The sequence below is a fragment of the Cohnella soli genome (genome assembly GCF_042655525.1).
Lineage (GTDB): Bacteria > Bacillota > Bacilli > Paenibacillales > Paenibacillaceae > Cohnella > Cohnella soli.
Genome location: NZ_JBHSMI010000015.1, coordinates 230,686 through 288,356, shown reverse-complemented (window position 1 = coordinate 288,356; position 57,671 = coordinate 230,686). Strand labels below are relative to the sequence as shown.

The window sequence follows — 57,671 nt, the reverse complement described above, 5'->3', positions numbered from 1 at the left end:
TGAGCAAGTTGCTTAATGCGGCGATGCTCTTCGTGATGTTGTCCGACTTGGCGACTACGGACATCCATTTGATCGTATTCAGCGTGTTAAACAGGAAATGCGGATTGATCTGAGCTTGAAGCATCCGGATTTCGGCTTTTGTTTTCTCCTTCTCCGCTTCCCTGTTTCGTTCGATCAGTTGCTTGATCCCGAGCGACATTCGGTTGAAGCCGCTGCTTAAACGACCGAACTCGCTCAAGTCGCGATCGTCCAGGGCGATCTCTAGCTGTCCCTTCTCGACCCGACTCATCGCCTCGATCAAAGTGTGCAGCGGTCTCGTGATTTTCCGGATCCATAGCGCTGAAGCGACGAACGCGGCGACGAAACACGCGCCCACGATCCAGAACAGTTGAAATCGCAAATTCAATATATCCCCGATCAATTCATGGAGCGGCACCTCTTTGACCATCGTCCATTCCGTGGAAGGAATTCGATAGAATACGATCTGTTCGTCTTTCCCCTTTACGCTGCCGCTCTCCTGGCCCTCGGGAATTTGGGCACATGCCGCGCTGCTTGACCCGAGTTGGGTTTTGTCCGCGTGCGAGATCATCCGCCCGCCGGCGTCACAAAGATAGATTTGTCCGTTCAGCTTGGATTTCAAGTTGTTGTATAACGAAAACAGCTTCTCTTCCTTGACGTTCAGAATCATGATCGCGGTCGGAAGAGATTGATACAGCGATTTGACGGAGCGCGCGGCGGTTACGAGGTTCTGGTCTCCGGCCTTCCCCTCCGCCGACCGCGCCGGCTCGCCGAAATCCTCACTGCGGTTCGCTCCCTCCCATACGAGCTTCGGATACGTCTTCTGCAAATCTGAATGCAGCGATTCCCGATGCAGGTCGGAAGAATAGAAGCGCCCTTGCTTGGCATCGTCTCGAAGCAAAGCCGTCTTCTGCCCCGCGACTCCGATCGCCCTGCCGTCCTCAGCGTACAAATAGATCGAATCCAAATATTCGTAAGTCCGCAAGTACGCGTCCATCTCATCCATAAGATCGCGGTGCAATTGGATCTGACTCGGGATATCCTTTGAATCGTTGTCCAGAAACTGCTGGATCTTCGGGTCGATCAGCAGTTGTTTCGTCATTTTATCGATTTCCTCGCGAAATTCGTTTACGGAATCCCCCGCCTGCAAGAAATACTGCATCGTGGAATCGTTCGTTTTCTTCTCGAGAATGCCAAGCACGCCGAAATAAGTTAGAAGGGCGCTTAAAATCAAGGCGATCGAAGTGATCAGGATGAAAGAGACCCGGAGTTGAAACCTCAAGCTTTGCCTCCTTCTGGCTCGCTTGGGGAAATTGCCGATCTTCAGGCTAATCATCTTCCGCCGATCCTCCATCCCATTGCTTTCGATATTCACGGGGACTTATGCCGCAAACCTTCTTAAACGCGCGGCTAAAATGGCTCGTGTTGACGAACCCGACCCTTTCCCCTATCTCGTAGGACTTCAAATTCGTATTCAGAAACAGTTCTTTGGCCTTCTCCACGCGATATTGCAGCAGATAGTCGACGAAATTTTGATTCATTTCCTTCTTGAACAGCGTGCTGAAATAATTCGCGTTCATCGAGACCGAGTCAGCGACCTGCCTCAAAGAAAGATCTTCCGCGTAGCGGGACTCGATATACCGAAGAGCCCGCGTAATCGATCCGCTCGTGCGCTGCCGTGAGTCCAGCAAGTCGATCGTATCGGCGGCGTAGGCTTCGAGAAGTGTAATCATGTCGTCGAGCGTCTTCGCTTCGGTCAGACGTTGCGCATATGCAGAGCATAGGGCCGTCATCTCTTCGCTCGCCAGGCGTAAAGTCAGAACAGGCGCTTGCAGCCATTGCATAAACGTCTTCAACGCCTCCGGCCTCGTCCGATAGAGGCCTCGATTCGCAAAATCGTCAATGTACCCAGCGTAGGTCGCGCGATAGTTCTCGTTCGCCGTCGCCCACGCATCCGCCAGTCTGAACAGCCTCTCCCGCGTTACAGCCGGGAGCTCCAACGCTCCGCTCGTTCCCAAAGCGTAATCGCGGCCGATCCCTTCCACGAATGAACGTTCCAAAGCTTCCAAGCTTTCACGGTATTGCAGCTTCAGACGATGAAAACCATTCTGTCTGCCACTGATTCCGAACGTGACGGGCACGTTGAAGTACGTCGTCATCACCCTGCGTAAATGGCTCGTCATGCGGAACAACGTTTCTTCCGCTTCTTTCTCCCCGCTGGCTTCGGGGTGGCTGTATAGAATCGCGTAGCGGTTATCGAGGTCGTGAAAACCTTCGCAACAGCCATAGATTTTGATGACTTCGTTGAGCACATTCATGAGCGAGAGGCGGACCAACTGGCCCTTGTCGTCCTTGAACTTCTCCCTTAATCGTTCGAACGAGCCGATCTCCATCGCGCAGACGGTCAAATTCCTCGGGCTCAGATTCAGCTCCAACTCCTTGGCCCTTCGGCTGAATTCCTCGTCGGAATATTTGCTCAGAAATAAATAATCCTTGATCAGGTTTTCCTTAAGGACAACGATATCCGCATTGGAGGCGAATGCTTTCGGAGAATTATCCGGGAACGTTGCGTCAAGCTCGTCTCGCAGCCTGGAAAGGATCGCTTCCATTTCCTCGGCGGTCATGCTGTGTTTGACGATGTAACCGCTGACCCCGAGCGACATCGCTTGTTTCGCGAGCTCGAACTCTTCCAAGCAAGTCAGAATAAGCAGTCTCGTATGCGGATTCGCGCTCCTGATCTTCGAGAGCAGCTCTATTCCGCCCATGATCGGCATCTTCAAATCCGTGATGACCACTTCAGGCGATAGCTTCTCATACGCGGTCCAAGCTTCCGCTCCGTTAGGGACATCCGCGACGACTTGCATGTCATACCGCGGCCAATCGATCGAATTTTTGAGTCCGAGCCTCACCAGAATTTCGTCTTCCGCAAGTAAAACGCGATACATGGAATCCCTCTCCCTCGATGCAACCGTTTACAGTAACCTACAGTAACATCCGAATCGGAGGTTATCAAGGGGATTGACGCTCGAGCAATTTGTGTACAATCTGTGCCACATGATCGACTCGCTCCACGCTGCCAGCGATAAAGACAACGTGGTCGTTAAGCCCTGCGAGCCGAACCAAAAATGGCAAGAAGACAAGCGGAAATATTATTTCCTTTCCGCGGCCGTAACGCCCGACGTCACTGGCGTCGTCGGTTGTCTGTTGACGATTACGATACCAGCCGCGACAAGAGCGAGCGCCGCCCAGACGTACGCGTGCAATTGCTCGTCCAGCAACAACGCGGACAAAATAACGCCGAACACCGGGATAAGGAACAAATACATCGAGATACTGCCGACCTTGTTATACTTCATCACCGTGTTCCATAACGCGAATCCGACCGCCGACAGCGCTGCGAGGTAGAGGAGCATCCACACCGCTTTCGCGGAAAAAGAAAACGGAGCGATGCCTGCGCCAACCGCTCCGATCGCGACGAGTGCAACACCGCCAATCAGCATCTGGTATGACGTCATATACAAAATATCTAAGTGCTCCGACTCTTTCTTCGACAATACGTTGCCGAGTCCGCCGAAGAACATCGCAGCTAGCAACGCGATTTCTGCCAAGCCGAATTGGAACGAGGAGTCCCCTTTACTCAGACCGACAAGCACAACACCCGCGAAACCGACGATTAGGCCGATCGTTCTGCGTAGCGTAATTTGATCGCCCTTGTACATAAAATGGGCGAGTAATATTTGAAAAAACGAAGTCGTGCCCGCGATAATCGAACCTTGAACACCCGTCGAAGCGCTCATTCCGTAATAGAAAAGAACATATTGCAGAAAGGTCTGAAACAATCCGATGCGCGCGACTCTTGGTAGAGAGCCGGGAACGTATCCAATACTTTTGCCGAGCAGCTTCATGAAGAGCAAAATCAGCAGCGCCGCCAGCGTAAACCTGTACCCAGCGAACAACAATTGCTCGAACACATCGGCTTTGCCGATACCAAGCTCCTTGTAGCTCAATTTAAGATAAGGAAACGCACTCCCCCAGAGCAACGTAGCTCCGGCCGCTGCCCCCATTATGCCCAGCGGATGAGTAAATATTTTTTCTGTCGATAGCTTCATTTAGTTGCTCGTCTCCTGTCGAATCTTGTTGTACCTAGATTCACATTATAACGGGTGCTGCTTCGGAGGGGAATGGCCTGAGGGTAATCCTATAATTGGAACACCGCCACCAACAGCAAAACCTCGCGCCGCTTCGCAATAGCGAAGAATCGCGAGGTTTCCTGTCAGCATTGGCTCGGCGCCGAACGAATGACTATCCCCGATGCGTAATGCCGGAACCTCCGCCGCCGGAAGCGCCCCCTTCGAGCTCGCGCTCCTTGCGCAATATTTCCGCGATCGACGTCTGAAGCGCCGCTTGCGGACCAGGGAAGTTGCGGCGATAGTAAGCAAAATCCATAACGACCAGCACGACGATCATGCCCGCAAGCGCGTAACCGGCCATCTCGTTCGGCGGAATCACCATAATGACGGAAATAAAGACGATCCACAGCACCGCGAGCGTGCCGATCAGATCGCTATATTTGCCCAGATGCCACGGTCCTAGGTGCTTAGGCAGGAACTTCCCTTGCGCTTTCGCGACCATTTTCAGCACGATCGGAATCCCGTAAGCGACGTACAGTCCGACGACGCTGACCGCAGTCATGAACGCGATCGTCGTATGTGTTGTGCCCGGGTTCGCCCGCTTGATGATATAGTCCACGAGCGCAAGCAGGAAAGAAAGAATGACCGAAAGCCAGATCGCTTTCGCAGGCGTACGGAACTTCTTGGAGATTTGCGCCCACATTTTGCTGAACGGCATCCCCTTATCGCGCGAGAAGGCGTACATCATCCGCGAGAACGACGTAATCGATGACAAGCCGCAAAACCACATCGCCGCGACGACAAGCCATAACACGACCCGGCCGAAATCACCGCCAAGCGCCTGGCTGATGACGTAGATGAACGCATTGTCAGACCCCGCTGCCGCACCCGCGTCTTTGATTGACAGCGTCACGAACGCCAGCATGATGAAGCCGAACACGAACGAGTAAGCAACCGACGTGAAAATACCCCAAGGCGCGCGAACGCGAGGGTTCACCGTCTCTTCGATCGTATGCGCCGACGCGTCGAAGCCCGTGAACGTCCATTGCGCCTGCAACAGCCCGATCAAGAACGCGAACATGTACGGCTTGTCGGAGAACGACTCTCCAACCTGGAACAAATAGTCGAAGCTGTTCAAATGTCCCTTGGAGAAGAATGCCAACGAGACGACGAGAACGAGCACGACCGCGATATGATACCAGGCCGAGAAATCGTTAAACTTGGCCACGATGCGTATGCCGACATGGTTCAGGATTCCATGAGTCAGCAAAATGACGCCGAAACAGATCAGAATCGACGTCTCCGTCGAAGTGTACCCGAACACGTCAGACAAAAGCGGGTCGGCGAACAGCGACACGGAATAATCGATCCCGGCAACGATGCCGATCTGACCGATGAGATTGATCCAGGCCGTATACCATCCCCAGCGCTTATTGCGCAAAATCGATGCCCAGTGATAAAGCGCTCCTGCCGTCGGAATAGCCGACGCGAGTTCGGCCATCGCGGCAGCGACGATCATGACGAACAGGGCAACAAGCGGCCAGCCGAAGCCCATCATGCCCGGTCCGCCGTATTTCAGGCCGTGCCCGTACAACGAAACCGCGCCCGTCAGAATAGAAATGATGGAGAATGAAATCGCAAAGTTGGAAAATCCGCCCATGCTGCGAAGGAGCTCTTGCGCATAACCGAACTTGTTCAAGTCCTGTTTGTCTTTGTCATGGTGATGGGTGTGAGTGCTCATCCCTTTACCCTCCTCGGATTTATACCGACATGACTCGCTTCTTCTTGCCGCATTCCAGGCGAACCGCTTACTTCCCGAGGAAGCTCTCGTGCTTGCTCTCGTCGAAATTGCGCACGTTATTGCCCGCTAGACGTACGATCCAGATCGCGAATAAACAAGCAACGACGATCAACGCGATGCCGATTCCCATTTCCATCCTTCCACCTCCCCGGCTTCCGATTCGTCACTGCTCGAGACGTATGCCGCTTGCCTTCTGCTCTATCATTTTATGTACAAGAGTTCCGATGTAGGCCCCCGCTTCCACCGGCGGCGTACCCCCGGCATGAATGTTCGAGATAACCGTGCGATCGCTTTCCACCGTCCCCTTACGCGGCCGATAGCAAATATAGGCGCTCATCGATTTCGAGGAAACGAGTCCCGGCCTCTCTCCGATGAGCAGTACGAGTACCTCCGGGCGCAACAGCTCGCCGATGGCGTCCATAACCGCTACCCTTCCTCCCCGCACAAAAAAAGGCGTACCCGCCGCTAATCCATAAGTGTCGAGCGAGTCGAGCAGCGAAGGATACACATCCGCCAAGTTCGCGTCGATCGCATTGGCGCTTAAGCCGTCCGATACGACGATCTGAACTTGCGGTTCAGGCTTGCACGTGCGGCGAATGAACTCCATGCCCTCGGGCATAACGACGCGCCCCATGTCCGGCCGCTTCAAATAATTTTCCGTCGTCCCATACCGCGTCTCCACGGAGAATAAACCGAACTGCTCCAGCAGCGCCGCGTTCGTCTCTCCATAGATCGAGTCGATCGCTGCGGCGTGATCCCGTCTGAACTTCAGCATTTCCTTCGTCAAAGGCCTGGTGCCCGCGCGCCATACGCCGATCCTTGCCGGCGTGCTCGCAACAAGCTCGGCCAGCCCTTCCGCCCAATGAGGCACTGGCACGCGAGTGCCCTCCCCGAAATCGTCAGTAGCCGGAGCTGCGGCAGGCGATTCAACCGGCAGTTCGGCAGACGGTTCAGCAAACGGTTCTGTAAGCTTTCGTTCCAACTCCGCCATCACTTTGTCAACAAGCAGCTCGAGCACATTCGACGAGTTGACGTTCATCGCTCCCCCTCCTTCGGCAACGGTAACTATCACATGAACAAACTTGGATCGCCCGCCAATGCCGTCAGCCGCCCATTTTCCATAATGCCCATCCGGTTCAGCCATGCCTCGAAAGCCGGTGCGGGCCGCAGCCCCATCGTCTCCCGAAGCGTCGCGATATCGTGGTAACTTGTCGATTGATAATTCAGCATGCAGTCGTCGGCCATCGGGGCGCCTATAATGTAATTGACGCCGGCAGCAGCCAGCAGCACCGCAAGATTATCCATGTCGTTCTGGTCGGCTTGCATATGGTTCGTGTAACAGACGTCGACGCCCATCGGAATTTGCTGCAGCTTACCCATAAAATGATCTTCGAGCCCGGCCCGAATGACCTGTTTGCTGTCGTACAAATATTCCGGGCCGATAAAGCCGACAACCGTATTGACGATAAACGGCTTATATTTCCTCGCAAGACCGTAACAACGGGCTTCCAATGTTACTTGATCGATGCCGTGGTGGGCTTCCGCAGATAACTCCGAGCCTTGCCCCGTCTCGAAGTACCATAGGTTAGGTCCGGTGCCCGTTCCTTCGCTGCGAATGAGCGCATCGGCCTCATCCAGCAAAGCCGCGTCGATGCCGAAAGCCCTGTTTCCCTCTTCCGTCCCGGCAAGGCTCTGAAACACCATGTCCGCCGGCGCCCCCATCCGGATCGCTTTCATCTGCGTCTTCACGTGAGCAAGCACGCAGTTTTGCGTCGGAATCCGCCACTTGTCCATCACTTCCTTCGTCGCCAACAAAATGTTCTTCACGCTGTCCGCCGAATCGATCACCGGATTGATGCCGATAACCGCATCTCCGATGCCATAGCTGAGCGCTTCGTAAAGCGATGCCTTGATGCCCGGCACGCTGTCCGTCGGATGGTTCGGCTGCGCCCGCCCGGACAACACGCCGCGCTGCCCGATCGTAATGTTGCAATGGCTCTGCACTTCGATTTTCGCAGCGGCCTGCACCAAATCCAGATTGCTCATCAACTTCGCGGCTGCAGCGACCATCTCGCTCGTCAGCCCCCGGGACAGTCGGCGGATGTCGTCGCCGCCGGTCGTCTGCCGAAGCAACTGCTCCCTCAGCTCGGCGACGGTCCAATTGCGGATTTCCGCGTATATTTTCTCGTTCACGCCGCTCTCGATGATACGGGATACTTCGTCTTTCTCCGGGGGCAGCAAAGGTTCGTTTCGAATGTCCGCGAGCGTCAGGTCGGACAGGATCAGCTTCGCGGCGATGCGCTCCTTGGCGTCTGCCGCACCGATGCCGGCGAGTTGGTCGCCGGATTTCTCCTCGTTCGCCTTCGCGAACACTTCCTTCAAATTCGCCATTTGATACGTTGTGCCGAGCACGGTCGTCGTCAGCTTCAAGTTTCTTCACCCTCTCCCGGTCGGAAAAGCGAGCGTCTTCACGACAACGGGAACGATCATTCCCGAGATCGGCTCGCCCAGATCAATATAATCGCCGTGAGCCGTTCTCACTTGATCGACGCACAGCACTTTCGGCCTTCCGCCAAACCTTTTACGGAGCGCCTGCCCGAGCGACTGCGCCATGTCCCGCTCGCAGACGACGGCCAAGCATTCGCTTCCAGGGCAATGGCGGACGAATCTTCCGCTCAGTTCCTCTGCCAGCCGCTGAAGCTGCACATAACCGAACTGCGAATCTCCGGCCAAAGCGAGCGCGAACGGTGGCGAGCCATCGACGCCATGCAGCGACACGCCTTCTGCGATCGCATGTTCTAACGCCGAGCCAAATCGGTGAGGGTCGCCGCCGACTTCCGCCTTCACGACCGGCAAGTTGCGAATCGGCAACGTTCCTTCGTCCATGAAGACAGTCGCACCGCTAATTTCCGCGCTTTGCGTTCCCGCTCCGATAACCGTCGCCCGTGTCGTTTGCTCGGGAGTAACTAGCCGAACGGGATAACCGGCAAGCCGTGCGTGGAGCTCGCTTGCGAGCAACGGCCCGATATCACCGTAACGCGCTGTCTCCGCCAGGTTGCGAGGCGGCGCTTCGCTCATCAAGCTTCCGATGCCGCCTGATACTGACCATTCCTCGAGGTCCGCGGCATCGGAAGGCGGTGCGCCGATCCGAAGCAAGTCGATCCGGCTCACTTTGGCATCGGTCCTTATCGTGCGCCGTCTCGTCAAATCGTCCAACATGTCATCGCAAAGCTTGCGACATATTTCCCGGAGCGTCTCGAATGACAATGGCGATCGTTCGACCACGTTGTAACCGATCGCCTCCAGCCATGGCCTGAGCGTCGGGGATACCGAAGCGACACGGCCGGCGGCATCGATCCGAATCAAATTGCCTCCGACCGCATACGTAACCGTACCGACGACATTGCCCCGTCGGAATATCGCAACGTTCGCCGTGCCGCCCCCGACATCGATATTTGCGATCGCTCCTCTTGCATGAAGCGAACGCTTGTCGGCGCCTGCACCTTTGCCCGCTAGCACCCCTTCGAGATCGGGTCCTGCCGTCGCGACGACGAATTTGCCGGCACGCTCGGCGAGCAGATGGACGATCGCCGAGGCGTTGCGTTTCGTCGCCGTCTCCCCGGTGACGATAACGGCCCCGGTTTCCGGCCATCCTCCGCTTCCTCCCGCTTCCCTGAGCTGGGCGGACACGATATCCCATAATCGGCCCGCGTCAATCTCGTCCGTGCCGGCAAGCGGAGTAGGAACGACGGGACCCGCGTACAGCAGCTCGCGAGCGGCGATTTCAAAGCGCGGCAAGCTGAGCGCTCCGGAGGCGCGAGCCAGTTTCAAGCGGCTGACAACAAGCTTCGTCGTACTTGTGCCGATGTCGATGCCGGTGCTTGTCAGCCACAACTCTTCTATCTGCCCGTTCATCCGTTGCCCGCTTTGCCTGACACCCATTGTTCGCGTCCTTGCAAGACGGCTTCCGCGAGCTTGCCCATCGTTAGCCTGCTCTCCATGCTCGCTCCCCGCATGAACCGATAAGCCTCCTCCTCGCTCCAGTCATGCGTCTGCATCAAGTAACCTTTCGCCCTCTCTACCGCCTTGCGCTCCTCCGCAGATCTTTCGAGTGAAATAAGCGTTCTCTTGAGCCCTTCGGTTCGCGCTTGCTGGCATAACGCGATTTCGATGGCCGGAAACAAATTTTCCTCCGACACCGGCTTTACGAGATATGCAGTAACGCCAGCCTCCCCCGCTTCGCGAACGGTGTCTTTTCCGCTGCAAGCAGTAACGAGGACGATGGCGGGATCGTACATTCGCCGGATGAGACGAGCCGCCTTCAGCCCGTTCATCCGTGGCATCTTGACGTCAAGAAGAATAAGCGCAGGCCTGAGCTTCGCGGCCATTTCGACCGATTCCTCTCCGTTTTTCGCCGTGCCTGCAACGATGTATCCGTATTCCTGCAGCATTTCGCGCATGTCCATCCGAATGATCGGGTCATCGTCAGCGATTATAACCGTCGTCTGCTCCAAGGCGATCCCCCTCCTTCGTCTCGAGCATCGGCAGCGGAAACGAAATGCGGACTGTTGTTCCGCTCTCGCTGGATACGACGCGGATATGGCCGCCCAAGTTTTCCTCGATGAGCGTTTCTGCGATTTTCAGCCCCAGATGCGTTCCGCCTTCTTCGCCTTCTCCTTCGTTCTCCGTGAAACCTCCGCCGTTGTCCACGACTTCGACTTCCCCTGTATGCTCTCGCGCACGGACACTGACGTAAATTTCTCCCGTGCGCTGCCGGACGAATGCATGCTGGACGCAGTTCTGAATCATTTCGTTTAAGACAAGCGCAAGCGTCGTCGCCTCGTCGGAAGGTAAGCGCAAGCCGTCGCCGGACAACTGGAATCCGATCAATTGCTCTGGCTTAGCCGATGAGGCAATAATCGTGCGGGCAATCCGCTCGACAACATCGCCGAACGATATCGTGTCGAGTCCGCCGTAAGCTAGCATCTCATGAATAAGGGCAATGCTGCCGATTCGATTGATGCTGTCGCGATACACTCTCGCCACTTCCTCATGTTTCGTTCGACGCATCTGGAGGCGGAGGAGACTCGCAACCGTTTGCAAGTTGTTTTTCACCCGATGATGGATCTCCTTGATGACGGCCGACTTGACCATCAACTGCTTCTCTTTCTCCTTCAGCGCGGAAATGTCCCGGACAAGCAGCAATCCGCCAACCTTGCGGCTGCCGCGAAAGATCGCAACCGCCTTCACTTCGAGCGTAAGCTTGTCGAACTGAACTTCCCGACACAGCATGCCTGTCGGCTCGAAAACCGTCCGCCACAACGTCCGATCAATGAACGGACTCGGGATTTCGTCTCCCGGCGCGATGCCCGGCCGCCCCATTTCCCGAAGAAGCTCCCGCGCCCGCGAATTGGCGTACGTCAGCCGCTCCGATACGTCGAACAGTAAAATACCTTCATGCATGAGCGACTGCACGCGGCCTTCGCTCATCGCTATCGCCAGCAGCGTCTCGCTGAGTTGCTCAGTCGTTTCCATCAATCTCTCGACATTGCGTTCCTGCTCGACTTTCTCGGATATGTCCTGCTCCATAATCAGCGCCCCGATCGTACGACCGCCATGTCCCTTGATCGGAGTGACATTTTGCTGCATCGACACTTGTTCCTGCGAAATTCCTCTCGAACCGACGACAGCTTGGCCGGAGGCGAGACTGAACATAACGGCCGGTTCGTTGGCCGCATGCGCAAACTGGCCGACGACGGACGTTCGATACAGCGATGGCGCGGTCGTAGGGTGCGCTTGAGCGACGACAAGCGCGGAGCTTTTGTCCGGCATTGGACAATCGATAAAGACATCCGCCTGGGACACGTCCGCGATCAATTGCAAGTGCCGCGACAATTGCTCGATCCTCTCGGCTTCCTGCGCGGTAAGATAGGTATGCTGTTGGCAAAGTTCTTGAATCGTTGGCATCGCGCACCCCCTGTCGACATGAAAGTATATTGCTTTCATTGTGTCATAGGACGAGCAGACAGGTTGTCGAACCGGGTTGTCGGAAATGAACTTATTTTGCGCGATCGGCGAGCCGTTCCAGCAACGTACGCAGTTCCGAGATGCCGATCCCCGTTATCGCCGACGTCTGCACGATGTTTCCGTTTGGCAGCGCCTGACGGAGCAAAGCGACGGCCCGATCCGGATCAGCCTCGGGAGCATCAAGTTTCGTAACCGCACCGGCAGCGGGAACAGGAAATCCGCTTGCGAACCCGGGAGGAAAGCCGATTCCCCTGCGCGTCGCGTCTTGCACGAGCAGCACCGCCGACGCCTGTTGAGAGGTGGCCATGAGCGAACGGTAGAACAGCGGATTTTCCGTGTATTCCCCGGGAGTGTCGATGAAATCTCCATAGAAAACAAGGCTTTGCGTCTTAAGCACTGCCTCGTCTCGCTCAGAGAGCGATCGGACGAGCGACGACTTCCCCGCTCCGACCGGACCGATGACCATTATCCGTCCCATCGTCAGGACCTCGTGAGCGCGGCGATCGCAAATTGCAGCTTCTCTCTCAGAAAAGCATTCACCGCTCCCATCGCCATCTCCACCGCAGACACTTCCCCAGTAAGGACAAGCGAGCCCGTGAATCGGTCCAAATATCCGATGCCGACGTCCGCTGCCTTCGTCGCGACATCTGCGGCGATAATCGCCGTTTCCGTAGGCGTCAGCGTCAAAATGCCGATCGCTTGGCGCTGCTCCAAACCGAGCTTCGCATATAACGAGGGGTCCGGATTGGCGATGACGTGGCAGAGTGTAAGCTGCTTGCCAGGCACATATTCCTGGATTACCCGCTGCTTTTCTTCCATCCGTTCTCCTCCTCGCCGGCCGTATCTCCCGCAATGTCGAAGCTATCGACGATACCGACGATCATCGCGTCGATCGGCACCGCTCTGCCTCCGAACAGCACCCTGGCGGGACTGCCCCTCGACACGATAACGCTCTCGCCAATCCCCGCGCCGATCCGATCTGCCGCGATGACCTGTGCGCCAGCGCGCAAGCCGCTGGCATCGGTCGGCTGCACGATGAGCAGCTTCAAGTTGTCCATGCCCTCTTCCTTCTGCGTCGCCCATACGCTGCCGATCACCAAGCCGAGAAACATCGGCGCTCACCTCTCATCCGCGTACGTTAGCGCGATGCCGTACCGTTTGATCTCATCCGCAGCAAGTGGTGTAACGATCGTCGACCGCATAATCTCCAGTTCTCCGAACGGCTGGCGCTTATAAGTCTCCGACAGCCAGTCGGCGCTAAGCAGCCGACCGTGGAACGATTGCCTGTCTTCGGGGGTCGAGTCTTTCTGCTCCGGTTGCCTTTGCGAGCCATCCGACTTTCGATCAGCCCGATCGTCGTCCTTCCCTTGTCGCCCTAACTTATCAACCACGATATCGGCCAACCGTTTCTGCGGAGCGAGTTCCACCCCGTACATAGACAGCTCATGCTTGTAATAAGAAAAAAGCTTCGCATAAGGCTCCGGCAACGTGATTGTCCGCAGCGTCCGCCGGTCAGACCGCTTTGCGCCGGGGCTGTCTTCCCCGACAAGCACGAACTTGCGTTCCATCAGCGCGGCGAACACGATTTCGGACTTGATCGTGCCCTTCATGCCGAGCGCAATTCTTGCCGCATTGTCCAGGTCGATCTCCGGAATGACGATGCCGTCGTAATCCCGGGGCACTTCGAGCGGTGCCGGCGCGAATTCGTCTGCTGCGATGATCCGCCCCGCGCCCCCGCATTCAATCTTGTGCATGCCGAGCCATCCGGACGTCTCGCCGTCGAGGAACAGCAGGTCGTGGCATACCCCGTTGTTGCGAAGATGGATGAACTGATCCGAGTAAGCTTCGTGTGCCGTGCTGTCGCAAAACACGTATAGCACCTTCGGTGGCGGCGATTGCGTTGCCGTTTCCTTCCGCCACGCTTCTAACAGCTCGCGCGCGACGGATTCGACGAGCGGTTTCAAGTCCATGCCAAGACGTCCCTCCCTCCGGCAGTCCGGTTATGTTTGCCGTTCGCGGAACAAATCCGCAATGTTCATGTTGATGCCGACGAGCCGAACGACGTCTCCCGTGCGAAGAAACGCGGCATTTGCTTCGTCCGTATCGATGTGAAAATCAAGCGAAAATCTCTCATCCACCCGCGCAGTCGCATCCGCGAACACGATCGGCCTATCGCCAAGCGACTGAAGCAGCAGCCTGTCGCCGTGCTGGACGGACAATCTCGCCGCATCATCCGTGGACAAGTGAACGTGATTTCGCGCGACGATCAGCCCTTCGCTCAGTACGACCGCCCCCGCCGGTCCTCGAATGAGAATCCCCGGCGTTCCGGCCAGATCGCCGGACAATCGGACAGCGGGTGCCACACCCAGTTGACGGCCGTCCGTCTGCGAAATTTCGACTTGCGTAACGCCGCGCGATGGCCCAAGCACCCGGACGCCCGGAATTTCCCCTTTCGGACCGACAAGCGTTACCGTCTCCTGTGCGGCGAATTGGCCTTTCTGCGATAATTCACGCAGGGAGTGCAAGCGTGATCCACGTCCGAATAATACTTCGACATGGGACGGCGATAAGTGAACGTGCCTGTTCGACACGCCGACCGGTATAAGCGCTCCGGCTTCGCGTCCCGGCGCAATGCGTCTTAAGCCGATTCTCCTGTCCTTCAGAAAATCGGCTGCGGCCGGCGTCACCCGATCTTCCGCTCCGATCGGGAACGGATTCGGCAGTCCTCGTCCGCTGCCAAGCATCGCCCGAAGGCTCGTTTCCGTAATCAGGCCCATCTACGCTGCCTAATCTTCAAGCTTCGGGAGAATCAACTCGATATCGCCGTGCGGGCGAGGAATGACATGGACCGATACAAGCTCGCCGATTTTCTCTGCTGCCGCCGCCCCCGCGTCCGTCGCTGCTTTCACCGCGCCGACGTCTCCCCGTACCATGACTGTGACCAGCCCTCCGCCGACATGCACTTTGCCGATCAGCTTCACATTCGCAGCTTTTACCATCGCGTCCGCCGCTTCAATCGAGCCGACAAGCCCCTTTGTTTCGATCATGCCAAGCGCCGTCAATTCTCCAGCCATTCAACATTCCTCCTTAACGTAATTGCATGTCGTCCAGCAGCTGCCGAACGATGCGTGTCACTTCTTCTCTTGACATTCCGAGCCTGCCGGTCGTTCCAGCCAGCACCTGGTCCGGGCCTGTTCGGACGAGAGCATCTTCATTCGAAGCTGGCATTTCACGTAAGCCGAAGGCGACTCTCTTGATGTTCATCAAATGCATCGGACCGATATTGTCCGACGTAATATTGCCGCCGAACGAGCCGCACCCGAGCGTCATCGAAGGGAATAGCCCCGTCGTCGCGCCGATGCCGCCGAATGTCGTCCCGCCGTTCACGATCATTCGGGATGCCGGCATGTCGAGCCCGAAAGCTTCGAGCACTTCCGGTTCCTCTGCGTAAATCCCGAGCGTGTGCCCCATACCGCCCAGCTCCAATAGTTCATAGCAGCGTACGGCCCCCTCCCGCCAATCCCGCACTTCATACCAGGCAAGAACAGGGCATAATTTCTCCGCTGAAAAAGGATGTTGAAGACCTACTTCCTCTTCCTCGCCGACGAGAACGCGCGCGCCTTCCGGAATAGTGATGCCTGCCCGTTCGGCAATGACCTGCGGAGAGCGCCCGACTACGTTAGGGTTCATTCCTTTACCAGACGGCGAGAGCAAAAGGTTCGCGACTTTCGTTTTCTCCGCCGCGGACAAGAAGTAAGCGCCTTGCCGCTCCAATTCGTGTCGAAGTCTCTGCTTAACGCCAACGTCGACGACGATCGCTTGCTCCGAAGCACAGATCGTACCGTAATCAAACGTCTTGCTCTGCATGATCAGTGTGGCGGCGCGAGTCAGATCTGCGCTTCCGTGCACATACACGGGCACATTGCCCGGCCCCACGCCGTAAGCAGGTTTGCCGGAACTATATGCCGCCTTAACCATAGCGGAGCCGCCCGTTGCGAGAACAACGTCTGTCAGCTTGTGCCTCATTAACTCTTGAGTCGCCTCGAGAGTTGGATGAGCCAGACAGCTTATCGCGCCGGATGGCGCACCCGCTTTCTCGGCCGCTAGCGCCATCGCCCGCGCCGCTTCCAACGAACAACGGAGCGCCGACGGATGCGGACTGACAACGATCGCGTTTCGCGCCTTCAAGGCGGTCATACACTTGAAAATAACGGTCGAGGTCGGGTTCGTCGACGGGACGATCGCCGCTACGACGCCCATCGGCTGGGCGATCTCCCACACGCCACGCTTGTCATCTTTACGGATAATGCCGACCGTCGGCATGTCCTTGATCGCAGCGTATACGTCCCGGGCGACAAACAGGTTTTTTGCTTTCTTGTCTGACGGATTGCCGAAACCGGTTTCCTGAACGGCCAGTTCTCCGAGCGTCGCCGCCTCCGCTTCGGCGGCCTGCGCCATACTCTCCACGATGGCGTCGATCTGCGCCTGGGTCATACGTGCGAGCTGTTTCTGCGCCTCCTTCGCCGCCAAGAGCGCCTGACGCGTTTCTTGAATCGCGAGCAAATCGGCATCGAGATTCATGCGGAACCGCCCCCGTTATCGCCATCTCCGGTCGTATCCGTACTCCGGTTCCTCTTGCCATTATCCCGCTCGCTCAGGCTATCCAGCAGACGCAGCAGCTCGGCTTTGCTTGTTTTCGCTAGTTTCTCGGCCGATATTGGGAAACCTTCCAATCGAGCCGCATACTCGCGCAGGTGCTTCACCTTCCAAAGTGCGAGCTCTTCGGCCGAAGGGGGAGAAATGGCGTTCCCATTTGCGTTGACATTGCGACCATCCCCACCTCCACCTTCTCCACCACCTTTTCCACCATCCACCTGAGTCAAGGGGATATTGGCCAAAGCACCAGAAGATACACCCGCAGCCACCGCAGCGCTCGAACTGCCGGAAGACCCCGGCGGCGGGCGAAACCGGCCTTCGACCATCGCGAATACCGATGCGTCCGGACGAGCAATAACGTGCGTCGCGAGCAGCTTGCCGACCCGTTTCGCCGCGTCGCCACCGGCTTCGACCGCCGTTTTCACCGCTGCCACGTCTCCCAGCACATACACGGTTACGATGCCGGCATCCGCCTTCTCGTAAGCCGTCACCTGTACGTCTGCCGTCTTCGCCGCCGTGTCCGCAGCCGCAACAAGAGCGGGATATCCCCACGTCTCGATCATGCCTACCGCTTTTGTATGTCCGCTCATCGTCTCTCATCTCCTTATTTTCTAGGAAACCGAGCTACATCGCTTACCGCTTCGGCGAATGCCGCCGCAGCCGCTGCGCATGCGGATTGACTGCCCGTCAGTAGCCCGCCCGCGAAATTCGTCTCCGTCGGCGGACCGTAAAACTTGCACAGCCTGACGTCCGCCGCTTTCAAAGCTGCATCCATACCGAACACCGCTTCGAGCGGCGGCGCGATCAAGTAGGCGAGCGGCTGCCCTTCTGCAATACCGGCTACCTCCGACAAATAAGTTCCCGTCCTCGAGACGACGTGCGCGTAATACGCATGCGTGCCTTCTTCGTTCAGCGAATAGAAGCAGGCGCCATCTGCCATGAGGGAGACGGCCGCGTCTAGTCCGCTTCGCACCTCGTCCGGCGTCTCTCCGCCGATGATCCCGATAAATTCACCCGACAGAGGCCCTGAAGCATGACCCGATCCTGCGTAGAACGATTTTGCATATACAACTTCCACTGCCGCTTTTTTCGTCGCCTCATCCAGTGCCGTATACCCGACGTCATCGACCGTCGACGTAAATAGGCCCAAGCTTCGCAACCCCGGTTTTAAGTCCAATGCCCGAACCATTTCTCCGTCCACGTTCGGTATGATTCTTACCGCGAGCGGAATCCCTCTGATCGGCCGTCGTTCCATTTGCTCCACCTCCCCGTCGCGTGGATACATCGAATAACGCAAAAAAGCGCCAAGGCTCAAGGAACGCTTTACGCGTTCCTTATCCTAGGCACCGTTGCCTACAAAGCTATTCTTTTGTGGGGCTTTATTACTTTTAAGTCTAATGCAAGCGCTTATTCAGTTCAAGCAGATTCGTTCCCCACAATAAGACCGTAATCGTCAAAGTTTGCGCGCTGCCGCTGTCATTGCAGATTACCTTTTACCCGTTCACGCTCACTCCAGCATTGGCGTCGAGCGTATAACGGTTCTCGGGAATCGGCAAACCGAGATTGCCGCGCAGCGTATCCGACTCGTATTCCGTACGGTAGATGCCGCGTTCCTGAAGCAGCGGGACAACGTGCGTCACAAAATCGCTCAAGGCGTCCGGCGTCGGGGCATAGATGATAAAGCCGTCGGCAGCATCTTCTTCGTACCAACGCTGCAACAGATTGGCGACTTTTTCCGGCGTGCCGATAAACTCGCCCCTCGGCGTCGCCGTCTGAAGCGCCACTTCGCGGAGCGTCAAGCCGCGTTCGCGCGCGTTTTTCTTGAGTTTGTCCGTACCGCTGCGGAAGCTGTTCGAACCGAGATCCCCGAGTTCCGGGAACGGTTCGTCAAGCGGATATTGCGAGAAGTCGTGATGCTCGAAAAACCGTCCGAGATATTCCAGCGCCTTGTCGATCGTCACCAGGTTGGCGAACTCCAAATATTTGCGTTCGGCTTCCTCTTCCGTTTCCCCGATGATCGGCCCGACGCCGGGGAAGATCGCAATGTCGTCGCGGGAGCGCCCAAGCGCTTCAGCGCGGTCTTTGACATCCTTGTAGAAAGCCTTCGCTTCTTCGATGTTTTCGTGCCCGGTGAAGACGGCGTCAGCGCTCTTCGCCGCCAGCTTCTTCCCGCTCTCCGACGAGCCCGCCTGGAAGATGACCGGGTGTCCTTGTCTGGAGCGGGCTATGTTCAGCGGGCCTTGCACGGAGAAATATTCTCCCTTATGGTCAAGCCGGTGCATTTTCGACGGATCGAAGAATACGCCGGATTCCTTATCCCGCACGAACGCATCGTCTTCCCATGAATCCCACAGCCCGCGCGCAACTTCCAGAAATTCCTCCGCGATCCGGTAGCGTTCGTCGTGCGTCGGGTGCTCGGGTTTGCCGTAGTTTTTGGCGGAGCCTTCAAGAGGGGACGTCACGACATTCCAGCCCGCGCGCCCGCCGCTAATATGGTCTAGTGAACCGAATTGGCGAGAAACCGTATAAGGTTCGCTGTAGGATGTGGACAGCGTGCCGACGAGACCGATATGGCTTGTAACCGCCGCAAGCGCGGATAGAATCGTAATCGGCTCGAACCGGTTCAGGAAGTGGGGAATCGATTTCTCGTTAATATATAAACCGTCGGCGATGAAGACAAGATCGAACTTGCCCTCTTCGGCGATTCGCGCTTGTTTCTTGTAGAACTCAAGGCTCACGCTCGCGTCGGCCGGAACCGAAGGGTGCCGCCATGCCGATACGTTGCCTCCTACGCCGTGGATAATCGTGCCGAGCTTTAACTTTTTGTTTTTGGCCATAAATGATTCCTCCTCGTCATTGCGCCTGCAGCAGCGCGGTTTCCTTTAATCGGAGCTTATAGCTCTTCACCAGAATGTCCCCGTTGAAAAATTCCTTGTCGTACGCCCTTTCGAATCCAAGCTTCTCGTAGAGCCGGATTGCCGAGTCCATCATATCCGATGTGTGCAGGTGGAGAGTGTCCGCGCCCCATTCGAGCGATCTTCTAGCGCTTTCGCGGATCAGTTTCGTTGCGACGCCGGACCCTCGCGCTTCTTGCGTTACTCCGAGCAGCCGAATAATCGGATTGTGGATCTCAAGATGATGCGCCGCTCCGTAAGCCAATTCCGAATTGTCGTAGATGAACACGCTGCCGACGATTCGCCCGTCTACTTCGGCTACGAGCCTGCTGCGTGTCGTCTGTGCGTCAATCGACTGCAAAATGTTGTCGCGATAATGCTCCCATCGCTGTGCATCTAACGTCTCTTCGTATTGACGGTAGGCGTCGAGAAGGACGCGGACGACCGCTTCGCGATCCGCAATCGTCGCCTCGCGGATTTTGACTTCTTTGGTAATTGCAATCACCTCCAATTGAGCCAGCCTGATGCGTTCGATCTGAGCGATATGGTGGTGCACATGCGCGATGAACGCTCGAACGACTGCAGCCGCCGTAACCGTCTCTCCCTTGAAGTTCACGCCCGTTTTCTCCCAATCAGCCTCGGTCAGTCGATTGAACAACAAGCTGTTATACAAAAGTAAGCTGCGATAAAAACTCAAAATATCCGCAACTTTGCCGTCATTGCCTTTCTGTCCCAGGACCCAATCGTCCTGACTAAACGCCGGCAGACGCGCTTCCGAGCCGGCCAAAATTTCGCGAAGCCGAAACGAGACGACGATGTTGTGATCCGCCAAATGCGTCAGCACTTCGGCCGCGCTCCATTTGCCTTCCGCTTGTTTCCAGTGCAGCTGCTCTTCCGTCCATCCTTCGATCGCTTGCCGAAGCGACTCGTAAGAATCCAAATAAGATTCGATGTTTACTGTTGCTTGCGCTTGGCTCATGGCGTTGCCTCCTTCTATGTTCTCGTCCGGGCTTCGGCTTGGAGGCGTCCCTGCTCCGCGAACCGGTCGAGAGAAAAAATCGAAATGTCTCTACCCCATCTGCCGAATTCGATCCGGTCCGCGATCAGTTCCCCGATTGCGCTGGAGAATTTAAAGCCGTGTCCGGAAAATCCTCCGGCAAGCACGATGTTCGGATGTTCCGGATGCGTATCGATGATGAAGTTGTCGTCCGGCGTCAGCTCGTATTTGCATGCGACGCCCCGCAGCAGCTTGCCCGCCGCGCCGGGAAGAAATTTCTCCAGCGCGAGCCGCAGGTCCGTCTCGTCCTCGGGATATGCCCCGAACGGAGCGAACGGTTCCCCCGGCTCCCACGGCCTGCCGCCGTCGTGGCGGCCGATTTTGACTCCGGCGCCTCCGATGCTAGGGAATCCGTAGTACCCTCCGGACGCATCCCCGAAGGTAAAACCAGGAAACGTTCCCGCATCGTACGCCCCGGTGGCCGCTGATCCGTTCGGTTCGAACCAACCGACGACTTTGCGGACGGCCCGGATCGGCGCGTCGATCAACGACGCGAACGAGCGAAACCAAGCTCCCGCGCTCAGCACGACGTGGCTTGCCGTATACGTCACATCTTTGGTCGACACGGTGACAAACGAGGTGCCCGCTTGAATGGCGGTAACCGGCGTGTTCGTCAATATTCTCGCTCCCGCTTCCGCCGCCAGCCGGCGGTAGGCCGAAACGCATTTCTCGCTATAGAGATAACCCGCGTCCGGTTCGTACATCGCCCGATAATGATCCGGTACGCGAATGCCTGGCCAGCGATGCCTGATCTCGTCTGCGTCGAGCGATTCGATGCGAATGCCGTGCTCCTCCGCATCATCGAAACGGACGTCGAACTTGTATATGTCCGGGTCGGCTACGTTCAGCACGCCCGATCGTTCCAGCAGCTTCTCTCCCGTCGATTGTTCGAGTTCGCGCCACCGTTCGTCCGCTCGAAGAGCCAGCTTTACGTACGTCGGTCCTCCGCTGTAAGCGTGTCGAATCAGCCTCGGTTCGCCGTGATGGCTTCCTTTGTCGTGCGGCGGGTCGAACGCGTCGATCAGCAGCGTCCGCATCCCCCGTCTCGCCAGTTCATAACCTGCGCTCATCCCCATCGAGCCAGCGCCGACGACGATGACGTCGTACAATTGCTTCATCATTGCCGCCTCCCCGCCATATGCGTTATCCGTTCAATTCGCCGAGCGCGTCGATCGCCAGCGCCGCGAAAAATTCGGCCGCCAGCGGCAAAGCGCCTTCGTCGACGTCGAAAGCCGGATGATGCCACTCTTCCGGACCCGACGTGCCGAAGAAGAAAAAAGCGCCGGGCGTCTCCCGCAAATAGAAGGCGAAATCTTCCCCTGCCGGCGAAGGCTTCGGTTCGACGACGTTTAATCCGATCGATGACGCCGTTCGTGCCCCGAGCTCCGCCCATGCCGCATCGTTAACGACAGCCGGCGGTCCATCCAGCCAGCGCACTTGCACTTTCGCCCCCAGCGCATCGCCAACACCGGTCGCAATTCGCTCGAAGCGCCCGCGCACGACCGTGCGGACGTCTTCCGCGAACGTGCGCAGCGTGCCGTCGAAAACGGCTTTGTCGGCGATGACGTTCCATGCCGTGCCGCTGTTCAGCCGCGTCACGCTGACGACCGCGCTGTCGAGCGCGCCGACGTTGCGGCTGACGATCGATTGCAGCGCCGTAATGATGTGAGTCGACGCCACAATCGGATCGATGCCCGCTTCCGGAACGGCCGCATGCGCGCCCCGTCCAGTCACTTCGACGATGAAACCATCCGCGGCCGCCATCACCGGCCCCGCTTTGATGCCGATCGTGCCGACCGGAAGATCCGGCTTGTTGTGCAAGCCGAACACCGCTGATACGCCTTCCAACGCACCGGTGGCGATCACTTGCGCTGCGCCTTTCGCCTTCTCCTCGGCTGGCTGGAACAGAAACCGGACCTTGCCAGGCAGCTCATGCTCCTTCGCTTTCAACAGAAGCGCCGCGCCGATCGCCGCGGCCGTATGAAAATCGTGCCCGCACGCATGCATCTTGCCCGCCGATCGGGAGGCGAACGGGAGACCCGTCTCCTCTTGGATCGGCAATGCGTCGATGTCCGCGCGGATCGCAATCGTCGGCCCCTCTTGCAAGCCGCCGACTTCGGCCACAAGGCCGGTTCGCAGCGTATACCGATTCGCGATCCTTACGCCCGCTTCTTCAAGCCATCTCCGGATAGCGGCTGTCGTCTCGAACTCCTCGTGCGACAGCTCAGGATTCGCATGAAGATGTCGTCTGTAAGCGACTATTTGATCAGCGATAGCAGAACTGTCGTCAGGCAACTTGCTTCCTTCCGACAATGTCGCCGTTTCTTGCTTTGGAACCGCACCGTTCATCGCGTCCCTCCTTTCTCTGCCTTGCAATACCGCTATACGATAAGCTCCTCTTCCTGGAACGCCTCTTTTAACAGTTGGAACGACCTCAACCGTTTCTCGAAGTCAGGTACGACCGTCGTAAAAATCAACTCGTCGGCGTCGTACAAATCACGTAACTCCAGCAATCGCTTGCGAACAACGTCAATCGTGCCTCGCGTAATGTCCGCCTCACGGACTTCAGCCGTAAACGTCTCTCCCGCTTGCCTTGCGAATTCTTCGGCTTGTTCCAGCGTGCCGACGTTCACCGTTTTGCCGCTGGCGAGCGTCACGCGGACGCTCTTCATGTGTCCTGCGAGCTCTTCCGCTTCCTCGTTCGTATCCGCAGCGATGACGGTCAGGGCAAGAAGCGTCTTCGGCTCGCGTCCTTTCGAACGGTCGAATTTCTCCCGATACGCGCGGAACGCTGCCTGAGCTGCATCCGGATCGTTGTTGATGAACAGAGCGAACGCATATGGATATGCCCGTTCGGCTGCAAGCTCTGCGCTCGAGACGCTTGTGCCGAGCAAATAGACGTCCGCAGGTTGTTCAGGAACCGGATTAGCTTGCAACCCCGCGAGCGGGTGATCCACTCCGAACGAGCCCGTCAACAGTTGATCGAGCTCCGTCAGCTTCTCGCCAAGCGATTCGGGCTCCGAGACGCCTTTTTGCAGCGCCTTCGTCGAACGGGGCAACCCGCCCGGCGCCCTTCCGATGCCGAGCTCGACTCGCCCGGGCGACAGCGATGCCAGCACGTTAAAGTTTTCCGCCACTTTGTAGGCGCTGTAATGCTGGAGCATAACGCCGCCGGAGCCGATTTTGATTTTCTCCGTGCGGGCGAGCAAGTGAGCGATCAACACTTCCGGAGAAGCCCCCGCCATCAGCGGGGAATCGTGATGCTCCGATACCCAGAATCTCTCGAAGCCGTTCGCTTCCGCGAATTGCGCAAGCTTCACCGTGTTCGCCAGCGCTTCGGCCGGGGTCTGCCCCGGGAACACGATGCTTTGGTCCAATATGCCGAATTTCAGTGCCATCGTTCATCCGCTCCGTTCTTATTAAAATAAAAATTTCAAAAAGTTCGGTTTTCAGCACCGAGAAGGTTGAAAGAAGCTAGGGAATGAGGAGCGGAGTGTAGGCAAACCTACATGAGCACCGGAAGTCCCGGCTGAATTCAAGATTCGATGCCGAATCCGCTCCCCGAAAAAACTTCGTGATCAAAGGCGGACTTTTTGAATGACCTTTCAAATCGAGTAGGCGTATTCTGACGTGTAGCGCGCCAAAAACTGCTTCGTTCTTTCTTCTTTAGGCGATTGGAAAATGTCTTTCGGAGCGCCTTCCTCAACGATAACGCCGCCGTCCATAAACACGATTCGATTCGCCACGTCCTGCGCGAAGCCCATCTCGTGCGTGACGATGACCATCGTAATGCCTTCCTTGGCGATTTTGCGGATGACCGCAAGCACTTCGCCGACAAGCTCCGGATCAAGCGCGGACGTCGGCTCGTCGAACAAAATGACTTCCGGATTCAGCGCGAGTGCCCGGGCAATCCCGACGCGCTGCTGCTGGCCGCCCGACAACTGGCTCGGATAAGCGTCCAGCTTATTGCCGAGACCGACTTTCTCCAACAATTCAGTGCTCTTCTTCCTCGCTTCTGCCTTCGGCAGCTTCTGTACGACGACTAGCCCTTCCATTACATTTTCGATCGCCGTCTTATGACGGAAAAGATTATATTGCTGGAACACCATCGCCGTTTTACGACGCAGCGTCTGAATGTCTTTTTTGTGCGCCTTCTTGCAGTGGACGGTATGGTCCCCGATCGAGATTTCGCCGTCGCTCGGCTTCTCCAAATAATTCAAGCAGCGCAGCAGCGTCGTCTTGCCCGAACCGCTCGGACCGAGAATCGCGACGACTTCGCCTTTGTGAACCGTCAGGTCGATGCCCTTGAGAACTTCGGTGCGGCCAAACGACTTGTGGATTTGTTTCAACTCGATCATGTCATGCGACACCTCCGCGATTATAAACGTTGATTCTTTTCTCAAGGGCGCCCGTTACCCGCTCGATGGCAATCGTCACGATCCAGAATAATAGGGCGGCGGCCAAATAGGCTTCCGTGAACTTCCAATTGACGGAAGCGACGATCTGGGCTTTGGCGTTAATGTCTACGACGGATACGATAAAAGCGAGAGTCGACGCGTGCAGCATGGCGATCAGCGTATTCGACAAGTTCGGCAGCGCAGCCGCGAACGCCTGCGGGAATACGATTCTGCGCAAGCCTTGGGAAGTCGACATGCCGACTGCACGCGCGGCCTCCATCTGCCCTTTCTCGACGGACTGTATACTCGAGCGGACAATCTCGGACAAATATGCGCTCGCCGTAATGGAGAAGGCGATATAAGCGAATCCGATCATCGGGATCGATACGGAGTTGAATGACCAGCCATATTTCTCGGATAGATGGTCGAGAATCATCGAGAACCCGAAATAGACAAGAAACAAGTGGGTAAGCATCGGCGTTCCTCTGATGAACGTGACGTATGCGGCCCCGAGTTGGCTTAACACCGGCACATTGAACAAACGAGACAGCGCGATGAACGTACCGATAATAAATCCGATGCCAACGGATACGACCGTAATCTGAAGCGTCGTCGGCAACGCGGGAACCAATTGCTTAAAAGCGGTCCAGATGAACGAGAAATCAAGCGTCATTGGCCAGCCCTCCTTTGCCAAGCGCCAAATCCGCCGGTTTCAACTTGCGGTCCAGCCATTTTCTGCCCAGCGGCACTCGAGCTTCCTTCGATACGGGCGCTTCGTGCTTCAACAGCTTGCGCTCGGAGTAGTTAAACAGCTTCTCCAGGGCGAAGCAGAGAATGAAATAGACGAGTGCAAGCGCGATATAGCTTTCGATCATATGTTTGGACAATGTGTAGAGCGTCTGCGTCTTCCCGGTCAGCTCCATCACGCCAAGCGTGAACGCGAGCGACGTTTCCTTCAGCGTCGCGATGATGATATTCGCCAGTACCGGAATGGCGATGGCAAGCGCCTGGGGAAACACGATTCGCGTGAACGCTTGGTAACCGGTCATGCCGACCGCGTGCGCCGCTTCCACTTGCGTTTTGTCGACCGTCTTGACCGCCGCTCGGATCACTTCCGAGATGTACGCTCCGTTATGCAAGCCATAGGCGAGAATAACGAAGATGAGCACCGGCGTTTTGCTGACATCGATCGAGATCATCTTGAGCAATTCCGGAAGGGCGTAATAGATCAGGAACAATTGAATCAGTATCGGCGTCCCCCGGAAGAAGGAAGCGTAGAGCTGGGACACCCGCTTCAGCACGGGAACGTTATACAGCCGAGGCAGGGCGACGAGAAATCCGACGGCTAAGCCCACCGCGATGGAGCTGGCCACGATTAGCAAAGAGGTCTTCACGAAAGGCAACAGCTTCACGAAGTATTCGAATACGAAGGAAATATCGAACGGTGCACTCATACCCCTGCCTCATCCTTTCTTTAGCTCAAATCTATTTCTCGGAGACGGTAGCGTCGAAGCCGAGCCATTGTTTGCTCAAGCTGGACAACGTGCCGTCCGCTTTCAGCTCAAGAATCGCTTTGTCGACGGCGTCTGCCAATTGCTGCTGCTCGGGATCGTTTTTGCGGAACAGAAACAGGATTTCGGACTCGCGGATCACTTTGCCTACCGATTTCAGCTTGCCTTCCGGATCGAGCAACGGCAGGACGAAATCGTCGCCTACGGTCGCATAGACGCGGCCGGAAGAAATTTGCTGCGCAAGATCGTTCGCGCCCCCGTTCGAGTACACGATTTTGAGCGCGTTATCGTGCTCTTTGTTGTAGTTCTCGAATTGAATGGCTGCCGCGCTCGTCGCCGTCGCGTACACTTTCTTGCCTTTCAGGTCGTCCAGCGTCTCGATCGGATCGTTGTTGTCTTTCGCGACGATAATTTTGTTTTTCCAATACGCATACGGCACTTTGTTAAACAAATATTTCGCTTCGCGCTCCGGGTTCTTCTCGAACTCGTGTGCGGCCATATCGATTTTCTTCGTCTCAAGGCTAAGCAAGATGTTCGTGAAATCGAGCACTTGCAGTTCGAATTCGTAATCCGGAAGCCGCTTGTCGATCTCGCGCACGAGCTCGACGTCGAACCCGGTCAGCTTGCCGCTCTCGTCGACGAAAGCGACTTTCGGAAATTGATTGCCCGTGCCGACGATGATTTTTTTGACTTCCTTCGGCTGCTCGGCGCTCGCGCTCGCGGAAGCGCTTGGCGACGCCGCGGACGTGGCCGACGGTTTGGCTGGCGACGAGGACGACGGCGAATTCGACGCGTTATCGTTTTTGTTGTTGCCGCATGCCGTAACGGTAAAGACGAGAAGAGCGGCGGCTGCGAACGTGGTTAGTTTTTTCATGCATGATCCCTCCAAATTGGTTGTCTGTTTATTAAACTTATAATTCCTAGTGGTTAAGTAAGAATTATTGTTGGATTTACTTTACCACCGCCAGCGCGCTTTGGATAATAGAGAAGTTCTATTGATCAATAGGTAAAACCGATAGGGCGTTTGGGGTCGCCCCGGACCTCTCTAGTGGAGAAAATCCGGCTGTTACGATGTTTTTCATCGTTATACGTTCCAGTTTTGAGATTTACGTACCTGTTACAATGTTTTTCATCGCAAGAGGAGCCCATAACGGACCTTTCTGGCGAAATTTCCGGTTGTTACGATGTTTTTCATCGCTACACGTTCCGGCCGGGAAGTATGCGCAACTCGTACGATGTTTTTCATCGTTACACGATGTCCAGACTCCGGCCACCTTTTCTGTGCCCGCCCATAATCGTAAAAAAACCGACGTCTCGTCACTTGGACGAAACGTCGGTTTGTTTTTTCCTATATGAAAATTACTTCGTTTCAGCTTTCGCTTGCGAGCGCTTGTCAAGCCATTCTATCTCTTCCGCCAGTTCGTCCGCAGCGTTCGTCAGACGATCGCGAAGCTCATCGGCAAGCTCGAAACCGCCGCCCTCCAGCCGGGTCACCCATGAATCGATCGCGAAGACGCCGCCCAGAATGTTGCGGCTACCCAGCACGGACAGCACCGGCTTAAGCGCATAATCGAGGCTGAGCAGATGGGAGATCGTGCCTCCGATGAAGAGCGGAAGCGCCGCTTTGCCTTGCAGTCCTTTTTGCGGGAGCAGATCAATGAACGCCTTCAACACGCCGGTAAACGACGCTTTGTATACCGGGCTAGCGATAACGACGCCGGTTGCGGCTTCCACTTTGCCGACTGCGGCGATGATGCTTTCGTCTTTGAAGTTCGCGCGCAGGAGCGCTTCCGCAGGCAATTCCGCCACTTGTACATGGGTAATCTCGATGCCTTTCTCTTGCAAATTGCTTTCAACGAACTCGATGAGTCCGTTCAGACGGGAGCCCGGCGTCGGACTCCCATGGATAATAACGATGCTGCTCATACGACTCCTCCTCATGGCGAAACCAATTGATGACCGATGTCGACGATCGCGCTTAACACGCGTCCGTGTTCCCCGGGACTTACGATAATGTTCGTCTGCAAGGCAATGCCTTCGGTTTCCGGCACTTTAAGCGGAACCAGCTTTCCTTGCGCGAGTTCCTGGCGAACGGTCAATCCGGGCAAGAACGAGATACCCGCCTTGCCGATGACGAGTTTCTTCGCCATCTCGGAATTATCGGTCTGGATCTGGATATTCGGCGGCTTGTCTAAACTCTCGAACATTCGGTGAATCCGCATCCAGTCGAGCGCTCCGCATTCGAAAAACACGAGCGGCTGTTCAGCGATCTGTTCGATCGTGATCCGCTTCGCACCGACGAAAGGATGTTCTGCGTAAGCGTACAGCGTAATCGGATCTTCGTACCATTTCGCAGAATGCAACTGTGGGTGGCTGACGTTACGAACGAAGCCGATATCGACTTCTTTGCCCAACACTTTGCCGACGATATCGTCCGTGGTGCCTGTCACAATCTTGTAATGGACATCGGGAAAACGTTGCTTCAGCTGCGGTAACAAGTCGGGAATGACATAATTGGACACCGATACGGTACAACCGATCCGAAGCTCTTCGGGTAATTGACGTTGCCGGTGTACGTGCAGCTTCCCCTTGCGGTAGGTCGTGATCAATTGCTGAGCGTACGGCAGGAAGCGTTTGCCTTCTTCGGTAATTTGGACTTGTTTGCCTTGTCTGTCGAACAGTCTGCAGTCGAGCTCTCTTTCCAATGACTGGATACGCGCCGTCACCGAGGGTTGGGATAAGTATAACGCTTCGGCGGCTTTATTGAAACTGCCGCAGTGAATGACGTATACGAACGCTTCGATATTATCGATGTTGATTCCCGTTCCCCTCCTCTCGACAGCAAACATTGATTTATCCAATAGGATAACTCGGAAATTAACGAAAGTAAAGCTTAAAATTTCTGCTTTTTTACAGTAATCGCTTACTTTTACCGCGCTTCTTTTTCAGGCTATTCAAGCCAACTGACCATTTGAGCATCAGTATAGTCAACCGTTATTGAATCGAGTAAACTATTGAATATCAACCCTTTTACATCCTAGATTTCCCGGGGAGCTTGCACATATGCCCACACCTATCGTCACCAACACCCGGCCTTACTCGCCTCCGACAAGTCTTTGGGTTGCTTTGGTCGCGCTTCTGCTGCTCATGGGAAGCCTTGTTACCTATTTCACCGAATCTTATCAGGACCGTCTAACGACAGAACTCTATCGAGATGCACGCTATGAGCTCGCCGCGAACGCTGCCGCCCTCTCGTCGGCCATCGGCAGCAGAATCCTACTCACGAACGGGATCAAAGCTTTTACCGTTAACGAACTCGCCCATAACGGCAAGATAGACCCGTCGCGCTTCAACACCTTTTCCTCCAACTTCATCGACCGGATAAAGGGCATCCGCAATGTCTCCATCTACCCGGACGGCATAGCCCGATACGTCTACCCGCTTAAGAACAACGAAGCCTTGGTAGGAGTTAACCTTTTTACCCACCGCAATCCTTTCATTCGCGGCAATGCCGAAAGAACAAGACTCACCGATGAAATCACGATACTCGGCCCGTTAGAGCTCACGCAGGGAGGAATCGGATTCTTATCCAGACAATCGATCTTCCAAGGCTCAAAGTTCTGGGGTTTCGTTTCCATTGTGCTCGATGCTTCGCCGATCATGGAGGAAGCCGACTTATATAACCAGAACAAAGGAATCGATATCGCTGTCAGAGCGAATAATCTCGTTCTTCTTGGCGACCCGAAGCTGTTCGAGTCTCCTGAACTCATTGAGAGGGTTTACCTTCCTGAAGGATTCTGGGAAATCGCGGCCGAACCGAAAAGCGCCAAGCTGAACTCCATACAATCGAAAATTCGCGTCATTCAAACGATTTGTGCTTCATTTGTGTTGCTGGCCATATATTTCGTGTATGTTCAATTGACTCAGAAAGCGAAGCTGCGGTCGCTTGTGCAAGACCGGACGATGCATCTAGAGCAAGCGAAAGATGAGCTTAATCATCAACTCAAGCTTCTGGAGAGCAAAGAGCAGGCCCTTCGGCATATGGCGTACCACGATGCGATTACAGGCTTGTACAATCGGACTTATTTTAATGAGCATCTTACAATACAAATCGACGAGAGCGCAGCCGCGAATCAGCCATTTGCGATCTTGTTCCTCGATTTGGATTATTTCAAAATGATCAACGATTCAATCGGCCATACGAATGGCGACATTTTGCTAGGCGAGGTTGCACGGAGGTTAACAGGAGCTATAACGAATGGGCAGACGATCTCTCGTATCGGCGGAGACGAGTTTACGATCATCGTGCCGGAAATTTCCGACAGAGAGCAAGTTAAGGAGGTCGCCATGCGCGTGCACGAGTTATTCCAGCACCCTTTCATTCTTAAGGGAACGGAGTACTTCATTTCGCCCAGCATCGGAGTGGCTCTCTTCCCCGAACACGGGCAGGATGTTACCACTCTGATCCGAAATGCCGATCTCGCCATGTATCGCGCCAAAGAGGAAGGCAAAAATCAGTACCGTTTCTACGACAATACCTTTAACCTCGATGCCCAAGAAACGATGGATATCAAAAACAGCCTGCTCCGCGCGATCGAACAGGACGAGTTCTTCGTTTATTACCAGCCGCAGATTGAAGTCAATACCGGCAAAATCGTCGGACTGGAAGCGCTGATCCGGTGGTATCATCCGAAACGGGGGCTTATCCCTCCCAACAGCTTCATCCAAATCGCGGAGGACACAGGCCTTATCGTGCCGATCGGGGAACGGGTATTGCAGATCGTTTGCGCGCAGAGCAAAGCCTGGCGGCAAGCCGGAATATCCCCGATTCGAATTGCCGTCAATCTATCGGTCAGACAGTTCAGCCAACAAGATCTCGCTCGGCGAATCCGGCGGATTCTCGACGATAACCAGCTCGAACCGCACGATATCGAACTGGAAATCACGGAGAACATGGCCATGAAGGACGACATGCAAGCCAGTCTGCAAGAACTTAAAGACATGGGCTTCACGATCTCCATCGACGACTTCGGCACCCAGTATTCCTCGCTCGGTTATTTGAAGCGGCTGCCGATACATAAAATCAAAATAGACCGCTCCTTCGTCATCGGGATTTCCCGTGACCGCAAAGACGAGGCGATCATTATGGCGATGCTGAACATCGCGGACAGGCTTAACCTTACCGTCATCGCGGAAGGCGTAGAGACAGCCGAACAATTAACGTTCTTGCAGGACAACAACTGCCATGAAATTCAAGGGTTTATATTCTACAAGCCTTTGCCTGCCGATCAGATCGAGACGCTATTAATTCAACAAGAATAGGGTTCCGTATCGTAAAAGCCCATGTCACGCCAAGAGCGTAGGACATGGGCTTTCCCTGTTTAATGATTCACCGCGACTTCCGCCGAAACCTCCGACCCTGGGCACAATCCCGGATTGCGCTCGCTCAAGCTTACCGTAAATCCCGGATTGCGCTCCGCAAGTACCGCGTAATAACTTCCGATGACGTGGTTGGCCGGTACTGAACCGTTATGGAACGAAAGCGTCTCGGGTTTCGTTACGTGCTCGTAATAAAACGTTTTATCCCGCTTCGGCAGCTTGTAAGTTTGCGGAGGCAAATGCGTTACGACATCGAATCGGTTGTTCACGCGGAAACTTTCGCCCCCTCGCTCTCGGAATGCTTTAGCGAATGTCGGATCACCGACTCGCGGGCTGCCGAACGTGTACGTCGTCGGACTTTTGAACGACGAATTGTCGGAGGCGTCGAGCGCACACAGCGTCGCCAGCGCGCCGCCCAGACTATGGCCGGTCAGATACAGCACCTTGTCGGTCGGTAAATTGTCGAGCGCTTCCAGCACTTGATCGCGGGCCGAGCCGTAAATCCTCGAGAAGCCGCGATGCGCAGCTCCGGCTTCTTTCGTCCATTTCACCTTCACTTGGCTCGCCATCGCGTCCGTGACCCAATCCTGCGTAGAACTCGTGCCTCGGAAAGCAATGACGACGTGGCTGTCGGATTCGATGATGAACCCGAACCTTTCGGAGACTCCCCCGAAAGATTTCGCCCAAATCTCCTTCACTAGCCCGAAACCCTCCGGCATAACGAAGCTGCCGTCCGGATTGTTGTAGCTGGCGTACGTCTGGCTGCATACGGACGAAAGAAAAATCGCCGTCCGGTTATCGTATCCGCTCATTGCGCAAGCTCCCTTCTTGCTCTCTACCGATAAACTATTACCGGAGAGAGCAACTGGTGCCTATGCAATGAGTGGACGAATGCGATATCCGTCGCGATTTTTCGTTTTCGATCAGCGATATTCTTTCGGAATTCTTCTGGCGACCTTCGTCTCGATCGCCGCGCGGATGACTCGGTCTCTGAGCAGCTCGACCACTTTCTGGTCGAACACGCTCGGCACGATATAATACTTGTCCCGTTTGTCGTCCGTAATGACCGATGCGATCGCCTCGGCGGCGGCCAGCTTCATCTCTTCGTTAATGACGCTTGCCCTGCAGTCGAGCGCCGCCCGAAACATACCGGGGAAGCAAAGCACATTGTTAATTTGATTGGGGAAATCCGATCTGCCCGTCGCCATGACTGCGACGATGTCTTCGATCTCGCTTGGCATAATTTCCGGCTTCGGATTCGCCATTGCGAAGACGATCGGGTCTTTCGCCATGCCGAGCACGTCTTCGCGCTTCAGCAATCCGGCTGCGGACACTCCGACGAAAATATCCGCCCCCGCGAGCGCTTCTTTGAGCCCGCCGCGAATCCGATTCGGATTCGTCCTTGCCGCGTAAGCTTCTTTCACCGCGTTCGAGTACGTCTCCCCTTCGACGAGAATGCCTTCCTTGTCGACGCCGACCAGTTCCTTCACGCCAGCCGCGAGCAAAATCTCGCTGATCGCGACGCCCGCCGCTCCGATGCCGCAGACGACCACTTTAACATCGCTAATGCTTTTGCCGACGATCTTGAGCGCGTTAATAAGGCCCGCGTATGTAACGACGGCCGTGCCGTGCTGATCGTCGTGGAAGACGGGAATATCGAGCTCTTCCTTCAGTCTTCTTTCGATCTCGAAACATCTCGGAGAAGCGATGTCCTCCAGATTGATGCCGCCGAAGGTCGGCGAGATTTGTTTGATCGTCCGTATGATTTCTTCCGTATCTTTCGTATCGAGGCAGATCGGGAACGCATCGACGCCTGCAAGCTGCTTGAACAGCATCGCTTTGCCTTCCATGACCGGCATCGCCGCCCGTGGGCCGATGTCGCCAAGGCCGAGCACGGCCGTTCCGTCGGAGACGACGGCTACCGTGTTCCGCTTGATCGTCAGCGAATAGGCGTCGTCCGGATCTTCGTGGATCGCCAGACATACGCGAGCTACGTCGGGCGTGTATACGCGGGACAAGTCGTCCCGATTCTGAATGGTTACCTTCGGCGTCACTTCGATTTTACCGCCAAGATGCAGCAGGAACGTGCGGTCCGACGTATTGACGATGCGAATGCCTGGAATTTGCCGGATCGCATCCGATATTTTGCCGATATCGCCAGCGTCGACGACGTTCACTGTAATGTCCCGTATGCTGAGCCCGTGTCCGATGTGGATCGTATCGATGGCGATAATGTCTCCGCCCATGCTTGAGATGATGTTCGCGACAAGTCCGAAATTCATGCGCGCCGTATCGATTTCCAGACGCAGAATGACACTGTTTCCGCCTAGCGTTTGATTGTTGTTGCCCGCCATCGAACCACTCCTTTGTCTAACATAGCCAAACTATAGCTTAACCTAAAGACTAAAGGCAATACCGTCCAGTTCCCGCGTTACCGCGAAAAAGCCGCCTCCCGTGCCGATTGTCGGCGCCGGGAGAACGGCTTTACTGCTTTTCGTATTGCCTATTTTATGTCAGTCGTTCAGCATTAATTCAACAACCGTATCCCGCTCGTCCGGCAGCGGATAAGTGAAGGAGTCCGGCTGCGCGAAGTTAAAGTACGCATCGTTCGGGTACATCGCCGCGTTCCACGGTCTCGTCACAAACAGCTCCGATCCGTCGGCAAGCAACCTCGCGCTTTTGATTTTCCCGGCCAGCCCTAATAAATTGACCGGACCCACGCTCGCCTCGAACAAATGCGCATACAGCTTGTTGCCTTTACGCGTATAACGTCCCCATTCAGGCTTCGGCAACTCCGTCTCTTGTCCGCAGCCGTAGATGCTGTCGCCATTGCGCGCCATCCACTCTCCGACTTCAGCGAGTATGGAGAGCGATTCCGCCGGAATCTCGCCTTTCGCATTCGGGCCGACGTTGAGGAGCAAGTTCCCGTTCTTGCTAACGCATTCCACGAGCTTGCGGATGACGGTCGTCGCTGACTTATACGTCTTGTCAGCAGCACTGTATCCCCAGTTGTTGTTCAGCGTAATGCAAGCTTCCCACGGAATCGACGCGCCTGTCTCATCCGTAACTCCGCTTGGAGGAATGATTTGCTCGGGAGAAGCGAAATCTCCAGCGTAAAAGCTCGGATTTTGCGTATAAATGCTTCCGCCTTCCTCGCCGCTCGCCTCCAGTCGATTGTCGACGATTATGTGCGGCTGCAAGGAGCGAATCATCCCCATCAGTTCGGTCGCCCGCCACTTCTCGCCTTTCATTTCACCGTAGGAAAAATCAAACCACATAATATCCAGCTTCCCGTAGTCGGTCAGCAGCTCGCGAACTTGTCCGTGCATGTAGTCCAAATAATTGCCGAACGTTGCCGGATCCCGCTTGTACGCCTCGTTGTCTCGCATCGGGTGAATCTTATCTCCGTAGGCGGGATAATCCGGGTGATGCCAGTCGATCAGCGAGTAATACAGACCTACCTTGAGCCCTTCCTCTCGGAACGCTTCGAGAAACTCCCGTACGAGGTCCCTTCCGGCTTGCGTGCGGGTCGATTTGTAATCGGTCAGCTTGCTGTCGAATAGACAGAAGCCGTCGTGATGTTTGGCCGTCAGCACCGCATATTTCATTCCCGCCGCTTTAGCTGCTTTCGCCCAAACACGAGGATCGTATTTTTCCGGATTAAAGCCGTCGAAATATGGCTGGTAGTCTTCCACGCTCGTTCGTTCCGCGTTCCTTACCCACTCGCCGCGGGCTGGAATGGCGTAAAGCCCCCAATGAATAAACATGCCGAAGCGCTCTTGCAAAAACCACTCTGTTCTTTCCGTGCGAAGCTCGATTTCCGTTTTCTTCACCTTAATTACCTCCCTTGTATCGCTATCCACAGATTAGCAACCGTTTGCTATAATCGAAAGGCAAGCAATTAGCTTTAATGGGGATACGATTAACTATCCGAGGTGACGATTCGTGCCGCAGCTTCTTCGCAATCCCGCGTTCATCTCCGATCTGCTTCGCAACTTGCAAGTGCATCCGATCGAAACGCATTTCTCATCCTGCTTGCCGGGATGGCGCGAAATCGACTACATCCCCGACTACAACAAGCTTTATTTCATATGCGACGGAGAAGGCTGGCTGAGAATCGGAGATGAGGAATTTTATCCGGTGCCGGGCCAAATCTGTTTATTGCCTGCCCGCGTCAAACAATCGTTTTCCACGATCAGCGAACGGACTTACCGCAAATACTGGTGTCATTTTACAGCTTCTATCGGAGATCTCGAGCTTTTCCAGTGGCTTGAAACGCCGTTCTGCATGGACGTGAAGGATCAGCCGAGAATGCTTTCGCTATTCCAGGAGCTTGTCAGACTGCACAGGGACGATTCGATGACGGCCCGTATTCGTGAGAAAGCGGTAATGCTCGAGGTTATCGCCTGTTTCCTCGAAGAAGCGGACGCGCATGTACGTTTTGTGGCCGACAGAGAGCCCGACGCCGATCGGCTGAACCGGATCGAACGTTTCATCGACGAACGCATCGCCGATCCGATCACGCTGGAGCATATCGCCAAACACGTTCACCTGCATCCGAATTATCTCGTTCGTTACTTCAACAAACATTTTGGCGTCTCGCCGTTGAAATATTTGAATCGTAAACGGATGCAAAAAGCGAAAACGATTCTTGCGACAACAGCGCTTCCGGTGAAAGAAGTGGCTGAACTCGTCGGGTATCCTGACACGAATCATTTCGCCAAGGCGTTCCGCAAAGAGTCAAGCTGCAGTCCGACCGAGTACAGGCTGCAAACCCGTCATCTGTCATAAACAGACAAAAAGGATGTCTCCCTCAACGCGCTCTTTCGCGATTGGGAACATCCTTTTTGTTATCAGGCCGAACGGAAACGCTTTGGCGTTCTCCTTCGGGCATATCAAAGCCCGGGACGGCTTCCGCCTGCCCGGGCTTTCGTAGTTCGTACTTTATCGGGTTATTACTTGTCCGATGTGCTAGGAGAAACCGACTTCGCCCGGCGTTTCAGATGATTCTGGTAGGAAGCTTCCAGCAGACGGTTCATCCCTTGAATGAACTCTTCGTCGGAAGGCGACTTGTCGATCTTGGCGTCGGGGAACCGGATATCCTTGACTTCCCAATTGTTCGTGTCCAGATTCAGCTTAAAGCCTTTGTCCTGCAAGAATTTGCGACGATTGTCCGTGAATACGGGCGCCGTGCGGGGTTCCGGCTTCGGAGCAGGCGCTTCCGTCTCGACAGCTTCGGGCTCCGGCGTCGGATCGTATTTGATACCGCGCGCTTCCGCTGCTTTGCGCTTCTCGTGTTCCGCGAGGGAAATCGGGCGCTGGGGTTTGTTCCCCTTGAGCCAGTCGAGATCGTAGCGCATTTTCGGATTGATGACGAAGTAAGATTTGCCTTTGATCGTCTGGCTCTCGATTTCATTGCGCAGTTCCGGGCGTTTCTTGAAGCCTTCGATGATCCGCTTCATTTGTTCCTTCTCCAGGTCAAGCGGAACGGCTTCATTGTGAGGCATGTAGACGTCGCACATGACTTGGGTAAATATGAATTCGCCCAGCTCCGTGTCGAAAAACTTCGAGAACGTCACCGCGACTTCTTTTTTGTTCACCGTAATCGTTTGGTTCAAAATGATCCTCCTCATAACTCGCACAACTCAGTACCCTTTATTATAGCCGATCGGGAGCCGTACAAAAAGAACGATTTTCGAACGAATTACGGCGTCAAAATGATTTTGCCTGTGCTTTGGCGGCTTTCCAGCAGTCGATGGGCGGCAGTTCCTTCGCTTAACGGAAATATCGTCGACGCTTCCACGCACAACTTGCCGGTCATGATGTCCCCGAACAGCTCGCCCGACCTCCGTACTCGCTCCTCCCGGGTTGTCACATGGTTCCATAGATCGCCGCCCGTTAACGTCAGCGACGAATCCATGAGCATGCGTGGATCGATTCGCGGCGGCTCTCCTCCCGCCATGCCGTAGAACACAACCGTCCCTTTCTCTTTCACAGACGCGAAGCTGTCCATCAGCGTGGAACCGACGGAGTCGTAGACGACATTCGCTCCAGTGCCCCCGGAAGACCAATCGCGAACCGCTTGCGACCACGCGATCATGTGTCCGGTGCACGTGGAATCGCCGTACAGAAATACTTCGTCTGCGCCAGCCTGGATGGCCACTTGCCGCTTGTCCTCGTTGGACGTTAATCCGACAACTCTGGCTCCTTTCAGCTTGCATAGCTGAACGAGCAGTTGGCCGACACCGCCCGCAGCCGCATGAACGACAACGTCGTCACCTGCACGAACGGGATAGCTGTCGTGGACGAGATAATGCGCCGTCAGCCCTTGCAGCAAGACGGACGCAGCCAATTCGAACGAAATGTCGGGCGGCAGCGGAATGACGCGGTCTGCGTCCACTTTAACAAGTTCCGCGTTCGCGTGCGGCGCATCGGCGAAACCAATTCTGTCTCCGACACGAATGCCGACGACGCCTTCGCCCACTTGCTCTACGATGCCCGCCCCTTCATAGCCGAGAATCCAAGGGGCCTCTCCCGCCAGATGATAATTGCCTTTACGTCGGTAAACGTCTGCGAAATTCAGTCCAATCGCTTTCGTGCGAACGACAACGGACCCGGCTGACACAGCCGGATCCGCAACTTCGCTTATGTGCAACACTTCAGGCCCGCCAAACTCGCGGAAAACTAAAGCCTTCATCTTCTATCACTCCACTGATTAGGTTAACTCTATTTAACATTGCCTGCATCAGTATCGCCAATATTTTAGCCGTTTCCGCACGTGTCGCATAAACTTTCGGAGCGAATGCGACACCGGATTGCCCTGAAATCGGTCTGCCGCTGATCAGACCCGCTTGCTGTGCCGCGCTCGCGTAACCCGCCGCATAACTTGCGAATAACGCCGAACGTCGTCGCTACCGCAGTACCGTCCGTTCCCGTTTTATCTTCGCATTGACAGAACCGTTCATGGAGCCAGTGTTTCCTAAATTCCCCTGATTAATCACAACGTGAGGGACCGTAACGTCATAAGCGCTATTCGAATCGTACGGCATACCCGCTATACCGTCGGCGCTGGATCGCGGCAGCTACTCCGGTAAACAATTTGCCTGCGAGTATTGTAAGCGATAAAGCAGAGGACAAGCTTTTTGGGATCGATAAATTTACTCTGAACACTCTCATCTATAGATAATTTCATCTATCTCTTGATTCTCTGTACATATGTATCTCCATCACGGATACGTAACACCGACTGAATCGGCTAGGAACGCATCACCCTCTGGTACTTTAAGCGCTACCGCTCCGACTGACGCTTCATTCATCATGAGGGAAAAAGTTCTTGCCTTCGTCACCGGAGAAGACGCGCTATCCGTTACTTGCACATCAACAAATAGATTGCCCGTCTCCGTTGTCGAACCGCTAATGACACCTTCCGGGCTCATCGTTAATCCGCTAGGCAGCCCCGTTGCCAAGAACGTATAGGGCCCCGTTCCCCCGGTCACCGATAATGTTGCTGAATAAGCTTTACCGGTAGTCCCTGACTCAAGCGACGACGTCGTGATTGTCAAAGGAGTATGAGAGCTTGTAGTAGCCAAATCGGATGCGCCAATAACGTTGGTATGAGACATAGTGACGTCGTAACCGTCATTCTCGTCGAAAGCTCCGTTCCCACTGTAAGGCGTACCTGGAAACGTCATCGAATCCGGAACTGCCGATGCCGCTCCGGGTAGCAACATCGCCGCCAATATGGCAATCGTTGAGACGAAAAACAAGATTTGCTTCGCCGATTTATTCACTCTGTACACTCCCTGTTATGGTTGATTGCTCCCAGTGTACAGGTCATTTGTTAGCGGAACCCCTTTGTAATGTAAGCTGAAAATAAAAATGACCCGTTGCAGTTTGATTTGTGCGGTTATTACAATCGTTCAGCGGCCAAAACAAGGCTCTGGCAACGAGTATGGAAAAGGCCACGAACCATTTCGCCGTGGGTGTAGCCTTCATCATCACTCGTTTTTTCTTTGTTCAGTTCCAGTAGTGCGACAGCGAGCAACGTCTCTGCGGCGAATAATAGCTCAGAATGCGCGTGGTGATGGGCTTGGGGTTCGGAATGCATTTCCCATTGGCTAGCTTGATTAATGACAACGAAAATACGGCAGACACTGAGTGAGCAGCATCTACCGTATTTTATCGTTCGTCTGTTAGATAGAAAGCCCTAGATTCAGGGAAACATTCAGTACGCGGAGGATCATGACGACTGCTTCCGCTCTTGACGCATTCGCGTTAGGCTTGAACTCGCCCGAGCCATCGCCGGTTGCGACCCCTGCTTTCGCAAAGGCGTTAATAGTCTGTTCAGCCCAATGGCCATGAACATCGCTAAATTTGGCGTCCGTACCCGCTTGGCTCAGAATCATCACTTTCGCGAGCATAGCCACCATCTCAGCCCTGGAAATTTTCTGCTCCGGCTTAAACGTACCGTCTCCATAGCCGCTCACGATTCCATGCGACTTCAATGCGTTGATCGCTTCGGCAGCCCAATGACCCTTCGTATCAGTAAAATTATTTTGCCCGTTCGCCTGAAGACTCAGTGCTTTTACAAGCATAGCCGCGAATTCCGCCCGGCTGACATTCGCATTCGCGTGGAAGGTGCCGTCTTTATAGCCGTTTGTGAAGCCGATTTGAGTGGCGATATTAATGGCAATAGCGCTCCACAGCGTGTTAGGCACGTCATTAAACGTTTTTTGGGGAGCGTCTTTGATCGCCTTGATGATTTTGTCCTTTACAAGAATTTCATTCACGATTTGATCGTTAAACGCTAGCTTACCAGGATCAGGCTTCGGTGTTGGCGTCGGTGTCGGTGTCGGTGTCGGCGTCGGCGTCGGTGTCGGTGTTGGCGTAGGTACGTACGTCGTCTGACCCGTAATCGTAATCACTTTCGTGCCCGTAACGCCCGATCCGTCATGCGCCGTCGCCGTGACAGTTACCGTTCCGTTGCCGGCGGCCGTCAACAGACCCGTGTTGCTAATTGTCGCGCTGCCGGTTCCGTTCGCAACACTCCATACGACTACTTGGTCCGTCGCATTGCTCGGCGTAACTGCCGCACTCATCTGCAGCGTACCGCCGTTCGTTGCGATCGTCGTGGCGTTGTTTGCGCCGGTGACGGTAATACCCGTTACCGGTACAGTTGGTGCCGTTTGTCCCGTAATCGTAATCACTTTCGTGCCCGTAACGCCCGAACCGTCATGGGCCGTTGCCGTGACAGTTACCGTTCCGTTGCCGGCGGCCGTCAACAGACCCATGTTGCTGATTGTCGCGCTGCCGGTTCCGTTCGTTACTGACCACGTGACGGTTGCATCCGTTGCGTTCGCCGGAAGCACCGCCGCACTCATCTGCAACGTGCCGCCGTTCGTTGTGATCGTGGACGCGTTGCCAGCGCCCGTCACCGCGATGCTCGTTATCGGTAAGGTGTCTACCGCCCGGTTAACGGTAATCTGGTATGGTTTCGACGTGGTTCCGTCTTCTGCAGTCACAACGACCGGGATTACGGTGTCGCCGGTTTCCTTCAAGTCAATGCTCTTCTCTTGCCCCAATACAGCGGATGAATCGTTGATGAAAAGCGTCGCGTGAGGATCCTCGGCGGTAGCCGTTACTTTCAGCGAAGCCGTGTCGCTTGGAACTTGTACCGTATAATTAAGAACGTTGGAAGCAAAAGATGGCGAGAGCGTCCTCTGACTCAGCACGAGGCCTTTCAGATCCGCGATGTCGATCAATTTGCCTGACGTCATATCGGAGACGACCAAATTGTAGTCCGCCACGATTTGTTTCGCGTAATCTTCGCCGGCGTTCAAAATTGACTGCTCAAGCGCATCCCAATTCGACGCGATATTGCTGATAAATGCCTGTTCGAAGTTAGGGGTCAAGCCGCCAGCGGTCGCCTCGGACGTGGAGTAAGCTTGCATGTAGGCGAAAGCTCTGCCGGCGTCATAGACATACTGGCTAAAATCGCTTAAGCCCGTAAATGTCTTTTTCGTATAGTCGCCTTTGAACGGCGAGATCTCGCGTATCAAGTACGATTTCCCCATCGCGTTGAGCACGCCCAGATAGGCATCCGGGTTCGGAACCATTGCCTGGTAAGCTTGCTTGGATAGTGCGGCGTCTCGGCGCTGCTGCTTCACGTCGAGGATGATGTCGTCGCTGTCAACTGTCGTCGGACCTTCGATAACCACGTTATACCGGTCGACGCCAATGCTGCCTTGCCCTTGTTTGATGCGATGCACGATCGATTTGATCTTGAAATAGCTATTGATATCCGCAGGGGAACCGATCGCCGCAAAACTGGCCGAGTTGCCCGCAATTTGCTGCACATAAGCGTTCCAACTACTTTCGATCGCGAGAATCTCGACAGCGCTCGCAACTGTATATTTATCGGTCGGCATCGCCGAAGTATCCGTTGCAAATTTCGAATCTTGCGAAGTACGCGCAGCTGAGTAGGTTTTTCCGTTAACCACTTTGTTGAATACCGAAGCCGTATACGATTGGACGTTCGCAGCGGTCGTCAGCTCTGTGGATTTCGGGGTGTTGCCGTTAGCGATGCTCGTTAGCGTATTTTTATAAGCGTCGAGGAATTGCTTCGCCGCAGAACGCACGTCGGCATCGCTAAGGTTTACGATGTTCGTCGAGTCAGCATCATAACGGACGACGTACATGCTCGACACGAAACGCAACAAATCTTTGTAAAACACGTCGATCTCGGCTCCGTCGAAATCGTTTAAGCCGAAAACCGGCGTTCCCGCGTTATTATTGAATATGCCGACGTTCTGAATGTGCGCGTCGCCTTCCGAATACGTTCTTAAGTTGTCGTACGCCGTCAACGCGGAAGGGATCGGGAAATGGACGGACCCGAAATCTTGCGAGAAAACTTCCTCCGTTGCGCGCAAAAACGTAAACGGATCGTGCGCATTCGCGAACGTGCTGTATTTATATGCTTTCGTCGTATAGTCGTTGAAAAAGGCGTTGTCCGCCTTTATTGTCGTTTCGACGAAAGCTTTGCGTACAGCGGAAGTATCGACGGCCGTGCGGTAACGCAGAATCGAGATGCCGGAAATCGGATCGGAATCGAGCGCGCCGCTTTCCTGGACCGCATGACCCTTCAAGACAACGGACAGCGATGCGTCGGAAAATACGGCAACAGAGGAAGGATTGGCCACCGTAAAATCAATACGATTGTTCGCGGCATCAGGCAATGCCGAAATCGTGAGTCCTGCAGGTAACCCGTTAATCGTATAATCGACGCCTTCAACAAAAGGCACCGCGTCCGTATTCGTTCGAAGGTGCGTTGCATCCGACAATTGGAGGGAGAACGTCCCTTGCCCAATTGCCGTATCGCTGGACATCGAAACCTTATCCGCTCCTGGAACGACCGTTCCCGCAACTTTCGACATAGCGTTAAAGTGTTTCAAGTTAAAGCTTATCGTATCGGAATCAACTGTTTCGCCTGTAGCAACAGCACTTTTGTTGACTACGACTGAAACAAGAGTATCTTGTGTAACCGGCGGTTGCGCAGTTCCGCTGATCGTAAGTACGATCCGGTTGTTGGCAGAATCCGCCGAAGCCGCCACAGACAAACCTGCCGGCAAATTCCCGATAATAAGATCGCTGGCGGTCAGAGTGGATTTGACCGTTGCCAGCGGCAAATTCAAGTAGACAACATTATTAGCGGAATCGACTGTTGTTGCCGAATCCATATCAACCTCATTTTTAACCGCATCCAGATTGACATAGACTTTAAGAGGATAAGACCCGCTGGCTGTACTCCTGGCGTCAGCCGGATTGGCAGGGGGAGCCGTAGAGGAGCTTGTTCCTGAAATACTAAAATCGATAGAATTACTATTTGAATTGAAGCCGTTTCCGTACGTCGAGTTCGGAACACTTGTTGAATCCGCAGGGTTAATGGCTTTACGCACGACATATGTATACGGCTTCATGCTGTTGCCATCCGAACCAACCGCTGTCCCTCTTGCAGCATTGACGACGCCATATCCGACGAAATCATGCACGTACGCCTTATTCGGGTCGGTATCAGGGTTGGCGGTAGTTAGCAGCGTGCTATTGCTGACCAGCGCGATTTTTCCACTGTCTTTGTCCAAATCGATTGTACCGCTGACATCATATGGTGAGACATCGCTGGCCCCTGTAGCAGAAGGAGCACATGGAGGGGGCGTAGTCGCCACCCCTTCTTTGATCATGTAATAGCCATGGGGTTGAATAGAGCCCGTCAGGTTCGTTGCCGACCAAGCGGTTCCATTCGCAATTCCATATTGGAGACTGAAATTGCTTAAATCTATCACCTGATTCGTTGGATTATACAACTCGACAAAATCGTTCTTGTATAAATTATAATTTTTAATACTGGTGCCAGTGCAACTTGGTTGATTACCAGCCGTAAAAAAACGGCTGATCAGCACATTCGTTTGGGAGTTTGCCGCGGCTGCCACAGTTGTCGGCACAACCGCGAATCCCCCTAGCACCGAACTGAATGATATGATAAACAGACAAAGGCTTGACACCCACTTGCTTGCTTTTCCCGTTCTCATTTGAACCCTCCCGATTTTTGAATACATCACTTCAAATACTATTTCAAAACTGTTAGCTCACTGTCATCAATACTTGAAGAGTATGTAAAAACATGACCTATGCAGTTCGAGTTGCTATTTACGAGTTCATATTGCGGGCCAACACCAAATTGTTCAGCTCCTCCCCGTTCACCGATACGCCCCACCTTTTTAAGGTAATCCCGGACGCAATATGTTAATTTAATAGCATAGGTTTGCCCATTCTATCGATCTAGCAGGTGTTTTCGTGACAACTTTCCTCCAACTGAATACAATTTTTCTGAGCATGATTATGGAAGCGATCCCGTTCGTTCTCGTCGGCGTATTGATCTCGGGTTTCATTCAATCGTTCGTGTCTGAAAAATGGATCTCCCGCGTCATGCCGCGCAACCGATTTTTGGCGTCGTTGTTCGGGTGCAGCGTCGGCATTCTGTTTCCTTCTTGCGAATGCGGCATCGTACCAATTACTCGTCGTCTGTTGAACAAAGGCGTACCGTTGAACGCCGGCATCGCCTTTATGCTGACAGGACCGATCATCAACCCGATCGTCCTGTTCGCGACGTACATTGCCTTCGGCAACGATTGGCGCGTCGTCCTGATCCGTTCGGGCATGGCATTCGCCGTTGCACTCGCTGTTTCCATGTGCGTCGCGCTGATGTTTCCAGAGCTGCCGCTACGCGTAGATGAACGTCAGATCGCCGCCGCGTCTGAAGTTCCCGCCACCGTCAAACCTCGGCCGCCTGTCGCACCAAAGCTTGGTCACGTGCTCACGCATGCGGTAGACGAATTTTTCTCCGTTGGCAAATATCTCGTACTCGGCGCCTTCATTGCGGCCAGTATGCAAACGTTCATTCCAACGTCAACGCTGCTCCGTCTCGGCAGCAACGAAGTAATGGCCTCGCTCATCATGATCGGGCTGGCGTTCACGATGTCTCTTTGCTCCGAAGCGGATGCATTCATTGGATCGTCGTTTCGCAGCACTTTCTCTATGGGATCGATATCCGCTTTCCTCGTGTACGGACCGATGATCGACATCAAAAACACGCTAATGCTGCTCGGCTCGTTCCGCACCAAATTCGTCGTCACGCTGATTGCGCTTGTTACGCTATTTACGCTCATTGGCTCCTTAATCGTTGGGAGGTTGGTATAATTGATTCGCTTTTACATCTTGTTTGGCTTCGCCCTTATGTTTTCTCTCATCCACCTGCAAGGCCAACTTAACAAGTACATCAACACCAAGTACGCATATTTGTCGGTTACAGCCATCGTGTTGCTGCTACTGCTCAGCGCGATTGAGGTCGTGCGCATGTACCGGGTAGAGCAAGCAGAGAAAAAGAGACTGGAAGCCGCAGAAGCAGGAACCACGTCGAACGCTACCTGCAACGACCATACTCACGATCACACACATGGGCAAAATCATGATCATAATGACGTGCAAAACCATGATCACGCACACGAGCATGACCACCACGATCATGATCACGACGCGTTCGGGCATTCGCACGAGCCCAAATCCAAATGGAAACGCGCCGTCGGCTACCTCATTCTCGCTTTTCCAATCGTGACGGGCATCTTCCTCCCGGTTCAGACGCTCGACTCGAGTTTCGTAAAAGCGAAAGGTTTCTCGTTCAAAGGGATGGATGACGCAATGTCGGACAAAAACCCGGGCACGCACCAATTTCTGAAACCGGACTCCAGCGTATTCTACGGCAAGGAAGGCTACGACAAGCTGAAAAACAAGGAATTGGCCGAAATCGTCGGTATGAAAGAAATCAATCTGAACGATGACCTCTTCATGAAAGGCATGGAAGTCATCTATAATTTCCCGGGGGAATTCATGAATCGGACGGTGTCTTTCACCGGTTTCGCCTACAAAGGGGAGCAAGTGGATGGGGAGCATTACTTTGTGTTCCGGTTCGGCTTCATTCACTGCGCGGCGGATTCGGGCGTATTCGGGATGCTCGTTGACTTTCCGAAAGGGACGGTACTGCACGATGACGACTGGATACATGTAACGGGCAAGCTGACATCCGAGCTGTACCAGCCGTTTAAGCAGACGATCCCCGTGCTCCGCGTCACTGCATACGAGAAGATCGAAGTTCCGAAAGACCCTTACGTGTACCGGACCAACTAAATATCAAGGAGGCATACGGGCTCCATGAAACTCGATAATATTACAGTGCTAGATTTCGAGACGAGCGGGCTGGACCCGGCACGCGACCGCGTCATCGAAGTCGCGGCCATTCGCTGCTTCGGCGGCGAGATCGTCAGCCAGTTTCAGACGCTCATTCGTTTCGAAGGGGCGCTCGCACCCAAAATCACCGAGATTACGGGCATTACGAGCGCCGACCTCGTGAACGGCATGGATGAAGAAACGGCATTTCGGATTCTCAATAGAATGATCGGGGACAGCACGATTGTGGCGCACAACGCGATGTTCGACCTCGGCTTCCTGCACCATACGCTGCTTCGGTTGGCGAACCGATCGTTTCCGAACGATTTTCTCGACACGCTGACGATCGCAAGAGAACGCCACACGTTCCCGCACAATCTCAAAGACATGTGCCTGCGTTACGGCATCGAACTTGAAGGCGCTCATCGATCGCTTAACGACGTCATCGCTTGCTGGAAGCTACTCGAGAAGATGAACGAGGAACAAAGCGTATCAAACTACATAAATGTTCTTGGCTATATGAAAAAATACGGCATGCCCAAGTGGCATCCGTCTAAAGCGAATATGGTACCGGTGGAGATTAAGTATGCCTAGGAGGTAGCAGCGGGCTGAATTTTCAGTTGGTCTATGAGCGTTCGCGTATCTCACGGGACGCGAGTTCGCGACAGTTAGTGGTCTGCGAGATCATTATTGCTGTGGTGAGCCTGGTTTCGGAGCTGACAGTGGTCTGGGAGATCATTATTGCTGTGGTGAGCCTTGTTTCGGGGATGATAGTGATCTGGGAGATCATTATTCCGGCGAACTAGCCAGGTTAGCGACTGATAGTGGTCTGCGGGATCATTAGTTCGACTGAGATCAAGCAACCACGCCTAGAGAGAAGGAGCCGACTCCCACGAGTCGGCTCCTTCTCTGTATCCTTCTTATGAATAATTCCGAATGAGCTCCAAGAACGCACTGCCGTACTTCGCAAACTTGCCGTCGCCGACGCCTTTGACACTCTTCATCTCGCGTTCCGAACGCGGCATCGCTTCGCACATCTCGCGAAGCGTCGCATCGTGGAAGATAACGAACGGCGGAAGCCTCTCTTCGTCCGCGATCTGCTTTCTCAGCTTGCGCAGCTCATCGAACAACGCCGGATTGGACACGGCAACCGCCGAAGACGAACCTCCTGTCCGTCTCCCGCCGCTTCGTGCAGTTGGAGCAACCTCCGGTTCGACCTTCTGATAAACATTGCTTTCTCCGCGCATTACCCCGAGAACCCGCTCCGTCAATTGAACGACCGGATATTGCGAATCGGACATCGACAAGTAGCCGTCCGCGACAAGTCCATGAATAATTCCCGTCAGCTTTTTCTCCGGCACCGCCTGCAATCTGCCGTAACTTCTCAGCCGATCAAATCCGAGTTGCTTGATCTTGGCGTCGTTCGCGCCGCGAAGCACTTTAGCCGTCATCGTGACGCCGAACCGCTGCTTCATCTCGGACACGCAAGCGAAAATAAATTTCGCCTCCATTGTCACATCCGTCGTCTCGCGCGTATCCGAGCAATTCGAGCACGTGCCGCAGCGCTCCCCGTTCTCCTCGCCGAAGTAACGGACAATCGTTAGCTGCAAACACTCGCCGGTATGAACGTATTGCACCATTTCGTTAAGCAGTCGATAATCGTTCGTCTTCCGTTCCTCGCCTGCTTCGCTCTGATCGATGAAGAACTTCTGCGTGACGACATCTTGCGGCGAGAACAATAACACGCATTCGCCCGGATCGCCGTCCCGTCCAGCGCGCCCGGCTTCCTGATAATAGGCCTCGAGATTTTTCGGCATGTTGTTGTGGATGACATACCGGACGTTGGACTTATCGATGCCCATACCAAACGCATTTGTCGCGACAATGAGCTGCAAGTCATCCCGCTGGAACGCCTCTTGCGTCGCTTCCCGCTCCTCTTCCGGCAATCCGGCATGATATTTGCCAACCGGCACGCCTAGCGACCGCACAAAAGTGTATACGCTCTCCACTTCACGTCTCGTCGAAGCATAGATAATGCCCGCCTGATCCGGCCTCTCTCGGATAAACCGCTCAACGTAAGCGCGCTTGTCCGCATTTTTGACGACGGACAATGCTAAGTTGTCGCGCGCATATCCTGTTGTCACGCGCTCCGGCTCGCGCAAGCGAAGCCGGGTAACGATGTCATCCTTAACGACGTCCGTAGCCGTCGCCGTGAACGCCGCCATGACCGGCCGCGGCTCGATTTCCCGCAGCAATGAAGCAATCGTCATGTAGCTCGGGCGAAAATCATGCCCCCACTGCGAGACGCAGTGCGCTTCGTCGACCGCGATGAGCGGCACGTCGAGCTTACGCACGAGCTCACGGAAATATTCAGACTCGAGTCGTTCCGGAGCAACGTACAGCAACTTGTAATGTCCGGCCGCCACATTACGCATCCGTTCGTTCGTCTCCTTAAGCGACAAGGAGCTGTTAATGAAGGTCGCTTCGATGCCCGCGGAGTTCAAAGCATCGACCTGATCTTTCATTAAGGAAATCAAAGGAGAGACGACGATCGTAACACCGTCGAACAGCAGTGCCGGAATCTGATAACAGATCGATTTGCCTGCTCCCGTCGGCATTATACCAAGTACATCCCGCCCCGCAAGAATCGCTTCGATCAGCTTGCCTTGACCCGAACGGAAAGAATCGTAGCCGTAATACGTTTTCAGCGCATCAAGCGCTGCTTTATTAACCATCGATCGCACCTCCAGTCGGAAGCCAAGGACTTGGCTCACCAATCGCAAAGACTCGCAAAACATGCAACGCTCGCGTACATACGGTGTATAGCAACTTGCGGTCTTTCTCCTGTCCGTATTGCGACGCGGAAGCGTCCCAGACGAGCACAGCATCGAACTCAATGCCTTTGGCTAGATACGACGGCAGCACCGAGACGCCTTTTGGCAATTGCGCCGCCCCTCCGGTGACAAGCGACACCGGAATCTCGTCCGGCAGCAGCTCCTTTAATACAGCGGCAGCGTCCCCCGATTCACGAGCTGTTTTGGCAATGATGCCAATCGTGCCATAACCGCGAGCGGACAGTTCGGATATACCTGCAACGACACTCTCGCCAAGAGAGCCTCCGTCCGAGCATACCGTCAACCGTGGCACCTCGCCACTCCGATGGAAGGGGGTAATGCTCGCAGCGTCTTCCTGTGACAAAATCTTTTTCGTATACGCCACGATCTGCTCCGTCGAACGATAACTTGTCGTTAGCTTTAACACCGACGTTGTCTCCGGCGCCATCAGCCTCGTCCAACCGCCGAATCCACCGCTATCTTGGGATTGCAAATAGATCGCCTGGTTGAAATCCCCGAGCACGGTAAAACGCGCGCGCAGATAACGACGTCTCAAATAAGCCGCCTGAAACGGCGAATAATCTTGCGCCTCGTCCACGAACACGTGCTGGATCTCGTCTTCGACTTTACGGAAACCTTCGAGCGCCTCTGAAATATACATTAGCGGTGTCGCATCCTCGTGATCGATCATCTTACGGCCGAACGAGTCGTCGATCCGTTGGAGCATCCATTCGATATTCGGAGGCAGCTTGCCATCCGGCGCACATGCCATAAACACGCCGCGATTCTCGAATAAATCCCTGTACACTTCAGGCGCGTCGATGAAGCGATAACTGCGCACCGCTTTCACAAGCGGCGCAATGCAATCCTCCGCAACTCGGCGTCGCAGGCGAATGGTCATCTGCTCTTCGTCGTCGAACACTTCGTCGTGGAAACCGCCCTTGCGGCGAACGTCAACGTACGCCCGCTGAATATCCTCGATCTCGACGAGCTCGGCTGCTTCTTCTACCCATTTGGCATCCAACTGCGACTCGACCCAGTCGTTCAGCTTCTCCAGCAGCCAGCGCCGTACGTTCGCCGAACGTGTGCCGAAGCCGTCCGAAGCTTGAATCGCATAGAATTTCTCGGCGATCTCCTCTTCCGTCACTATGGATATGCCGCGAAACCGAAGCGGACGGAACCGAACGCCGCTGTTCTCGAGTTTCTTCAAATAATTTTCGACCGTGGCAAAGAAATGCTCCGACCCCTTATATCGAACCGCCCGTTCCCTTGTCTCGCCCGCATTCTGGCCGCCTTCTTCCGACAGCGCTTCGGTCTGGGCGAACAAGTCCTCTACTTCGAACCTTCGGCCGAGCCTCGCCTCGATCAATTCACGGAACGTCATCTGTCGCATGTTCGCCTCGCCCAAGTCGGGCAGGACACGGGAAATGTATCCTTTGAACACCGGATTCGGGGAGAAAAGAATGATCTGATTCGGGCCGAGCGTCTCGCGGAACCGATAAAGCAAATACGCAATGCGCTGCAGCGCGGCGGACGTTTTGCCGCTACCGGCCGCACCCTGGACGACGAGCATCTTATGTTTTTCGTCCCGGATGATGACGTTCTGCTCTTTCTGAATCGTCGCAACAATGCTCTTCATTGCGGTGTCCGAGCCCTCGGAAAGTACCGCTTGCAAAATTTCGTCACCAACAGTCTCAGACGTGTCGAACATAAATTTCATTTGCCCGCCGCGAATAACGAATTGCCGTTTCAACGTCAATTCGCCTTCAATCCAGCCATCCGGAACGCGGTATGTCGCAGAACCCGGCTCATGGTCGTAAAACAAACTCGATACCGGTGCCCTCCAATCGTATACGTAAAACGTCTCTCCGTCCTCGCCAACGAGAGACGCGCGCCCGATATAGATCGCCTCGGTCGGGTCGCCGATTCCTTTCTCCCTGAAATCGATTCGGGCGAAGTATGGCGAATCGAACTGTTTCGTCAACCGATCCACGACTTCCGTCGCGATACGATGACTCCGCTCGCGCTCAAGCAGCAGCTCCTTCTGCTGCATGATACTGCTCCACGTCTCGCCTACCTCGGTTGAGTCCGAGAAGTTTACCCGAACGTCGTCCCAGAACTCTTGGCGAATGCCGACGACATCTCCCCGGCGGTCGCCGAGCAAAGCAGACTCCTTGCGCATCCTCCGCCCGACCTGCTCGAGAACGGTTAGCAGCCGCTCTTCTTCCTCTTCCCGAGGGGTCAACGCTTCGTTGCTCATCGCTTCCCACTCCCCTGACAGCCAATCTCCGTAATCTTGAATTTTATCATGCTCGCTAGCGGATTTCAATGTCACGACTTCAGACAAAACTGCCCCGAACGCTCATCTAGAGCTCGGGGCAGCTTTGCAAAAATGTTATATCGCCGGCTTGGTCTTATCTGCTCTTAACGAGCAACTCGATCGCTTCCTTGACCATCCGTTTCGTGTCTCCGCCTGATTGCTGCTCTGCGACGATGCACGCCTCCAAATTTTCCGCGACGATAGTGGCGATCGCTCTATCTGCCGCGCTGCGTACAGCCGATAACTGCGTGATGACTTCCTTGCAATCTTTTCTTTCCTCCATCATCCGCAGCACGCCGCGGACTTGGCCTTCCAGACGCCGCAGCCTTTTCTTGACATCGTCGTTGTATTCGTAAGCCACCCTGATCTGCCTCCTATTGTCGTCGTCTCTTCCAACATACCTAGATAGGTATATTATAGAGCAAAAAGTAAGGACGTGCCATCAGCCGAAACAGTTTTGGAAATCGTTATTTACGGCTTTGGTCGATCCCTTCGACAAGCGTCTTCTCGACTTCTACGGCGATCTCTTTCAACCCTTCGTCGCCGATGACCTCGATCAAGGCCGTCGGTTTGGGCAACCCGATTCGAGTTTTCCCTTCCTTCTCGTACACGACGATCTTGCAAGGGAGAAAATAAGCGGCAAGCTCGTTCTTGCTTAATATTCTCGCGGCCTCCGCCGGATTGCATACTTCCAAGATGCGGTAAGGCTCATCGAACGATTGCCCCTTTTCCTTCAGTTTCGCTGTCAAGTCGAAGTCCCACAGAACGCCGAAGCCCCGTTTCTTCAATTCCTTCCCAAGCGCTTCGATCGTCTCGTTCATGCCAAGATCAGACTCTACAGTATAATGAAAGTTCATCGATCGCAACCTCCTTTTCGGTTATCGGACGACCTTTCCTCTCCATGAGGAAATCCCGCCTTGCAGATAGCCGACGTTGTCGATTCCGTTTGCTTCGCAATACCGCGCCCAGCAAGTGACCAGTACCGTACTCGGCCTGCTCGCGTACGTCCACGAGCATCGGTTTCGGCGAACCCTTCAGTTTCTCTTCAAATTGCTCCGACGTATAATTCGCCATGCCAGCGCATGCCCGTCTTCCTCTGACGATCAGCATCGCGATGGCGGCAATCAGCAACAAGCCGATTATCGTTGTCGTATTCATCGTGCGCATCTCCCGTCTTATTCATCCCTGAGAACTTTTACTCGAGATCGTCGCTTGGGCCGATTAAATAAATAAGTTCACCTTCGCGCCGTTCGCATCGCCGAGGTACGCGGCAACGCCGGCGAATTCCATGCCGTCGATCAGCTCTTCTTGCTTCAAGCCGAGCAGGTCCATCGTCATCGTGCATGCCACGAGCTTGACGCCTTGCTCTTGCGCGAGCTCGATAAGCTGAGGCAAGCTCAGCGCATTATGCTTTTTCATGACGTGCTTGATCATTTTCGGGCCCATGCCGGCCATATTCATTTTGGATAGACCGAGCTTGTTCGCTCCTCTAGGCATCATCCATCCGAACATTTTCTCCAGTAAGCCCTTTTCCGTCTTCACGACTTCTTCTTTGCGCATCGTGTTTAATCCCCAGAAGGTGAAGAAGATCGTCACTTCGTGATCGTATGCCGCCGCTCCATTCGCGATTATGAATGCCGCTATTGCTTTGTCCAAGTCTCCGCTGAACAGGACGATTGTCGATTTTTCCTTTTCCATTCCGTTAAAACCCTCCTTGAATAATCGAATTAGGACAATATCCCGATCCATATTTTTATTACCGTCGCCAGGATCAATGCGATCAGAATCCACTGCAACAATTTCGTATTCATTTTCTTGCTAAGCATCGCCCCGAGCGGTGCGGCGATCAAGCTAGCGATAACCATGATAATCGATGACTCGAGCAGCACATGTCCGCCCATGATCTTGCCAACTGTTGTCCCGATCGAAGAGATGAACGTAATGGCTAATGACGAGGCGATCGCGACACGGGTCGGAATTTTCAGGATGACGAGCATGACGGGAACGGTGATGAATGCCCCGGCCGCGCCAACGATACCCGAGACGATACCGATAATGCCGGCAAGCGTAAAGGCGACCGCTTTATTGAATTGAATGTTGCCGTAATCGCCGTTGTCCTGTCCTTTTTTCGGAAGGAACATCATGATCGCGGCGATCAGCGCAAGAATCGCATAGGTCAAGTTAATCGCGGAGTCGGACAGGAACTTGGACCCGTAGCCACCCGCGAAGCTGCCGATAACAATCGCCACACCCATATACAGGACGAGATTTCGGTTGATGAGCCCATCTTTGCGGAAGGCGAACATGCCCGCCAATGTGGCGAAAAAGACTTGAACCGCGCTGATGCCCGCAACTTCTTGTGCGGTATACGCGACGAAACCGAGAACCGGCGGAATGTAGAGCAGCATCGGGTATTTAATGATCGAGCCTCCGATGCCGACCATGCCTGAAATCATCGATCCTACGAAACCGATAGCGAACAAAAGCAGGATTAAACCGAACTCCATATCCATGGCGCGCACCCCCTTCTAGTGTGAGAATGGGGGACAAGTCCCCCGCCGTTTAACCTTTCTTGATGACGAAGCGATGCACGCCGTCCTTCTCCTCGTGAGTGATCCATTCGTTCTTGGACGATTTCACCCACGCTTGGAAGTCGTTCAAAGCGCCTTTGTCCGTCGCAAGAAGCTCCATATGTTCTCCTGCTTGCAAGGTGTCCAGCGCTTTCTTTGCTCTAACGATCGGCATAGGGCAGGCCAAGCCTTTCGCATCTACTTGAATATCGATTTTCATGATGTCGTGTCCTCCTTATTTGTCGTGAACCGCGCAGCGGTTCGGTCCGATTTCCATGTCGCGTTGTTCGTCTTCGTTCGGCGCGATACGCCCCATGTTCGTTTGTCTGATCTCCTGGTAAGCGTTCGGCTGAGCCGGCAGGTTTTCCGTAACCGTCTTTCTGAACTCGTCTTCGCTCGCGATGTTAAGTCCCGGATTCGAAGAATACAGTTCGCCAAGACGTGCCGATACTTGACCGCCTTCGCCGAGCTCGCTTGTCTTGCCGAAGTGGGCAGGAAGCACAAGGAGATCGTCGGAAAGCTCTTTATACGTCGAGTACAACGTGTTTCTCAGATCGTTCGCCCATGCGCCGGCGTTGCCCGCGAGGTCCGGTCTGCCGATCGATTCGACGAATAGAATGTCGCCGCTCAGCAAATATTGATCGTCGACGACAATGGACGTGCTGCCGATCGTATGCCCCGGGGAGTATACGGGACGGATGACAAGCACCGTGTTGCCGACCGTGATTTTGCTTTGTTCGTCGAGCGGTCGATAGTCGAATACGACTTCGTCGGCGTCCTTAGGCGGCAGCCAGTACGTTCCTCCGTTTTGCTCGGCAAGCTTGCGACCGCCGGAAATGTGGTCCGCGTGCAAGTGCGTGTCCAGCGTATGCTTGATAACCGCACACTTGGACTTCGCAAAATCTTCGAACACGTCGGTCATCCGCAGCGTATCGACGACCGCAGCTTCGCCTTCCGACAATACCATGTAAGACAAGCAGCCTTTGCCCATCCGGACGAACTGATACAGCTCGCCGCCGTCTTTCAGATCGCCTACCTTAACCGGCTCCAAATATTCGCTCCATGCCTTCATGCCGCCTTGGAGGTAGCTGACGCCTACGACGCCAGCTTCGGTCAGTTGCTCCGCCACGAAAATGGATGAGCCTTCCTTCGCGCAGACGACGAGAATATCGCGGTCCTTCGGAAGCTGAGGCAACACTTCCTCGACGCCGTCGATCAGATCGAAGTAAGGAACGTTGATGCTTTCCAAGACTCCGCCGTCGATTTTCCAGTCCCCGTAATCCGATTCGTTGCGAACATCCAATATAAACAGCGGTTTACTCTCGATAATGGCTCTGGTGACTTCACCGGCCGTCATTGCGTTCGCGGTATTCGTTGTCATGTTAGTTCTCCTCCCTTGATCCCGACCACTCCAACATGCCGGGCAAGACGTTCGTCACTTGATAACCCTTCTCTTCTAATAACAAACAAGCGAAGTTGCTTCGTTTGCCGGTTCGACACACTACGAATAACTCTTTGTCCTTGGGCAATTCTCCAGCCCGCGACTCCAATTCCCCTAGCGGAATCGATAAGGCGCCGGGTATATGTCCGAACCCGTATTCGGCCGGTTCCCTAACGTCGAGCACAAGAATCGCTTCTTTGGCGTCAAGCTTGGCAAGCAACTCATCGTTCGAGATCGTTCGTCCGAACATCGTCTCCGCCTTCTCTTCGTCGGCGGAAGCTTTGCGTACGTAATGCTTCAGCACTTCCCCCTCGTGCAACGTGCCGAGGTATTGGTGGCCGGTGTTTTTGGCCCAGCCTTGAATATCGGCCAATGAACCTTTGTCCGTCGCTTGCATCTCGATGACTTCGCCCGGCTTCAGCGCTTCGATTGCTTTCTTCGTTCTGACGATCGGCATCGGGCAAGCGAGGCCTTTGCAATCCAATACTTGATTCGCCGTAAATGTCGTTGTCATGTTTCGTTCATCCTCCTTGGTTTGTCGTTCAGCTCGCGTCCGATCCATTGTTCTACCGATTCCGGCTTAACCGTCGTCCACCCATTCGTTTGCATCAACTTGCACCTCTTTCCAATTGATAAATACCCTATGGGGTATAAAAGAATGCTCGTCGTTCCGTATACCCTGCTGGGTATATAAAATACTATAAATGCAGCCATTCGTTTTGTCAACATACCCCCATGGGTTTGTTTGCAAACATGAAAATACTTCATTTCCGAGAAGCAAATGAAAATAACCGTATCGCTCCTGACAAGGGGAGATACGGTTATTACAACTTATATGCGTGTTCATTAAAGCGCGCCCGCGTCTCTAACGATCTCGCTTGCTCGATCGTAATCTTCTTCCTCGACGATCGCCACGAGCATGATGTCCCGCCCGCTGACTCGATTATCCGGTCCGCCCGAACTATAGCCGCTTGCACTCACGCTGGAAGTTGCTAGCTTGGCTGCGTCCGGATTATCGAAATCGCCGCCGAGCGTCAAGCGGCCAAGATTGACGAAATCGCCCGTGATCGTGCCCCCGATCTTGTCCAGGCTTTCGATGCCTGTGCCCGAATAGCCGTCGAACCTTTCGATCGCGTAGTCGACCAGCTTCAGCGGCTTTAATTGCCGCAGCGCTTCCTCTGCTTGGTCTGGCGTGTTGAAGTATGCGAATACCGTTCTTTCCGCCATAAACGTTTCCCTCCGATTCCGGATACTGAAACTCGCCGAAAATGACTTCGGTATCGTGCCCCATTTTCAAGTAAATATTCGCGAAGGCCTTTCAATTCCACGTCACACTTTCGGCGGTTCCCACATATACATAGCTTGGTGGAATCTTTGAATCCGACAGGAGGCTTGGCCCGGCATGCGCGACGATGAGCTACGCAATCTGGAAACCGCCATTACTGACATTACGGAAATCGCCGATCGATTCGGTCTAGACTTCTATCCGATGAGATACGAAATATGCCCGTCTGACATCATCTACACGTTCGGCGCTTACGGCATGCCGACACGGTTCAGCCATTGGAGCTTCGGGAAAACATTTAACCGGATGAAAATGCAATATGATCTTGGGCTGAGCAAAATTTACGAGCTCGTCATCAACTCCAACCCCTGCTACGCCTTTTTACTGGACGGCAACTCGCTCGTTCAGAACAAACTTATCGTCGCTCACGTGCTCGCTCACTGCGACTTTTTCAAAAATAACGCCCGCTTCTCCGTCTCCAATCGCAATATGGTCGAATCGATGTCCGCTGCCGCCGATCGCATCAGCCAGTACGAGATCGAATACGGTACCGATGAGGTTGAGAAATTTCTCGAC

The 57,671-nt window shown here is 54.6% G+C and carries 54 protein-coding genes (2 of these 54 only partly in view); 6 read left to right on the top strand and 48 right to left on the bottom strand.

Annotation, left to right across the window (positions count from 1 at the left end; all coding sequences use genetic code 11):
- From ACFPOF_RS09180 to ACFPOF_RS09035, 30 genes are all read right to left on the bottom strand, one after another.
- Nucleotides 1-1,300, bottom strand: the 5' portion of a protein-coding gene (locus tag ACFPOF_RS09180) for a cache domain-containing sensor histidine kinase (protein WP_378131786.1). Its footprint begins 506 nt before the window's first position; only the first 1,300 of its 1,806 coding nucleotides appear in the window; the start codon lies at nt 1,298-1,300; the stop codon falls past the left edge of the window.
- Nucleotides 1,301-1,346: 46 nt separating this feature from the next.
- Nucleotides 1,347-2,963, bottom strand: coding sequence for a helix-turn-helix domain-containing protein (locus tag ACFPOF_RS09175; RefSeq protein WP_378131784.1), 1,617 nt, complete (start codon nt 2,961-2,963; stop codon nt 1,347-1,349).
- 204 nt (nt 2,964-3,167) lie between these two features.
- Nucleotides 3,168-4,127 carry a DMT family transporter gene (locus tag ACFPOF_RS09170; protein ID WP_378131782.1) on the bottom strand — a complete coding sequence of 320 codons (960 nt, stop codon included), beginning with the start codon at nt 4,125-4,127 and terminating at the stop codon, nt 3,168-3,170.
- A gap of 193 nt (nt 4,128-4,320) precedes the next feature.
- On the bottom strand, nt 4,321-5,889 hold the full coding sequence (locus ACFPOF_RS09165; protein WP_378131780.1) for an amino acid permease: 1,569 nt from the start codon (nt 5,887-5,889) through the stop codon (nt 4,321-4,323).
- 67 nt (nt 5,890-5,956) lie between these two features.
- Entirely contained in the window at nt 5,957-6,085 is a 129-nt protein-coding gene (locus ACFPOF_RS09160) for a hypothetical protein (protein ID WP_378131778.1), read from the bottom strand.
- Nucleotides 6,086-6,112: 27 nt separating this feature from the next.
- A complete protein-coding gene (gene eutC / locus ACFPOF_RS09155; protein WP_378131776.1) occupies nt 6,113-6,988 on the bottom strand; it encodes an ethanolamine ammonia-lyase subunit EutC in 876 nt (291 codons plus the stop codon).
- 29 nt (nt 6,989-7,017) lie between these two features.
- Nucleotides 7,018-8,379 carry an ethanolamine ammonia-lyase subunit EutB gene (locus ACFPOF_RS09150; protein ID WP_378131774.1) on the bottom strand — a complete coding sequence of 454 codons (1,362 nt, stop codon included), beginning with the start codon at nt 8,377-8,379 and terminating at the stop codon, nt 7,018-7,020.
- A 6-nt stretch (nt 8,380-8,385) separates the two neighbouring features.
- On the bottom strand, nt 8,386-9,891 hold the full coding sequence (locus tag ACFPOF_RS09145; protein WP_378131772.1) for an ethanolamine ammonia-lyase reactivating factor EutA: 1,506 nt from the start codon (nt 9,889-9,891) through the stop codon (nt 8,386-8,388).
- On the bottom strand, nt 9,861-10,463 hold the full coding sequence (locus ACFPOF_RS09140; protein ID WP_378131770.1) for an ANTAR domain-containing response regulator: 603 nt from the start codon (nt 10,461-10,463) through the stop codon (nt 9,861-9,863). Before ACFPOF_RS09140 ends, ACFPOF_RS09145 begins: the two co-directional genes overlap by 31 nt.
- Nucleotides 10,435-11,916 (bottom strand): sensor histidine kinase, encoded by a 1,482-nt coding sequence (locus ACFPOF_RS09135; RefSeq protein ID WP_378131768.1) that lies wholly within the window; start codon nt 11,914-11,916, stop codon nt 10,435-10,437. The genes ACFPOF_RS09140 and ACFPOF_RS09135 overlap by 29 nt, the downstream gene beginning before the upstream one ends.
- Nucleotides 11,917-12,007: 91 nt before the next feature.
- Nucleotides 12,008-12,454 carry a EutP/PduV family microcompartment system protein gene (locus ACFPOF_RS09130; protein ID WP_378131766.1) on the bottom strand — a complete coding sequence of 149 codons (447 nt, stop codon included), beginning with the start codon at nt 12,452-12,454 and terminating at the stop codon, nt 12,008-12,010.
- 2 nt (nt 12,455-12,456) lie between these two features.
- Nucleotides 12,457-12,795 carry a BMC domain-containing protein gene (locus ACFPOF_RS09125; protein ID WP_378131764.1) on the bottom strand — a complete coding sequence of 113 codons (339 nt, stop codon included), beginning with the start codon at nt 12,793-12,795 and terminating at the stop codon, nt 12,457-12,459.
- Nucleotides 12,774-13,088, bottom strand: coding sequence for a EutN/CcmL family microcompartment protein (locus ACFPOF_RS09120; protein ID WP_378131762.1), 315 nt, complete (start codon nt 13,086-13,088; stop codon nt 12,774-12,776). Before ACFPOF_RS09120 ends, ACFPOF_RS09125 begins: the two co-directional genes overlap by 22 nt.
- A 6-nt stretch (nt 13,089-13,094) precedes the next feature.
- On the bottom strand, nt 13,095-13,946 hold the full coding sequence (locus ACFPOF_RS09115) for a hypothetical protein (RefSeq protein WP_378131760.1): 852 nt from the start codon (nt 13,944-13,946) through the stop codon (nt 13,095-13,097).
- A gap of 30 nt (nt 13,947-13,976) precedes the next feature.
- On the bottom strand, nt 13,977-14,753 hold the full coding sequence (gene pduL, locus ACFPOF_RS09110) for a phosphate propanoyltransferase (protein WP_378131758.1): 777 nt from the start codon (nt 14,751-14,753) through the stop codon (nt 13,977-13,979).
- Between the two features lie 9 nt (nt 14,754-14,762).
- Nucleotides 14,763-15,050, bottom strand: coding sequence for an ethanolamine utilization microcompartment protein EutM (gene eutM / locus ACFPOF_RS09105; RefSeq protein ID WP_378131756.1), 288 nt, complete (start codon nt 15,048-15,050; stop codon nt 14,763-14,765).
- Nucleotides 15,051-15,063: 13 nt separating this feature from the next.
- Nucleotides 15,064-16,557: an aldehyde dehydrogenase family protein gene (locus tag ACFPOF_RS09100; RefSeq protein ID WP_378131754.1), complete on the bottom strand. Its 1,494-nt coding sequence runs from the start codon at nt 16,555-16,557 to the stop codon at nt 15,064-15,066.
- A complete protein-coding gene (locus ACFPOF_RS09095) occupies nt 16,554-17,222 on the bottom strand; it encodes a BMC domain-containing protein (protein ID WP_378131752.1) in 669 nt (222 codons plus the stop codon). Before ACFPOF_RS09095 ends, ACFPOF_RS09100 begins: the two co-directional genes overlap by 4 nt.
- A gap of 14 nt (nt 17,223-17,236) precedes the next feature.
- Nucleotides 17,237-17,887 (bottom strand): ethanolamine utilization microcompartment protein EutL, encoded by a 651-nt coding sequence (gene eutL / locus ACFPOF_RS09090; RefSeq protein ID WP_378131750.1) that lies wholly within the window; start codon nt 17,885-17,887, stop codon nt 17,237-17,239.
- Nucleotides 17,888-18,125: 238 nt separating this feature from the next.
- Nucleotides 18,126-19,469, bottom strand: a complete 1,344-nt coding sequence (locus tag ACFPOF_RS09085; protein ID WP_378131748.1) for an LLM class flavin-dependent oxidoreductase — start codon at nt 19,467-19,469, stop codon at nt 18,126-18,128.
- A 16-nt stretch (nt 19,470-19,485) separates the two neighbouring features.
- Complete coding sequence (locus tag ACFPOF_RS09080; RefSeq protein ID WP_378131746.1) at nt 19,486-20,505, bottom strand: GNAT family N-acetyltransferase; 1,020 nt, start codon at nt 20,503-20,505, stop codon at nt 19,486-19,488.
- A gap of 14 nt (nt 20,506-20,519) precedes the next feature.
- On the bottom strand, nt 20,520-21,704 hold the full coding sequence (solA, locus tag ACFPOF_RS09075; protein WP_378131744.1) for an N-methyl-L-tryptophan oxidase: 1,185 nt from the start codon (nt 21,702-21,704) through the stop codon (nt 20,520-20,522).
- A 22-nt stretch (nt 21,705-21,726) separates the two neighbouring features.
- Entirely contained in the window at nt 21,727-22,932 is a 1,206-nt protein-coding gene (locus ACFPOF_RS09070) for an amidohydrolase (RefSeq protein WP_378131742.1), read from the bottom strand.
- 32 nt (nt 22,933-22,964) lie between these two features.
- Nucleotides 22,965-23,981, bottom strand: a complete 1,017-nt coding sequence (locus ACFPOF_RS09065; RefSeq protein ID WP_378131740.1) for an LLM class flavin-dependent oxidoreductase — start codon at nt 23,979-23,981, stop codon at nt 22,965-22,967.
- 207 nt (nt 23,982-24,188) lie between these two features.
- Nucleotides 24,189-24,941 carry an amino acid ABC transporter ATP-binding protein gene (locus ACFPOF_RS09060; RefSeq protein ID WP_378131738.1) on the bottom strand — a complete coding sequence of 251 codons (753 nt, stop codon included), beginning with the start codon at nt 24,939-24,941 and terminating at the stop codon, nt 24,189-24,191.
- A gap of 1 nt (nt 24,942) precedes the next feature.
- Nucleotides 24,943-25,653: an amino acid ABC transporter permease gene (locus ACFPOF_RS09055; RefSeq protein WP_378131736.1), complete on the bottom strand. Its 711-nt coding sequence runs from the start codon at nt 25,651-25,653 to the stop codon at nt 24,943-24,945.
- Nucleotides 25,643-26,434, bottom strand: coding sequence for an amino acid ABC transporter permease (locus ACFPOF_RS09050; protein WP_378131734.1), 792 nt, complete (start codon nt 26,432-26,434; stop codon nt 25,643-25,645). The genes ACFPOF_RS09055 and ACFPOF_RS09050 overlap by 11 nt, the downstream gene beginning before the upstream one ends.
- Before the next feature lie 31 nt (nt 26,435-26,465).
- A complete protein-coding gene (locus tag ACFPOF_RS09045; RefSeq protein ID WP_378131732.1) occupies nt 26,466-27,365 on the bottom strand; it encodes a transporter substrate-binding domain-containing protein in 900 nt (299 codons plus the stop codon).
- A gap of 485 nt (nt 27,366-27,850) precedes the next feature.
- Nucleotides 27,851-28,417, bottom strand: coding sequence for an NADPH-dependent FMN reductase (ssuE, locus tag ACFPOF_RS09040; RefSeq protein WP_378131730.1), 567 nt, complete (start codon nt 28,415-28,417; stop codon nt 27,851-27,853).
- 11 nt (nt 28,418-28,428) lie between these two features.
- Nucleotides 28,429-29,352, bottom strand: coding sequence for a LysR family transcriptional regulator (locus ACFPOF_RS09035; protein WP_378131728.1), 924 nt, complete (start codon nt 29,350-29,352; stop codon nt 28,429-28,431).
- 202 nt (nt 29,353-29,554) lie between these two features.
- Here ACFPOF_RS09035 and ACFPOF_RS09030 point away from each other — a divergent pair, with 202 nt between their 5' ends.
- Nucleotides 29,555-31,813 (top strand): bifunctional diguanylate cyclase/phosphodiesterase, encoded by a 2,259-nt coding sequence (locus ACFPOF_RS09030; RefSeq protein WP_378131726.1) that lies wholly within the window; start codon nt 29,555-29,557, stop codon nt 31,811-31,813.
- A 59-nt stretch (nt 31,814-31,872) separates the two neighbouring features.
- On the opposite strand, the gene ACFPOF_RS09025 is transcribed toward ACFPOF_RS09030, so the two are convergent.
- The 3 genes from ACFPOF_RS09025 to ACFPOF_RS09015 form a co-directional block, all read right to left on the bottom strand.
- Nucleotides 31,873-32,682, bottom strand: a complete 810-nt coding sequence (locus ACFPOF_RS09025) for a lipase family protein (RefSeq protein WP_378131724.1) — start codon at nt 32,680-32,682, stop codon at nt 31,873-31,875.
- 111 nt (nt 32,683-32,793) lie between these two features.
- Nucleotides 32,794-34,224, bottom strand: coding sequence for an NAD-dependent malic enzyme (locus ACFPOF_RS09020; protein WP_378131723.1), 1,431 nt, complete (start codon nt 34,222-34,224; stop codon nt 32,794-32,796).
- Nucleotides 34,225-34,383: 159 nt separating this feature from the next.
- A complete protein-coding gene (locus ACFPOF_RS09015; protein WP_378131721.1) occupies nt 34,384-35,703 on the bottom strand; it encodes an alpha-L-fucosidase in 1,320 nt (439 codons plus the stop codon).
- Between the two features lie 112 nt (nt 35,704-35,815).
- Here ACFPOF_RS09015 and ACFPOF_RS09010 point away from each other — a divergent pair, with 112 nt between their 5' ends.
- A complete protein-coding gene (locus ACFPOF_RS09010) occupies nt 35,816-36,661 on the top strand; it encodes an AraC family transcriptional regulator (RefSeq protein ID WP_378131719.1) in 846 nt (281 codons plus the stop codon).
- A gap of 164 nt (nt 36,662-36,825) precedes the next feature.
- Here the strand turns inward: ACFPOF_RS09010 and ACFPOF_RS09005 are convergent, their stop codons facing one another.
- The 4 genes from ACFPOF_RS09005 to ACFPOF_RS08990 form a co-directional block, all read right to left on the bottom strand.
- Nucleotides 36,826-37,488, bottom strand: coding sequence for a hypothetical protein (locus tag ACFPOF_RS09005; RefSeq protein ID WP_378131717.1), 663 nt, complete (start codon nt 37,486-37,488; stop codon nt 36,826-36,828).
- Between the two features lie 86 nt (nt 37,489-37,574).
- Entirely contained in the window at nt 37,575-38,567 is a 993-nt protein-coding gene (locus ACFPOF_RS09000) for a quinone oxidoreductase family protein (RefSeq protein ID WP_378131715.1), read from the bottom strand.
- A 529-nt stretch (nt 38,568-39,096) separates the two neighbouring features.
- Entirely contained in the window at nt 39,097-39,660 is a 564-nt protein-coding gene (locus ACFPOF_RS08995) for a hypothetical protein (RefSeq protein ID WP_378131713.1), read from the bottom strand.
- A gap of 402 nt (nt 39,661-40,062) precedes the next feature.
- Nucleotides 40,063-44,454 (bottom strand): S-layer homology domain-containing protein, encoded by a 4,392-nt coding sequence (locus ACFPOF_RS08990; protein ID WP_378131712.1) that lies wholly within the window; start codon nt 44,452-44,454, stop codon nt 40,063-40,065.
- A gap of 304 nt (nt 44,455-44,758) precedes the next feature.
- Here ACFPOF_RS08990 and ACFPOF_RS08985 point away from each other — a divergent pair, with 304 nt between their 5' ends.
- The 3 genes from ACFPOF_RS08985 to ACFPOF_RS08975 are packed head-to-tail and all read left to right on the top strand — an operon-like array spanning nt 44,759 to nt 47,239.
- Nucleotides 44,759-45,622 carry a permease gene (locus ACFPOF_RS08985; RefSeq protein ID WP_378131807.1) on the top strand — a complete coding sequence of 288 codons (864 nt, stop codon included), beginning with the start codon at nt 44,759-44,761 and terminating at the stop codon, nt 45,620-45,622.
- The gene (locus tag ACFPOF_RS08980; protein ID WP_378131710.1) at nt 45,623-46,606 is read left to right on the top strand and encodes a TIGR03943 family putative permease subunit; all 984 of its coding nucleotides are present in this window, start codon (nt 45,623-45,625) and stop codon (nt 46,604-46,606) included. It abuts the gene before it with no gap.
- A gap of 24 nt (nt 46,607-46,630) precedes the next feature.
- Nucleotides 46,631-47,239, top strand: coding sequence for a 3'-5' exonuclease (locus ACFPOF_RS08975; RefSeq protein ID WP_378131708.1), 609 nt, complete (start codon nt 46,631-46,633; stop codon nt 47,237-47,239).
- 326 nt (nt 47,240-47,565) lie between these two features.
- On the opposite strand, the gene recQ is transcribed toward ACFPOF_RS08975, so the two are convergent.
- The 11 genes from recQ to ACFPOF_RS08920 form a co-directional block, all read right to left on the bottom strand.
- Entirely contained in the window at nt 47,566-49,380 is a 1,815-nt protein-coding gene (gene recQ, locus ACFPOF_RS08970) for a DNA helicase RecQ (protein WP_378131706.1), read from the bottom strand.
- Complete coding sequence (gene helD, locus ACFPOF_RS08965) at nt 49,373-51,808, bottom strand: RNA polymerase recycling motor HelD (RefSeq protein WP_378131704.1); 2,436 nt, start codon at nt 51,806-51,808, stop codon at nt 49,373-49,375. The genes recQ and helD overlap by 8 nt, the downstream gene beginning before the upstream one ends.
- Nucleotides 51,809-51,893: 85 nt before the next feature.
- Nucleotides 51,894-52,160, bottom strand: a complete 267-nt coding sequence (locus tag ACFPOF_RS08960) for a metal-sensitive transcriptional regulator (RefSeq protein WP_378131702.1) — start codon at nt 52,158-52,160, stop codon at nt 51,894-51,896.
- Nucleotides 52,161-52,266: 106 nt separating this feature from the next.
- A complete protein-coding gene (locus ACFPOF_RS08955; RefSeq protein WP_378131701.1) occupies nt 52,267-52,656 on the bottom strand; it encodes a DUF302 domain-containing protein in 390 nt (129 codons plus the stop codon).
- Nucleotides 52,628-52,957 (bottom strand): rhodanese-like domain-containing protein, encoded by a 330-nt coding sequence (locus tag ACFPOF_RS08950; protein WP_378131699.1) that lies wholly within the window; start codon nt 52,955-52,957, stop codon nt 52,628-52,630. The genes ACFPOF_RS08955 and ACFPOF_RS08950 overlap by 29 nt, the downstream gene beginning before the upstream one ends.
- Nucleotides 52,958-53,020: 63 nt before the next feature.
- Nucleotides 53,021-53,497, bottom strand: coding sequence for a DsrE/DsrF/DrsH-like family protein (locus ACFPOF_RS08945; RefSeq protein WP_378131697.1), 477 nt, complete (start codon nt 53,495-53,497; stop codon nt 53,021-53,023).
- Nucleotides 53,498-53,526: 29 nt separating this feature from the next.
- Entirely contained in the window at nt 53,527-54,312 is a 786-nt protein-coding gene (locus ACFPOF_RS08940; RefSeq protein ID WP_378131695.1) for a sulfite exporter TauE/SafE family protein, read from the bottom strand.
- Between the two features lie 49 nt (nt 54,313-54,361).
- Nucleotides 54,362-54,589, bottom strand: a complete 228-nt coding sequence (locus ACFPOF_RS08935; protein WP_378131693.1) for a sulfurtransferase TusA family protein — start codon at nt 54,587-54,589, stop codon at nt 54,362-54,364.
- A gap of 15 nt (nt 54,590-54,604) precedes the next feature.
- Nucleotides 54,605-55,750, bottom strand: coding sequence for an MBL fold metallo-hydrolase (locus ACFPOF_RS08930; RefSeq protein WP_378131692.1), 1,146 nt, complete (start codon nt 55,748-55,750; stop codon nt 54,605-54,607).
- A 1-nt stretch (nt 55,751) separates the two neighbouring features.
- On the bottom strand, nt 55,752-56,324 hold the full coding sequence (locus ACFPOF_RS08925; protein ID WP_378131690.1) for a sulfurtransferase TusA family protein: 573 nt from the start codon (nt 56,322-56,324) through the stop codon (nt 55,752-55,754).
- A gap of 332 nt (nt 56,325-56,656) precedes the next feature.
- Nucleotides 56,657-57,037 (bottom strand): hypothetical protein, encoded by a 381-nt coding sequence (locus ACFPOF_RS08920; RefSeq protein ID WP_378131688.1) that lies wholly within the window; start codon nt 57,035-57,037, stop codon nt 56,657-56,659.
- Nucleotides 57,038-57,212: 175 nt separating this feature from the next.
- On the opposite strand from ACFPOF_RS08920, the gene ACFPOF_RS08915 reads away from it, so the two are divergent.
- Nucleotides 57,213-57,671 carry the start of a SpoVR family protein gene (locus ACFPOF_RS08915; RefSeq protein WP_378131686.1) on the top strand. The gene runs 942 nt beyond the window's last position, so only the first 459 of its 1,401 coding nucleotides appear in the window; its start codon is at nt 57,213-57,215; the stop codon falls past the right edge of the window.

Excerpts from the sequence above, each read along its gene's own strand:
- ACFPOF_RS09175 (WP_378131784.1), bottom strand. The coding sequence starts at position 2,963 with ATGTATCGCGTTTTACTTGCGGAAGACGAAATTCTGGTGAGGCTCGGA.
- ACFPOF_RS09170 (WP_378131782.1), bottom strand. The coding sequence starts at position 4,127 with ATGAAGCTATCGACAGAAAAAATATTTACTCATCCGCTGGGCATAATG.
- ACFPOF_RS09165 (WP_378131780.1), bottom strand. The coding sequence starts at position 5,889 with ATGAGCACTCACACCCATCACCATGACAAAGACAAACAGGACTTGAAC.
- ACFPOF_RS09160 (WP_378131778.1), bottom strand. The coding sequence starts at position 6,085 with ATGGAAATGGGAATCGGCATCGCGTTGATCGTCGTTGCTTGTTTATTC.
- eutC (WP_378131776.1), bottom strand. The coding sequence starts at position 6,988 with ATGAACGTCAACTCGTCGAATGTGCTCGAGCTGCTTGTTGACAAAGTG.
- ACFPOF_RS09145 (WP_378131772.1), bottom strand. The coding sequence starts at position 9,891 with ATGGGTGTCAGGCAAAGCGGGCAACGGATGAACGGGCAGATAGAAGAG.
- ACFPOF_RS09135 (WP_378131768.1), bottom strand. The coding sequence starts at position 11,916 with ATGCCAACGATTCAAGAACTTTGCCAACAGCATACCTATCTTACCGCG.
- ACFPOF_RS09130 (WP_378131766.1), bottom strand. The coding sequence starts at position 12,454 with ATGGGACGGATAATGGTCATCGGTCCGGTCGGAGCGGGGAAGTCGTCG.
- ACFPOF_RS09125 (WP_378131764.1), bottom strand. The coding sequence starts at position 12,795 with ATGGAAGAAAAGCAGCGGGTAATCCAGGAATATGTGCCTGGCAAGCAG.
- ACFPOF_RS09120 (WP_378131762.1), bottom strand. The coding sequence starts at position 13,088 with ATGTTTCTCGGCTTGGTGATCGGCAGCGTATGGGCGACGCAGAAGGAA.
- ACFPOF_RS09115 (WP_378131760.1), bottom strand. The coding sequence starts at position 13,946 with ATGGACTTGAAACCGCTCGTCGAATCCGTCGCGCGCGAGCTGTTAGAA.
- pduL (WP_378131758.1), bottom strand. The coding sequence starts at position 14,753 with ATGGGCCTGATTACGGAAACGAGCCTTCGGGCGATGCTTGGCAGCGGA.
- eutM (WP_378131756.1), bottom strand. The coding sequence starts at position 15,050 with ATGGCTGGAGAATTGACGGCGCTTGGCATGATCGAAACAAAGGGGCTT.
- ACFPOF_RS09100 (WP_378131754.1), bottom strand. The coding sequence starts at position 16,557 with ATGAATCTCGATGCCGATTTGCTCGCGATTCAAGAAACGCGTCAGGCG.
- ACFPOF_RS09095 (WP_378131752.1), bottom strand. The coding sequence starts at position 17,222 with ATGAGCGGACATACAAAAGCGGTAGGCATGATCGAGACGTGGGGATAT.
- eutL (WP_378131750.1), bottom strand. The coding sequence starts at position 17,887 with ATGGAACGACGGCCGATCAGAGGGATTCCGCTCGCGGTAAGAATCATA.
- ACFPOF_RS09085 (WP_378131748.1), bottom strand. The coding sequence starts at position 19,469 with ATGGCCAAAAACAAAAAGTTAAAGCTCGGCACGATTATCCACGGCGTA.
- ACFPOF_RS09080 (WP_378131746.1), bottom strand. The coding sequence starts at position 20,505 with ATGAGCCAAGCGCAAGCAACAGTAAACATCGAATCTTATTTGGATTCT.
- solA (WP_378131744.1), bottom strand. The coding sequence starts at position 21,704 with ATGATGAAGCAATTGTACGACGTCATCGTCGTCGGCGCTGGCTCGATG.
- ACFPOF_RS09070 (WP_378131742.1), bottom strand. The coding sequence starts at position 22,932 with ATGAACGGTGCGGTTCCAAAGCAAGAAACGGCGACATTGTCGGAAGGA.
- ACFPOF_RS09065 (WP_378131740.1), bottom strand. The coding sequence starts at position 23,981 with ATGGCACTGAAATTCGGCATATTGGACCAAAGCATCGTGTTCCCGGGG.
- ACFPOF_RS09060 (WP_378131738.1), bottom strand. The coding sequence starts at position 24,941 with ATGATCGAGTTGAAACAAATCCACAAGTCGTTTGGCCGCACCGAAGTT.
- ACFPOF_RS09055 (WP_378131736.1), bottom strand. The coding sequence starts at position 25,653 with ATGACGCTTGATTTCTCGTTCATCTGGACCGCTTTTAAGCAATTGGTT.
- ACFPOF_RS09050 (WP_378131734.1), bottom strand. The coding sequence starts at position 26,434 with ATGAGTGCACCGTTCGATATTTCCTTCGTATTCGAATACTTCGTGAAG.
- ACFPOF_RS09045 (WP_378131732.1), bottom strand. The coding sequence starts at position 27,365 with ATGAAAAAACTAACCACGTTCGCAGCCGCCGCTCTTCTCGTCTTTACC.
- ssuE (WP_378131730.1), bottom strand. The coding sequence starts at position 28,417 with ATGAGCAGCATCGTTATTATCCATGGGAGTCCGACGCCGGGCTCCCGT.
- ACFPOF_RS09030 (WP_378131726.1), top strand. The coding sequence starts at position 29,555 with ATGCCCACACCTATCGTCACCAACACCCGGCCTTACTCGCCTCCGACA.
- ACFPOF_RS09025 (WP_378131724.1), bottom strand. The coding sequence starts at position 32,682 with ATGAGCGGATACGATAACCGGACGGCGATTTTTCTTTCGTCCGTATGC.
- ACFPOF_RS09020 (WP_378131723.1), bottom strand. The coding sequence starts at position 34,224 with ATGGCGGGCAACAACAATCAAACGCTAGGCGGAAACAGTGTCATTCTG.
- ACFPOF_RS09000 (WP_378131715.1), bottom strand. The coding sequence starts at position 38,567 with ATGAAGGCTTTAGTTTTCCGCGAGTTTGGCGGGCCTGAAGTGTTGCAC.
- ACFPOF_RS08990 (WP_378131712.1), bottom strand. The coding sequence starts at position 44,454 with ATGAGAACGGGAAAAGCAAGCAAGTGGGTGTCAAGCCTTTGTCTGTTT.
- ACFPOF_RS08985 (WP_378131807.1), top strand. The coding sequence starts at position 44,759 with ATGATTATGGAAGCGATCCCGTTCGTTCTCGTCGGCGTATTGATCTCG.
- ACFPOF_RS08975 (WP_378131708.1), top strand. The coding sequence starts at position 46,631 with ATGAAACTCGATAATATTACAGTGCTAGATTTCGAGACGAGCGGGCTG.
- recQ (WP_378131706.1), bottom strand. The coding sequence starts at position 49,380 with ATGGTTAATAAAGCAGCGCTTGATGCGCTGAAAACGTATTACGGCTAC.
- ACFPOF_RS08955 (WP_378131701.1), bottom strand. The coding sequence starts at position 52,656 with ATGAACTTTCATTATACTGTAGAGTCTGATCTTGGCATGAACGAGACG.
- ACFPOF_RS08950 (WP_378131699.1), bottom strand. The coding sequence starts at position 52,957 with ATGAATACGACAACGATAATCGGCTTGTTGCTGATTGCCGCCATCGCG.
- ACFPOF_RS08945 (WP_378131697.1), bottom strand. The coding sequence starts at position 53,497 with ATGGAAAAGGAAAAATCGACAATCGTCCTGTTCAGCGGAGACTTGGAC.
- ACFPOF_RS08940 (WP_378131695.1), bottom strand. The coding sequence starts at position 54,312 with ATGGATATGGAGTTCGGTTTAATCCTGCTTTTGTTCGCTATCGGTTTC.
- ACFPOF_RS08935 (WP_378131693.1), bottom strand. The coding sequence starts at position 54,589 with ATGAAAATCGATATTCAAGTAGATGCGAAAGGCTTGGCCTGCCCTATG.
- ACFPOF_RS08930 (WP_378131692.1), bottom strand. The coding sequence starts at position 55,750 with ATGACAACGAATACCGCGAACGCAATGACGGCCGGTGAAGTCACCAGA.
- ACFPOF_RS08925 (WP_378131690.1), bottom strand. The coding sequence starts at position 56,324 with ATGACAACGACATTTACGGCGAATCAAGTATTGGATTGCAAAGGCCTC.
- ACFPOF_RS08920 (WP_378131688.1), bottom strand. The coding sequence starts at position 57,037 with ATGGCGGAAAGAACGGTATTCGCATACTTCAACACGCCAGACCAAGCA.